Below are 54,738 nucleotides of genomic sequence, written 5' to 3'. Positions count from 1 at the left end.
AGCGGGTTCAACCGTAGAACTGGCCAGGGCGCGACTGCATTTCGGAGAGCGACTGCGCAGAGATCGGCGGATCGTCCAAGCCCGAACCGAACTGTGGGAGGCGCTTCGCGTCTTCGAAGCCGAGTCGATCCGTCCCCTCGCCGAAAGAGCCTCGGCTGAACTCCGTGCAGCGGGCGGCGTGGACTCCAGCCGAATCGGACCGGCCCGCGTAGAGGCGGGCCGGCTCCTCACCGCTCAGGAGCTCCTGGTCGCGCGGCTCGCGGCAGAGGGCTTGACCAATCGAGAGATCGCCGACCAGATCTACCTTTCGCACCGAACTGTCGGAGCCCATCTCCACCGCGCGTTCGCCAAGTTGGGGATCAGTCGGCGATCTCAGCTCGCTACGGTGTTGGCACCGAACTAGGACGGGTGACGTCGAAGTTCTGGCTGAACACCCCTTCCGGATCCCATTCTGACTTGATAGCGCGGAGCCTGCTCAGGGTGGCAGGCGGAAAGGCCTCCATGATGCGACCCGGGTCGCGCCCGGATTCGAAGCTCAAGTACATTCCCGTCGTAAGCGCGTGCACCGGCTCCCAGGCGGCGGCGAAGCGTGGCGAATCGACGCTCGCGATCGCGGTCACGGAGAAGTTCTGGTGCCGGTGCGCGTATGCCGTGGCGTCGGGTGGAACATCGTTGATCGCGCCTCCCGCCGAGCGGATCTGCACCATCTGAGTGCTGCCCTCCGCGAGGAGAGCGCCGAGCCCGTGTGAGACATCGAGGTCCAGATGATCGACCAGGCCGGTGTGCGTGAATGCGCGCTGCTGCCCACTGTGAGGCGCGTCTGTTGTGAGTGGAACGGCGGCGTAGGGCACGATCTGTGCTCGCTGCCCGGCCATGCCCGGCAGCTCAGTGAACGGCGTGAGTGCGGTCAGAGCCGAATCGGCATCATCCGATGCGTAGACGACAGTTGCCTGCGCGAACGGTGCCGCTCCGACGCCTATATACAGGAACGCGGATATCTCTCGAGGGGACTGCTCAACGAGGGCGCCCCAACGGTTGAGGAACGTGGCGGTGTCGCGCAGCTGGTAGGCGATGGTTGCTTGGGCGACCACCGGAGTCGTGGACGCTTCGAACTCGAACGACGTCACGATGCCGATGTTCGCCCCCGCTCCACGGATCGCCCAGAACAGATCAGGCTCCTGGGAGGCGGATACACGATGCACTGCCCCGTCGGCTGTGACCAGTTCGGCAGAACGTAGCCTGTCGATGGTCAGCCCATGGGCCCGACCCATCAGGCCGATGCCTCCGGTCGTACCGAGCCCGCCTACTCCCACATCGCCGGAGTCTCCCGAGCTGATGGAGAGTCCCCACGGATACAGCTCCCGAGCGACGTGGCCCCAGTGGGCACCCGGACCCAGCTTGACCATTGTGTCGCTGATGCGCTCGATGCCGTTGAGTCGACCAAGATCGATCACGGTCCCGCCCGTGTTGGTCGAGATGCTGCTGATGCCGTGCCCGCCGCTTCGGATGGAGAGTTCCCCACCGGTTTCGCGAGCGAAGAGAAGTGCTTCAGCGACCTCTTCCGTTGTGCGGGGGCGGATGATCGCTGCGGGGGCGCCGGTGGCGCCATAGACGTGTCGCAGGGAGGGGTAGTCGGGATCGGGTGCGCGAACGATGTCGAGCATGAAGGTTCGTCCTTAGAACTGTGGGGGAGTGGTGACAGGCCCGGTGGCCTTGTCGATGAAGTAGTGCAGTACCTCACCCGTCAGGGGCGAGGTGCCGGCGACCAGCTCGGCGATATGCGTGCCGATCTCGGTGCCGTCGATCCATCCTCTGTTGTCGACGCCGGCGAGCTGGCGGGCGCGGGTGCGAACGACGCCGAGGATCACCTCGTAGACGCGGAGGCTCGTTCCGCTGAGCTCGGCGGCGAGGGTTCGGGTGAGCGACTTGCCGGCGGCGGCCCCCAAGGCGACAACACCATTCCCGGGGAACGGGATGTCGGCGCTGAGGCCGTTGAGTTGCAGCAGGATGCCGCTGGGTGCGAGGGTCGGAGTCAGGGCGCGGTAGACCCGGAAGACGGCAGTGAGGTTGTCTTCGACGAGCGCCTTCCACTCGTCATCGGTGATGGTCAGAAGGGGCTTGTTCCCCTGCTCGCCCCAGGAGGCGATGCTGACGACGATTCCGTCGAACGGTCCGAACTCTGCTGCGAGTGCGGCGGCCTTGTCGTCAAGTTCGACGCCGAGGCCGTCGAGGGTGGCGACGTGAAGTGAGCTGTCGTGGACTCGATCTGCGAAGTCTTTGAGTCGTTCGTCATTCCGCCCCGTTGCCACGACTGTCGCGCCTGATGCCAGCAGGGTGCGGACGACGCCCTCGCCTACGCCTCCTCCGCCGCCGACGACGAGTACGGTCTTGCCGTTGAGATCCGTGGTGGTCTGTGCCCATCGGGGCTGCGTGATGGTGGTCATGATCTTTCCTTCTGCGTCGTTGTGGACACTGTGTCGATGTGGGCCTGGAGGGCTTGAAGGCCCTCAGCGAGGCCCTCCAGTTGCGCGGGCGTGAGTGCAGCCGCGAACCATTTCTGCGCGGCACGCAGGTGGGGGCCGATCGCTTTGCGGTAGACCCCTCTGCCTTCGTCCGTCATCACCAGGACTGCCGCTCGCCCATCAAGCGGGTCCGCTCGGCGCTCCACGAGTCCGCGTTTCTCGAGACGGCGGAGCTGATGGGAGAGTCGGCTGGAATCCCAGCCGATCGCTTGCGCGCAGGCGCCGGGTCGTACGCCGTCAGGGCTGAGCCGCAGGTGCGCCAGAACCGTGAACTCGGTATCGGACAGTTCGGCGTCAGCCCAGAGGTCCCGTCCGACTTCGCGCTTGAGTTGTTCGGTCACCGTGTGAAGCGTTTCCCACGTGCGCAACTCGAACGGACTCAATTTATCTGACATGTCAGAGACTTTAGCACATATCTGATGCGTCAGGTAATTGAGCAGGGGAGCCTTTACGGCACCTCGAGCACGACCTTGCCTTGGCCTTTGAAGGAATGGGCCTGATCGGCGCGCTCAAGGGGGAACGTTGCCGCAATGAGGGGAGTCAGTGTGCCGCTCACCACCAGTTCCGTGATCTGCATGAGGCCGAGCCGATCGGATTCAACGAATACCCCGGCGACACGCAGGCCCCTCTCGGCGGCGGCTGCTCGAGAGGGCCCGAGTGATTGGGGGAGTGTCGAGATGAGCATGCCGCCAGGTCGCAGTACGTCGAGTGCTCTGAGTGGGTAATCTCCTCCGATCACGTCGAAGACGACATCGAGCCCTCGGACCTGTCTGCTGAAGTCCGTGGAGGTGTAGTCGATGATCGCGTCTGCGCCCAGTGTGCGGGCGAGTTCAGCGTTCTGGGCTGAGACGACGGCGGTGACGTGTGCTCCGAGGGCTTTTGCGATCTGCACCGCGAGGTGGCCGACCCCTCCCGTTGCACCCGTGATGAGCACGGTCGAGCCATCACTGATGTGAGCGGTCTCGACGAGCATCTGCCAAGCCGTCAGCCCGGCCAACGGGAGCGATGCTGCTTGAGTGAAACTCAGTGCATCCGGTTTGCGGATCAATGCGCGAGGTGGCGCCACGACATATTCCGCGTACGCTCCTGCGCCCCGCGGAAAGGGCAGCAACCCGAAGACATCGTCGCCCGGTTCGAAGAGCGTGATGCCCGGGCCGACGGCTGCGACAACGCCGGCCAGATCCCAACCGAGCGTGAACGGCGGAGTCCCGCTGAAGACGCCGGTCTGCCGATTCATGAAGTCAGCGGGGTTGACGCCGGCTGCCCGAACGCGAACGAGCACCTGCCCGATCCCCGGGGTCGGAATCTCAATGGAAGCCTCATGCAGCACCTCGGGGCCGCCGAGCTCGTCCTGGATGATCGCCCGCATCGTCTCTGCCATGACGACCACGCTAAGCGTGTCTGTCCGGTTCGGAAATGACACGCACGTCATTGTTCGCTATAAACTCGCCAACATGGCTGCAGATCCACATCGAGTCGTCGTTCTGGCGCAGAACGGCGCGTACCCCTTCGAAATGGGCATTCCGGCACGCATCTTCGGCGCAACCGATGGTGCGTACACCGTCACGCTCTGCACTCCGACCGGCGGATCGATCGAAACCAATGCTGGATTCTCTGTGATCCCCTCTGCGGGACCCGAGATCCTCGCTGAGGCGGATACGGTCATCGTCACGCCCATCGACCCTTACTCCCTGAAGCGCGAGCTGGGGGACGATGTTCGTGATGCGCTCGCGATGATTCGGCCCGGCGCTCGGGTCGTATCGATCTGCACAGGGGGCTTCACCCTGGCCGCGGCCGGCATCCTCGACGATCAGCGGGTGACCACTCACTGGCAATGCGCGACCGTGTTCCAGAAGTGGTACCCCGACATCGAACTCGACGAGAACGTGCTTTTCGTCGATGGGGGAGAGGTGCTGACTTCTGCTGGAGCCGCAGCAGGGATCGACCTGTGTCTCCACCTGATCCGGAAGGACTTCGGTTCCGAGCTCGCAACGCGCGCTGCGCGACGTTGCGTGGTGGCTCCGCACCGGGATGGTGGGCAGGCGCAGTTCATCGAACGCCCCGTCCCAGCAGGTGCGGACGCGTCGACAGGGGCGACACGGGAATGGGCCCTGAGCCGGCTCGATCAGTCCCTCACGGTGGCAGACCTGGCGGCCCACGCCCACATGAGCGAGCGCACTTTCTGCCGACGCTTCCTCGCCGAGACGGGTCTGGCCCCGCGGCGGTGGCTCACACAGCAGAGGCTCGCCGTCGCGCGCGGTCTGCTCGAGACGACGGATCTCGGGATCGACGCGATCGCCACGGCGGTCGGTTATGCCACCGCGACGTCGTTGCGCAACCACCTCGGAGCTCTGCTCGGAGTCTCTCCCATGGCGTACCGTCACACATTTCGACCGACAGAATCCCGCGCCGAGCGCCTGCGTGCCCGGTCGACCGACGAACCGGTGACGAGCGTCGGCATCCACTAGGGGGAACATCGACCACCCGATTCGACGTCGTCGAGCTGGGGGCCGACCCTAGGGGCTACGTCGCGGCGATCCGTACTGCGAACGTTCACACCCACCCGACGCTGGGCGAGGTTCTGCAGGAAGGTTTCCACGGCCTGATCGGTCATGCCATCAACCTGTAGAGCCCGCGCCAGCTGTCACCAGCCCAGGAACGAGTTCACCTCTCCGGCGTAATCGGCGTGGTACTGGAAAAGAAATCCGTGTCCAGCATCCGAGTAGACGACGAGCTTTCCGCGTGAGAGCTGTGACACCGCTTGGATGCTGGAATACGGGGGAGCCATCACGTCATGCAAGCCCACGCCGATCAATACCGGGATCGTGAGCTCAGGCAACCGGTCGAAAACCCCGGCACCGAAAGCACGGATGGCTTCGATGCTCGCCGCTGACGCTTCGGCTGAGACGACCGCTTCAGAGACGTGAAGGCGCGTTCGCAGACGTTCGAGTTGGCTTCTGCCATGGCTGACGCCGGATTCTGTTTCCGGATAGAACAGGAACAGGAAGTCTTCCTCCGTGTTCGTGCCCCGGCCGGCAATCTGCCAGACCTTTGCCGGCGCCATCGGCTGTCCCTCGATGATGCCGGGGGTGCTGCCCGAGAAGACCAAATGTCCCACCAGCTCGGGCCGAGCGAGGGCGGCGGTCGCGACGACCATCCCACCCATCGACCAACCGAAGAGATCGAACTTCCTCAAGCCCAGCGCAGTCGTGAACTCGATCAGACCCTCGGCCATCTCTGCAATGGAGGAAGCCGGTGTACCCGTGCTCAGGTTGATGCCGCGGTTGTCGAAGATGATCACCTCGCGGTTCGCCGACAACGCGTCCAGGAATGCAGGGTCCCAATGGTCGATCGTTCCGCGAAGGCGCATTGCCATCACGAGGGGCAACCCGTTGGGTCGCCCGAGCCGCCTGTAGGCGAATCTCGCCGAAGGCGCATCCACGAAGAGTGTCTCGGCGGCGTCGGCCAGGAATTCGGTCATGATCTTTCTCCTTATGAGAATTCTTGGGCCGGTTCAGGACAGGTGGGCGATGGCCTCGAGGATGAGACCGGCGACCACGCCGGGGTTGGAGACCATGCTCGAGTGTGAGGCTCCCTCGATCTCTACGGTCTTCAGCGAACCCGCGCGCTCTGCCATGAACCGGAGGCCGGCGGCCGGGATGTTCTTGTCGGCTGATCCGAAGACGAACCACGACGGCCGGGTCTTCCAGGCCGGGGTCTCAGCTGGCTGCGGTTCTGCGAGGGCGAAGTCTCGCACCGCGCGCTGCGTGGATGCGGCGATCTTGGCGTCTGCCAAGGCCACATCTCCGCAGAACTGGTTCGGGAAGAGCTCGCGGTCGACGATGAGGTCGTTGGTGCCGTCGCCGAGCGGGATCGGTCGGACCGTCTCGCCGAGGGTGCTACCGGGGAACTTGTCGGTCAGTCCCAGTGATGTCTCGCCGTGGTCGGGCGCGAACGCCGACACGTAGACGAGGCCCTTGACCGCGTCACTTCCAACGGCTGCCTCGGTGGTGACGGCGCCCCCGTAGGAGTGGCCGACGAGCAGGACAGGGCCGCCGACGGCCTCGACCGCACGACGGACGTTGTCCGCGTCGGTCGTCACGCCGCGGAGAGGGTTCGGTGTGGCGATTGCCGTCACTCCCTTGTTCTGCAGGGCGGCGATGACGCCGTTCCAGCTTGCGGATTCGGCGAAGGCGCCGTGCACGAGTACGACGGTTAGTTCAGTCATGATTTTCTCTTTCGTGTGGGTCTGCTAGGAAGGTGGGAGCGATCAGGAGAATTCGACGGTCAGTTCGACCTCGACCGGTGAGTTCAGCGGGAGTACGGCGACTCCCACTGCACTTCGGGCGTGCACACCGAGGTCGTCGAAGATCTCTCCGAGTAGCTCGGAGGCGCCGTTCAGGACTCCGGGCTGGCCGAAGAACGACGGGTCGGAGGAAACGAAGCCCACGACCTTGACGATCCGTGTCACTCGATCGAGCGAGCCGATCACTGCTGCGACCGCGGCGAGAGCGTTGATCGCGGCAGTGCGAGCGAGAGCTTTCGCGTCGTCCGGCGTGACCTCAGCTCCCACCTTGCCGGTGGTGGGCAATTCGCCGTCTACGAACGGTAGTTGGCCTGCCGTGAACACGAGGTGCCCGCTGATGACCGCGGGCACGTACACGCCCGCCGGCGCTGCGGCCTGGTGAGGGATTGCGATCCCTAGTGCAGCCAGTCGATCGTCGAGCTCTGACATGTGATCCACTCCTTCAGAGCACCTCCTGGGTGGAGGCGGTGCTCTCAAGGTAGGAGCGCGTCCGCGTCGTATCGTGGCCCTCTCAGCCCCACACTCAAGGGGCGCTGGCTGCTAGAAGGCTCCGTTGCCGTGCGGCAGGCTCTCCGGAACGGGGGTCATGAGGCTCCAGTGCTCGACTATGCGGCCGTCGGTCACCCGCCACATGTCGTTGATGATGACCGGGCCGTTCTTTTCGCCTTCGGAGCGCGTGTAGACGACGTCCTGGTCGGCGATGACAGCATGGACGGTGCGGTAGACCAGGTCCTCGTCGTATGCCACCCCGGCGCCAGGCGCGAGATAGTCCTCATCCGCGCGGTGGTCGCCACTGACGAGAGCTCTCGCAACCCATTCGGTGACGAGCGCTCGGTTTGCGGCGACCGTGTCGCCGCCGGTCTGAACGTCGAGGGTCGCGGAATGGGTTGCCGCGGCACCCAAAGCGTCCCAGTGCTCCACGATTCGGTCGTCAACGACCCGCCACACGTCGTAACCAGTCAGCGGCACGGGCGCGAATCCGGTGAACTCTCCCTCCGTCACCACGAGACCGCCGTCAGCAATGATTCGCGTCAGCGTATACCCGGCTGTTTCAGGCAGGCTCGAGACGAGCACCTTCAGCCCGTCAACGCCGTCGGCCCCGAGGGCTGAGTGCTGCACGTACACGGGCCCGAACACCTGGTCGAGGATGGCGGTGTCCTTGCGGTTGAACAGCTGCTCTGTTGCTTCGATAACGATGTCTTTGGCCGACATATCTGGCTCCTCGGGATTCCGGCTCGATGGCCGGGCAGGCACGAAGCTAGCCGTGGCGCGCCAGGAATCACAGGGAGCAATGAGCCAATCTTCGACACGTTCTCGCCTCGATACGAGCGTCTGGTCAGCCGTCCCTGAGGGGGCCACGCTGTTTCGGCGGACGTGCGGTGGACTGCGCTCATGGTTGCAAAAATGACTGCCTCGCAGCGCTTCGTCCTCGCTGTCGCGATTCTGTCTGCCTTCGTCTCATTCCTGGATGGATCGGTCATCAACGTGGCGTTGGCCGCGATTAGCCACGACCTCGGAGGTGCGCTGACGTCGCAGCAATGGGTGGTCGACGCCTACCTCATCACGCTCGGCTCCGTCATCCTCCTTGCCGGGTCGCTGTCGGATGTGTTTGGCCGCAAGAAGGTACTGACCGCGGGACTCGTCGGGTTCGGTGTCACCTCACTGCTGTGTGCATTCGCGCCGAGCATCGAGTTCCTCATCGTCTCGCGCGGGCTGCAGGGGATCGCGGGGGCACTCCTTGTCCCGTCGTCGCTCGCAATCATCTTGGCGAACTTCTCTGGCCCCGCGCAGAGCCGTGCAATCGGTACGTGGACGGCGTTCACCAGCGCGGCGAACATCGCCGGGCCCATACTCGGCGGCGTGCTCGTCGACCAGCTCTCGTGGCGATTCATATTCGGCATCAACGTTTTGCCGATCGTGGTGACTCTGCTGCTGCTCGCCAAGCTCGAGCCCGACCACCACCGCCAGCCTGGAGCCCGGATCGATGTGCTTGGAGCGATCCTCGGTATCGTCGGACTCGGACTGCCCGTCTTCGCGCTCATCGAGCAAGCGAACTTCGGGTGGGCATCTCCGGTCGTGATCGTGCCACTTGTCATCGGCGCGGCCGCGCTTGTTGCCTTCGTGTTGTTCGAACGCCGGACCGAGCAACCGATGCTGCCTCTCGCGCTGTTTCGGGTGCGCAACTTCACCGTGGGCAATGTGGCGACTTTCTTGATCTACGGTGCGCTGTCGCTGGGGTTCTTCAGCATCGCCGTGTTCCTCCAACAGGTGGCGGGGTACAGCGCCACCGAGGCAGGCTTCACGATGATTCCCACGAGCTTGCTGCTGATCGGTTTGTCCTCATTGTTCGGACGTCTCGCGGGTCGCTTCGGACCACGATTGTTCATGACTATGGGCCCGCTGCTCGCGGCGGGAGGCTTTCTTCTGATGTTGCGGATCGACGAGCGCGCCGACTATCTGACCCAGGTGTTGCCAGCAATCGTGGTTTTCGGAGTTGGCATGGCGATCACTGTGGCGCCTCTGACGGCGGCAATCCTCGGAGCGATCGATCCCGCACGATCGGGCATCGCGTCGGCCGTCAACAACGCCGTGTCCCGAGTGGCCGGCCTCATCGCGATCGCCCTCGCCAGCCTCATCGCCGGCACCGCGGTGCTCGACCTCGCCGGATTCCACCGAGTCATTCTCGTGTCAGCCCTCTTGTTCGCTGCCGGAGGCCTCGTGTCCCTCGTGGGCATCCAAAACCCGAAAGTTCCGCGGCCCACCCGAATCGGAGGCCGCCGAACCCAAGAAGAGACCGCGCAGTGAAAGCGCAGGTGACTCAAGGCGGGAAGCCCGGAAACGACGGAAGGGGAGGTGCCAATTCTTGGCGCCCCGCCCCCTTCTGCGGGTTCTGACAGACTTCAGGCGAGGAAGCCGCCATCCACGGCCAGGTGTGCACCGTTGATGTAAGAAGCATCATCGGACAGGAGAAATGCGATTGCCTTCGCAACCTCGTCTCCAGTTCCTACCCGCCCCAACGGAATACCGGTGTCAGCCACCTTCTGTGCGCCCTCCGGATTCGCCTGGGTCATCTCTGTGTCGATGACGCCCGGCTGGAGTTCGTTCACGCGTACGCCCTGCCGGCCGAACTGGATTGCTGCCGTGCGTGTCAGTCCTCGGATTCCGTGCTTTGCGCTGGAGTAGTCGGCGGTAGGGCCGCCGCGGTCCGCGAAGACACTTGAGACGTTGACGATGGACCCGCCTCCTGCCGCGAGGATCGCAGGGATCTCGTACTTGATGCCGTAGAACAAGCTGTTGAGATCGATGTCGATCGTGCGTTGCCATTGTGCCGGGGTCATGTCCACGAGATGGGTGAAGTCGCCCGACACACCAGCGTTGTTGACAGCGTGGTGAAGCGCACCAAAATTCTCGAGCGTCCGCGTTACGGCGCGCTCGACGTCTTCGGGTCGGCTGACGTCGCCCGGCAGGGCAAGTGCACACCCGCCGGCGGCCGCAATCTCTGTCACGGCATCATTCAGCTTTGACTCGCGTCGGCCGACCAATGCGACAGCGGCTCCCCGTTGCGCCAGCAAGATCGCGGCAGCACGCCCCATTCCTGAGCCGGCGCCGGTGATAAGCACAACTTTTCCCTCGAACTGTTTCATTGTCATCACGTCCTATCAGGCGTTGTCAGCCGGGAGCTGCACGCGGTCGGCGTCGAAGTCGGCAGAGGCCGAAACGGCCTCCCAGGTGGTCGCCTCTTCGATCTGAGCTTTGGAGTAATCGATCGCCAGGTGCGCCGCGTAGCCTCCGATGACCAGGTGGCTCGGCACTGTCTGTCGTTTCGCCACCCGCACCAGGATGTCGGCTGCGCGGTCCGGGTCACCGGCCTGGTCCGTGCCGCGGAGTCGTTCCGCGAAAGCGCCCACGGTCGCCTGGTACTCCTCGGGCACCCCGTGCACGTCCATTGATGCGCCTGCCCAATCGGTTGCGAATCCGCCAGGTTCTACTACCAAGTACCGAATCCCGAATGGCGCGGTCTCGGTTGCGAGTACTCGTGTGAGGCCATCAATGCCGAACTTGGCGGCTTGATACGAACCAAGCCCCGGAGTTCCGCCAACGCGACCGCCAACGGAAGAGAACTGGATGATCAGCCCGCTTTCCTGTGCCCGGAGGATCGGAAGGGCTGCCTTTGTGACGTTGTAGACGCCCCAGAAGTTCGTCTCAAACTGACGGCGGAAGTCTTCCTCGTCAGCCGTTTCTACGGGGGAAATGTTGGCGTACCCAGCATTGTTGACGACGACGTCGACGCGGCCGAATCGTTCCTGTGCTGCACGAAGCGTCTCAGACGCCGCCTGCGCGTTTGTTACATCCAGGCCCAGCGGCAGTACCTTGTCACCAAACTTTTCAACCAGGTCGGCGAGTTGCTCTGGCCGGCGAGCCGTTGCAGCGACGGTGTCACCTGCCTCGAGGGCTGCGGTGGTGAGAGATCGGCCGAAGCCGCGTGAAGAGCCGGTAATGAACCATGTCTGTGGAGTAGTCATGCGTAGATTGTGCGACCTGGCTTCGCAAGAAGTTCTATCCCCCAGAGGGTCACCCTAGAGGGGAGCGCGAAGGCTTGTTACAGCGGGACGGTGACTTAGCATTTCTCCGTGATGACAGAAGCGCCAATTGATACCCGGGTGCCGCCGAGCGGTCCGGGATGCGTTGACTGCGACCCGGCGACAGGCTGGTGGTTGCACCTGCGACGTTGCGCCGCGTGCGGCCACGTCGGGTGCTGTGACGATTCGCCTTCCCAGCATGCGACCGCGCATGCTCACCACAGCGGGCACCCGGTTGTCCAGAGCTATGAGCCCGGTGAAGCATGGATGTGGGACTACGAGGCATCGAAATTCATCCACGGGCCTGAGCTCGCGGAACCCCGTCATCGCCCAGTTGACCAACCGAGCCCGGGACCGGCAGGCAACGTCCCCTCGGATTGGCGGTCGCAGCTGCACCGCAGCTAGCTCGAAGAGTGGAGCTGTTCCCAGGAGGGCCTGCTTGTTGGCTGAACAGACTCTTAGCGTGGGCACGAGAATCCAACTGAGGCATGCACTTCGTGGGCGAGTATCAAACCGCCAGAGGATGCGATCCTACGAACGGAGAGCACATGTCAAGCGCGATCGTCATCACGGAGTTCGGCGGGCCGGAGGTATTGCAGTGGCGTGCAGTGAAATCTCCGGACGTGAAACCGGGTGAGGTACTCATACGTGTGAAAGCCGCGGCGGTGGGCCCCACCGACCTGCACATCCGCGCAGGCAATCTCACTAACGTGTTCCCGCAACGCCCCGGAGACGTGCTGGGCTTCGAGGCGGCCGGCGTAGTCGAGGCAGTAGGCGACGGCGCCGATGCCTATGTCGGCGAGGAAGTCGCGGCGCTGCTACCGGCTCAAGGTGGATACGGCGAGTTCGCCACCACGACCGTCTGGTACCCGAAGCCTGCCTCTGTGAGCTGGGACGCTGCGGCCGCTCTGCCCGCATCGGCAGATGCTGCCGTCGGAACCTTACGTCAAGTCCGTGCGACCAAGGGGGAGACGATCGTGGTGCTCGGCGCGGTAGGCGCGGTCGGGTCGATCATCGTGCAGTTGGCACGAGCACAGGGCATCCACGTGATCGGAGTGGCGAGCGAACAAGCCGCTGACTCCGTCCGCGGACTCGGCGGCGAATTCCTAGCGTTCGGAGCCGGACTCTTCGACAGGATCGACACGCCAGTGGACGCCGTCATCGACGCAGCAGGCTATGGTGAGCTGACGCGAGCGGTGACCGCGGTCGGCGATGCCAGCAGGGTAGTGACTCTGACCGGAGGCCCGGAGGTCGCCTCTTCAGGAGCTCTCCTATCCCACCCCAGCCCGGACCGAGCACCGGATGCCCTGGCGACCACCATGCCACTCCTCGCCTCCGGAGAGCTCCGTCTCAAGCGACGCCGCATACTGCCGATCGAAGCCGCAGCCGAGGCACACCGACTCCTTGAATCGGGCGAAACCCACGACAAGATCGTCCTCTCTTTCGGGTAAGCGATCAGCCGAGACGCAGGATCAGTCACGTGCTCTATTCGGAGGCGGGGTCGCTCTGAGATCCGCGATCGCGCCTGGGACAGAGCCTCCTTCCATTGCGGCAAAACGTAGAGCCTCCATTTCGACCATCATCATGGCCACGTGGCCGCTCGCCGGGTAGGCCGCAAGCAGCCGCTTGATGGTTTCAAGCTCGACAAGGCTCTCATCGGTTCGTGCGCCAGCGAGAAGAGCGCGGGCCCGAATGATTCGCGACCGCGCGTTGAAGATGTCTGTGTCGAGCGTGCTGATCATGCTTACCAGCGCGTCAGCCATACGCAGGGCCGAAGTGGGGTCATTGATCTCGACGTAGCAATTCGCCAGCTCCTCCAGAACGACATTGCGTGAAAAGGACGTGGCGAAGTCTTCCTCGGCTTCGTCGAATTCAGTCGGCAACTCGCTCAGAACGGCGGAAAGCTCGGTGATCGCACGTTCGTGGCGTCCAAGCCGACGCTGCAATACCCCCAGGATCGTACGGGCTTGCCGCGATTCCGAGAGCGCTTCAGACTTTTCGTAACCCTCGATTGCCGATAGTAGATGATCCTCGAGGCCCTCGGTTTGACCGGCGTACAAACTGGACCATGCGAAGAAGTAGTGGGCACGTGACGACGCATACACGTCGCCGATCGATTCCGCCGTGGCTAGAGCGGTCAGAGCATGCTGTTGCGCGTCGATGGGATTACCCCGCTCGGTCATGGCCGTCCAGGCGAGAACGCTCGACCGAAGCGACTGCTGTCGTTTGTCGTCGAGCTCAGTAGCTGAGCGAAGAGCCAACTCATTGAGCTCGTGCCAGTGCCCCCATTCATGCCACTTCGCAGACTTCCACTGAAGTGCCTCAGCTACTCGGAGGACAGCATCATGGTCCCCGGTAGAGGCGGCCCGGCGAACCGCAGGCCACCAGTGGTCGGCCTCGGCCAGAATCCAAGAACGCGCAGTCAACTCGTCGGCGCTGTCTGGATCGTCCTCTAGCCGGTACTGCTCCCATTCGTCCGGGATCGACACCGACCTGTCACCCACGACGACCAGCACGGTGCGGAGGAGCCAGTACGTCAATCTGTCTTGGGCCGCGGCCATCTCGTTGGCAGAGTTCTCTGATCTGAATCGGGAAGCGGCGAAGACGCGCAACAGATCGTGCAGTCGGTAGCGGCTGCCGCCGCGGGACTCGAGCATCCCGAGGTCCACCAGGTGCTCCAGACGAGCCTCGGTGGCGGAGGGGGAGTTCCCCGATGCGGCGGCGGCGATTCTGCCGGTGAAAGTCAACCCGTCGATGATGGAGACGGACTGGAACAGCTCGGCCGTGTCGTCGTCCAACTCGTCGTAGGAGACTGCGAGAACCGCTTCGACCGACATGTCGCCGGCAACCAGGAGACCAAGTCTCTGCTCCTCGGACTGCATGCGATCGACGTAGTCGCGGACAGATGTGGCGGGCCGGCTCGCGACACGGTTGCCGGCGATTCGAAGAGCGAGAGGAACGCCGTTGCACAACCCGGCCAGCTCATTCAGCTCTTCCATACCCTGCTGCGATGGTGGGATGATCCGCCCGAGCATCTCAGCGCTCGTAGAAAGTTCAAGGGAGTCGAGCGACAGCCGACCCGTTGCGGTGAGCCCGGCGATGGTCCTTCGTGAGGTGAGGATGAGGGGACCGCGCACGAGCGCGGCGAGGACTGGGCGCACCTGATCTTCGTTGGCTACGTTGTCGAGCAAGACCGTCGGGAGGCGACTGCCTGCGACTTCCTCCCACCTCGTGACCGCCTCAATGAGCGAGGCCGGTGGATCTGCAAGATCCTCGTCGGTTTGACGGAGCACCGACCGGACCACTTCCAGCGGCGTGAGCGGTGGCCGTCCCTGGCCCGCCAGGTCGACGAAGACCACGCCTTCTCCGGCCGCATGGCGCGACGCGGCCTCGATAGCGAGCGTCGTCTTCCCAAAACCTCCAGGGCCGGTGATGACGATCAGTGACGAAGGAATCGACAGCATCGACTCGAGCTCCGCCAGCTCCCGGCGGCGACCAGTGAAGTCGTTCAACCGCGGTGGTCTCAGTGCCGAAGGAAGTTCCGAATCGATCGTGCGAGCTCGGCGGGCGGCCCTGAAGAGAGACTCGGCTTGCTCGCTGTCCAGGTCCAGCCCACCGGCTAGGGCAGCCAGTGTGTTCCGTCGAGGTGCGGAGGATACGCCGCGCTCGATGTCGCTGATGCCTCTCACACTGACGCCCGATCGTTCGGACAATTGCTCGAGCGTCAGAGAGGCGCCGTGTCGCAGATTGCGCAACAGGCCGGAGAGGGTCTCCTTACTCATGATTTCCTCCATGAGCGTGAGCTCAGAATGGGCCTTTCCGCAAATTGTAGGTCTTCATCAGCGGTTTCACGCAACGGTGGCGACCAAAAAGACTCTCCGGAAGGTGGCACCAGTCTGTCCCTGTGTGGGCCACGCCCGCGTTCGTCGGTCACTTCACACTTCTACTTACGCGTCATCACTCGACTGTCAAAGGACCCGGCATGTCTCACTCGAATTCAGAACCATCGGCGGCGGCAGCCGAAACCTTCTTGATCGGCGGGGACCTCCCCGTGCACCGGCTCGGCTACGGATCCATGCAGCTGACCGGACCGGGAGCAATGGGCGAGCCGGCCGACCTAGAACAGGCCAGGAACGTACTCAGACTCGCCGTCGAGCTGGGCGTGACGCTTATTGACACCGCAGATTCGTACGGGCCAGGCGTTCCCGAACGGCTGATCGGAGAGACGCTGCACCCCTATCGGAAGGACCTGGTCATTGCGACCAAGGGCGGTTTCATCCGCGGACATCGCGGCGAGTGGATCACCGACGGTCGTCCGCAGCACCTGAGGGACGCACTCGAGGGCAGCTTGCGTCGCCTGCGACTAGACAGCATCGACCTCTACCAACTGCACAGGATTGACCACAAAGTGCCGCTCGCAGATCAGATAGGAGCGATGGAAGAGTTCCGCCGGCGCGGACTCATCCGCCATATCGGGCTGAGCGAAGTGACCCTGCAAGAACTGCAGGTCGCACAGACCCAGACCCAAATCGCGACGGTGCAGAACCTCTACAACCTGACCGAAAGGCGTTCCGAGGATCTCGTGTCGTACACGGCAGAGAACAACATCGGCTTCATCCCATGGTTCCCGCTGGCCACAGGTCAACTTACGACGCCCTCAGGACCGCTCGCAAAAATCGCATCGCGCACCGGGGCTGCGCCGTCTCAGATCGCTCTGGCATGGCTCCTCCAACACAGCCCAACGATTCTGCCCATTCCGGGAACTTCCAGCCCAGCGCACCTCCGAGAGAACATCGCAGCCGCACATCTGAAACTCACGACCGAAGACATGGCAGCCCTCGACGCGGCCTGAAGAGAACCAGCCCTAACAAGAGGAAGAACAAATGTTGATCTCCGAGTTGAACAGCTCAAACACCGGCTTCGACACGCAGGCCATCGGCTCCACCGGTGAGGTGATGAGCTGATGGATACTGTCCGCCTTCACGTCGCTCGCGCCGCAACCTTCCGAGAACCAGCAGGGGAGGTCTGGGCCCGCATCGGAAACTTCGATGACGTGGCCTGGATGCCCGGTGTGGCACGAGTAGACAACGTGGTTCCAGGAAGAGTCCGGGAAGTCAGCCTTGAAGGCAGCGAATCGAGCGTCACCGAAGAGCTGCTCTCCGCTACAGAGCAGTCACACACCTTCCGCTTCAACGACTCGGGCGCGCTGCCGGTGAAGGACTACTTAGCCGTTCTCCATGTGCACGACGATGGCAACACAAGCACGGTGACATGGACGGCCGAGTTTTCCGCCCTCAACATGTCGGACGAAGCCGCCGAAAATCAAATGGCCGGCTGGTATGAGGCGTGTCTCACCAACGCAGGCGGAGTTCTGCTTCCGCCGCTATCACTCCATGTCTTCGTAAGCGACTACAAGGCGCTTAGTGCGACCGTTCCGGAGTGGGACTCGACCAAGGGCGCCACCTGGCCCGCCAGTACTGCGACACTGATCGCCGGCGACACAGAGGCAGTCTTGATTGATGCTCTGATCACGGTGGAAGAGTCCGCCGAGCTCGCAGCGTGGATCAAAGCCAAAGGCAAAAATCTCACCACCATTTACGTAACCCACGGTCACGCCGATCACTTCTTCGGAACTCATTCAATTCTGCGCGAGTTCCCCGACGCCCAGGTCGTGGCCCTTCCGGAGATCCTGCCATTCGCTGACGGCCAGTTGGATCCGGGCTATGTCAGCTACTGGGAATCGCTGTTCCCCGGGCAGCTTCCGGAAGACCTCGTCGGGCCGAAAGTACCGACTGGCGGAACCATCACCTTGGAAGGCCACGAGTTACGGCCGGTGCTCGTTGGTCAGAGCGACACGGATCCCTCGAGCGTCGTGTACGTGCGAGACCTGGACGCCGTAGTCGGTGGCGATGTGGTCTACAACGGCATTCACCTTTGGCTCGCTCAGACCGGCCAGGAGGAGCGAGATGGCTGGAATAGAGCCATTGACATTGTCGAATCTCTCGCGCCGGCATGGGCGGTCGCAGGGCACCGCGATCCTTTGGCGCTTTCTGACGCGGCCCCGTCTCTCATCGAATCAACCCGCGCCTACCTCCGAGATTTTGAGGAAGGGGTAGCAGCGTCTGCAACGACCGCCGAGCTGGTGTCTTTCATGCTCGGTAGGTACCCGGCTTGGGGCAACCCGTACACGCTCACCGCGTCGTCGGCCGCCCAGTACGCCAAAGAGTAGACGGACGTCTCCAAGAACGCGAAGCCGCGTTCGGCATGACCGCTAAGGGGATCTACAACGCTCGGCGGGCGCTGGTGTTCAGCCTCGCCCAAACGCCGTAATCACTCCGAGGGCATCGATATGACTGGCGACGTTGAAGAGCATGAAACCCGGCGTCGACTCCACACTCAGACCGAGTTCTTTCACACTCGAGATGTCTAAGCCGTCGACGGAAACCGTGTGCCGGTCGGTGACTGCCGGGGGGGGCGCTGCACCAACATAACTTCTCGTGCGCGCATCGTTCTTCACCGTCCATGGGTCCACCGGCAGCTCCGTCACGCCGGCCGGCAGTTCGTACATGGACACTATGTAGCTCTTCACCGTCGCGGGCGCGCCTCTCCAAGCCAACTGGGGAGACCGGTCCTGACCTCCCGGGACACCGAAAAGCCGAGAGTGTTGCTGGGCAGCGAGGTACCCCCGGTCAAGAAAGTCCTCGCTGGTCACCGTGAGTGGCGAAGCCGCCGGAAGCCAATCGTAGGCGGTGGTCATCGTCATGAGTCTGTCTCTCCGTCGCACGACTCAGACGTGAAGAAACGCCTCCCATACGCGGCTTCGCAGACAGCGGAATCAATGCCCTCGTCGTTGAAGAAGCAAGCGGCGTCATCAGGTTCGCGATCCATGCCGCCCCCGAGATGGCGTATTTCTTGCGGTACGCCTCGCTGATCTCTTCCTCACTTACGGTGGGGTGCTCCAGAGTGACCTCACGCTCGACGCTTCCAGCCGTCACCGTACTACTTAGGGCAGCGTTAGCTCGAGCAAACCACCCGGAATGCGGTCCGTCTGCGGACCTCACATACAGTCTCTGACCCAGACGCACCACCCAGATGGGGACCGGTCGTCCCATTGATCCGTCCTGTTTCGGCGAAGAGATCCGAAGTTCTTCGGTGTTGGCGATCTCATCAAGTTCAGCTTCCGCCCATTCCGCCATGGAACCGCTCCTCCGTGTTTGAACCCAAACGTAGAGGCAAGCTCGCTCCCCAACGTGGCCCTCTTCAGGTCAGTTGTCCCGTCAGAAAGTGAACGAGACAGCTAGAGCACCAGCCCACATCGGCAGCGGGCGTCGACTGAGTGTCACTAACTCGGTGACGAGTCAAGTGACATGACTGCCGTTCCCCGCCCCGGACGTCTTCGTGAGAACTCCGGGGCTCGAGAGCCGGCTCATGGTGAATCGACGGAAGCGTGCGCCGGGCGGTCTGCGTCCGCGCTAGCGGGGAGCTCGCCCTGAGTTGTCCTGCGCGGCATCCGGCCCGAGGAGTGAAGTGATGCGCTCGGCGACCTGGCGGCGGAACTCGGGAGCGAGGGGCTCGGCGTCGAAGGCGTCGTAGGCCCAGAGGCCGTCGGCGGCGAGGCGCAGCACGAAGCGGTCGAGCGCGGCCGGGTCGGTGGAGGCCTCGGCCGGCGAGGGGCTCCAGCGGTGCTGCACCGCGGCCCAGATCTGGGCGAAGCGCGGGTCGTGGGCCGAGTCGACGAGCAGGGCGAACTCGGCCGCCGAGGCGTCCTCGCTGGTCGCACGGGCGTAGGCCGCGATCCGCTCGTCTGCCGTCGCCTGGTCGGCCGGTTTGCCCGCGGCGGCCACGAGCTGGGCCTCCCACTCGGCGGCGAGGTGCTCGTGCAGGGCGAGCACGAGGGCATCGCGGTCACGGAAGTGGTACATCATCCCACCGCGGGTGAGACCGGCCTCCTCCGCCGTGGCCTCGAGCGTGAGGGCGCGCAGGCCCGCCCGGCCGACCACGCGAGCGGCGGCGTCGAGGATCTTCGCGCGGTTGTTGGGTCTCACGGTTCTCCTCGGGGGGTGATGGTGGCGGCGCGGATGCGGTAGTCGCGTTGGGTGGTCACGGGGGCCGGGCGGTGGCGGTAGGGATGCGGGCTCGGCAGTCAGTGGTTCACGAGCGTACCGGCGCGGGTGCCCCGGAGGAGCACCGTCGTGACGACCGAGGCCGCCGCGAGCACGACCGCCACGATCACCATCACCGTCAGGAACCCGGTGTCGGCAGCCGCACCTGCCGCAACAGCCGCGCCGCCCCCGGGCCCAGATCCAGCACCACCCACCCCGTGCCCCGCACCCCCGAAAGCGCTCAGGATGAGCCCGCCCAGCACCGCGACGGCGGTCAGGCTGCCGAACTCGTACGACACCTCCTCGACCGACGACGCCATCCCGGCCCGGTGCACCGGAGCGTTGCCGACGATCGCCGCCGAAGCCGCCGCCATCACGAGGCCGAGGCCGGCCCCGGCGATGACGAGACCGACGAGCATCCAGCCCCAGCCGAAGCCGAGCAGCAGGGGAGCGGCCGCGGTGCCGATCGCACCCACGGCGAAGCCGCCGCCGATCAGCAGCCGCGGGCCGGTGCGGTGCAGCACCGCTCCGCCGGCCAGCGCCGAGGGCAGCGAGCCGAGCGCGAGCGCCGCGACGACGAGCCCCGCCTGCAGCGGGCTGAAGCCCTCGACCAGCTGGAAGCGCTGTGCGGTGACGAGCTCGGTGCCCGCGACGGCGAACATCGAGAGCCCGGCGGCGATCACGCCGGCGAGCACCGCGGGGTTCCGAAACAGGGCGAAGTCGAGCAGCGGGTACGGCAGCCGGCGCTGCCGCCGCACGAAGAGCCAGAACGCCACGGCGGCGACCGCGAGCATGCTGGCGACGACCGGCCAGAGCGCCTCGCCGCCCTTCGCGGCCTCCTTGACCGCGACCACGAGGGATGCGAGGCCGATCATCGCCTGCACCGACGAGAGCAGATCCCACGGCCGGCCCGGGTGGCGCTCGCCGCGGGGAGCGACGAGCATCGTGGCGACGAGCGCGACGACGACGACCGGCACGTTGATCAGGAACACCGAGCCCCACCAGAAGAACTCCAGCAGCAGCCCGCCGAGGATGGGGCCGAGCGCGGCGCCGACGACCGCCAGGCTGCCCCACAGGCCGATCGCGATGTTGCGCTCGCGCTCGTCGGTGAACGCGACCCGGATGAGCGCGAGGGTCGCCGGCATCATGGCGGCCGCGCCGACCGCGAGCAGGGCGCGGGCGGCGATGAGGGCGAGCGGAACGGGGGAGAAGGCCGCGAACGCCGAGGCCGCACCGAAGATCACCAGGCCGATCACGAACATCCGGCGATGGCCGACGCGGTCGCCGAGGGTTCCGGCGCCCAGCAGCAGGCCCGCCATCACGAGCGGGTAGGCGTTGATGATCCAGAGGCTTTCGGTGCTCGTCGTGCCGAGTTCGCGGGTGAGCGTGGGCAGAGCCGTGTAGAGCACGGAGTTGTCGAGGGTGATCAGCAGCAGTCCGGTCGAGACCGTGGCGAGCAGAACCCAGCGGCGGCGGGCGGAAAGAGCGGGCATTCCGTAACTATACATTCAGGAATGTTTAGTTTGCTGAGTACTCACCCGGCCCCGCCACACCCGTCCAATAGGGTGGCAGCTGGTGCGCGCGGAGGTCTGGTCCGCGGCCGGGGAGGATGCACGTGGGAATCGTCAGGAAATGGGTGCTGCCGATCATCCGCATCGTCATCATCGCGGTGATCGCCGTGGCCCTCGGCAAGCTCGCCTTTTTCCCGGACCAGCCGGTCGAGGCCGACCCGGCGGTGCCCACGGGCGAGCTCGTCGAGCCGCGTATCGCGGCCACCCTCGGCACCATCACGAACGACGTGGTCGTGAAGGCGACGGTGTCGGCGGATGCGGCGGTGCCGGTGAAATCCACCGCCGCCGGCACCGTGGACGAGATCTTCGTCGACACCGGGGCGACGATCGCCGCCGGCGACACGGTCTTCGACGTCAAGGTCGAGATCGTGCGCGACCCGGCCGCCTCCGTCGACGCGGAGGGTAAGCCGCTGCCCGCGATCTTCCGCTACGAGAAGGTGACCGCGGCCGCCGGCGGCATCCTGAGCTCGCTCTCGGTCATCCCGGGTCAGGCCGTGACGATCGGCATGACGGCCGGACAGATCGCCCCGCCGAGCTTCTCGGTCTCGGGGTCGCTCGAACCGGCCCAGCAGTACCGGCTCGTGAACCAGCCGACCGAGGCGTCGATTGCGATCACCGGCGGGCCGGCGCCGTTCGTCTGCACGGGCTTGCGCATCCTCACCCCGCTGCCGGGCAGCACGGGCGACGACGCGGGCGGAGCGGGTTCTGGAGCCGGCAGCGGTGCGGGTGTCGGCGCCGGCGGCGGGTCGACCGGCGGCGGGTCGGGGTCGGGCACGACCGTGACCTGCCCGGTGCCCGAGGGCGTCACGGTCTTCTCCGGGCTCGCGGCCGAGATGACGATCGCGGGCGGCAAGGCCGAGAACGTGCTTGTCGTGCCGACGACCGCGGTGCGCGGTGCGGCGCAGAACGGCACCGTGTGGGTGTCGACTCCGGATGGAGCCACCGAGGAGCGCGCGATCGGCCTCGGCCTCAGCGACGGCAGCCAGGTCGAGGTCACGGGCGGCCTCACCGAGGGCGAGGAGATCCTCGAGTTCGCCCCGGGGGCGATGGCCGTGCCGACCGGTGACGGGTGCCTCGCGCAGCCCGGGGGCAACATGGTCTGCGCCGGGCCGGTTCGATGAGGCGCGTTTCGGTGGCGAGCGGCCTGCAGAAGAGCAGCCCGACGAGGCGCGCCGCGTGAGCCTGCTGCGGCTTGAGGACGTGACGCGCACCGTGCTGCCCCCGGACCAGCCGGCACTGACCATCCTGAACGGCGTCGACCTGACCGTCGAGGGCGGCGACCGCATCTCGATCGTCGGGCGCTCGGGGTCGGGCAAGTCGACCCTGCTCAACCTGATGGGGCTGCTCGACCTGCCCACGAGCGGACTTCTCGCCTTCGATGACCGGCCGGTCAAGAGCTACTCGGGCGCAGGCCGCGACCGGCTGCGCGGGGCGCAGATCGGCTTCATCTTCCAGCAGTTCAACCTGCTGGCCGGCCGCACGGCCCTCGAGAACGTGGCGATGCCGCTGCTCTACGCCAGCGGCCGGCAGTTCTGGAGGCGCCGGCAGCTCGCCGCCGACATGCTCGAGCAGGTCGGGCTCGGGCACAGGGTCGACAGCCTGCCGGACCGCCTCTCCGGCGGAGAGCAACAGCGGGTCGCGATCGCCCGCTCGCTCGTGCGCGGGCCGCGACTGATCCTCGCCGACGAGCCGACCGGCGCCCTCGACCTCGACACCGGGCAGAGCGTGATGGAACTGATCGACGAGGTCGCGACCCGCACCGGCGCGGCCCTCGTCGTGATCACGCACGACCCGTCGATCGCGGCCCGCTCGCGCACGCACTACCGGCTCGATCGCGGCATCCTGACCCCGGCCGAGGCGCTGGCTGAGACGCCGGCCGAGTCGCTGGTGGATGCGGCGGCGAATAAGATCGCGGATGCGGCGGCGGGCGCACACGGCGAGCGGAGCGACCGGTGAGCCGCGCGCTGACCGGCTTCCTCGGGGCCGTGCTCGAGGCCTGGCAGGAGCTGCGGGTGCATCGCACCCGGGTGCTGCTCTCGCTGATCGGCGTCGCGGTCGCCGTCTGCTCGCTGACGACCGTGGTCGCGCTCGGCGCGATCGTGCAGCAGGCCAACCAGGAGCTGAGCGAGCGCTCGAGCGGCCGGCCCGCGACCCTGTACGTCTCGGCCTACGCCACCGACGGCAGCACGATCGACGCCGAGGCGCTCGACCGCGCCTGGGACGAGACGGTGGCCCGCTACGGGATCGACTACGCCAGCCGCGTGGTCTCGAGCGGGCAGTCGATCCCCTTCGTCACGGGTGTGGTGCAGGTCGGCACGCAGGCGGTCGACCAGCCCTACGGGGAGATGCACCGGGTGCGGATCTCGGAGGGCCACTGGTTCAGCACGGCGGACGAGCAGGCGCTCGCTCCGGCGCTCGTGGTCAACTCGGTGTTCTGGGAGCGGCTCGGCCGGCCCGACCTGGCGACGCATCCGACCGTCACCCTCGGCGGTGAGAAGGGCGCGACCGCGGTCGTGGTCGGCGTGACGCCGGCGGCGACCTACGAGACCGAACCCTCGATGTTCATGCTGGCCTCCCAACTGGCGACCGTTCAGGCGGCCCAGCCGGCCGCGGACCCCTCGGCCGACCCCTACTCGGGGTTCGGGGGCGGTCAGACGCAGTACGAGATGTGGATCCCGCCCGAGCTCGCCGAACCGCTGCTCGCCGCGGTGCAGCGCGACATCCAGGCCGCGCTCGGCGACGGCGCCCAGGTCGACGTCTACCGGCAGGACTACGCGCAGTACGGCGACGACCCGTTCCTCGTCACGAAGCTCGTGGTCGGCGGGATCGCGGTGCTGGTGCTGCTGCTCGGAGCGCTCGGGCTGGTGAACATCGCCCTGGTGACGGTGAAGCAGCGGGTGCGGGAGATCGGCATCCGGCGCAGCTTCGGCGCCACCGCCGGGCGGGTCTTCTTCGCGGTGATGATGGAGAGCGTGGTCGCGACCGTGGCCGCCGGCGTGGTGGGCGTGATGGCGGCCGTGCTGCTCGTGCAGAGCCCGATCGTGCACGACGTCGTGGGGCAGGGGATGGTGACCGACTTCCCGCCGTTCCCGGTCGAGGCGGCCCTGCTGGGGCTGGCCGCCGCGACCGGGGTGGGGGCGCTCGCCGGGCTGCTGCCCGCGCTCGTCGCGGTGCGGGTGAAGGTGATCGACGCGATCCGGTACTGAGCGGGCCGCGTGCCGGTCAGCCCGCGACGATCTCCCCGGTCACGCCCGAGACCACCAGGTCGGCGTGCGGCAGGGTCGACTCGATCAGGATGGCGTTCCGCCCATCCACCGTCTCGGCCCAGGCGAGCGCGGCCTCGGGCGTGCGCCCGCCGATCTCGTGCCGCACGACCAGGCGCGAGACCCGCACCTCGTCGCCGGTCTCGCAGAACCACGACTCGGTCAGCAGCGGCTTGACCCGGTTCCACGGCTCCTGATCGACGAGCAGGTAGTTGCCCTCGACGATCACGAGCCGGGTCTCGGGCTCGACCGCCATCTCGCCGGCGATCGGCTCCTCGATCGCCCGGTCGAAGCTCGGCGCGTAGACCGTGTGCCCGGTCTCGGCGCGCAGGCGCTCGAGCAGGGCCACGAAGCCCCAGCCGTCGAAGGTGTCGATGGCGCCCTTCCGCTCGGCCCGGCCGAGGCGCACGAGCGTCGACTGGGCGAGATGGTAGCCGTCCATCGGCACGTGCGCGGCGAAGGGTGCTCCCGGCCCGCCAGCCGCGGCGCTCAGGGCATTGACCCGGTCGGCCAGCGTGCGGGCGAGCGTGGTCTTGCCGGCGCCCGGGCTGCCCGCGATGCCGAGGATGGCCCGCCCCTCCGCCCCGACGAGCGCGAGGGCCCGCCGGGCGAGCGCGTCGAGCGCCTCAGAGACCGCGTCAGAGACAGCGCCAGAGGCCGAGTCAGGCACCGCACTCACAGCGTCCACCGGCTCCACCGCGTCCGCGACGGCTGAAGCGCCCGCCGCCACCCCCGCCCCCATCCCCTCAGAGCGTGGCACGGGTTCCCTCGATGATCGTGTCGAGGTACTTCTTCGAGTGCGCCGCCAGCGCCGGCCCGTCGTTCCAGAGGTTGCGCCAGATCGCCAGGTCGTTCGAGAGCGTCGGCGAGACCACGGCCGACGAGAACGACTCGAAGGTGATCGGCCCCTCGTAGGAGATGTCGGAGAGGGCGTGGAAGAACGAACCGAAGTCGAGGTGCCCCGAGCCGAGGTAGCCGCGGTGGTTCTCGCCGATGTGCACGTAGCCCAGGCGGTCGCCGACGAGATGCACGGGTCGCACCAGATCGTCCTCCTCGATGTTCATGTGATAGGTGTCGAGATGGATCAGCACGTTGTCGTGGCCGATGTCGTCGGCCAGCCGCAGGGCGTCCGCCGCGGTGTTGATCACGTTCGTCTCGTAACGATTGCAGATCTCCAGGCCCAGCGTCATCCCGAGACCCTCTGCCTCGCCGGCCAGGTCTTTCAGCACGGCGACGACGTTGGCGCGACCGGCGGCCGAGAGGGCGTGACCGTACTTGCCGAGGGCGCTGTAGAGGGCGCCCGTGAAGTGGGTGCCGCCGAGGCCGTTCGTGATCGCGAGCGAGTCGTGCAGCAGCTTCGCGCCGCGGGCCACGACCTCGGGGTCGTCGCTCGAGACGTCGGCCGAGAAGGCCAGTCCGCGCGAGCAGACGACCCCGAGGCCGGCGGCCTCCAGGGCGGCGCGGGCGGCCGGCACGTCGAGGTTGGCCGAGTCATGCAGCGAGAGCTCGAGCAGGTCGAAACCGGCCTTCTTGGTCTCGGCGATGATGTAGTCGACCTCGGCGGGAGTCGTTCCTCCCGAGAAGACGAGGGCGTGGACTCCGAGCTGGTTGGTGGTCATGTCATGTCCTTCAGGTAGTAGGTGCGAGAAGAGTGGATGCGGCGAGCTGCGCCCCCAGGAAGCGTGCCGAGTCGGCGGCGACCTCGGCCGGGTCGCTCCAGAGCGTGCGCCAGGCGCCGATCTGGTCGCGGGTGGCCGGGGAGACCACCGCCGGAGAGAACGACTCGACGGTGAGCGGACCGCGGTACCCGCTCCCGGCCAGGGCATTGACGAGGCCGGCCCAGTCGAGCGTCCCGGTGCCGATCCGGCCCCGATGGCTCTCCGAGAGATGCAGGTAGCCGAGCCGGGCACCGGCATCCTCGACCGCGGCCGGCAACGAGAGCTCCTCGCTGTTGGCGTGGTAGGTGTCGATGTGCAGCAGCACGTTGTCGGCACCGCGCGCGGCGAGCCGGTCGATGAACGCGGCCGTCTGGGCGGCGGTGTTGAGCAGGTTGCTCTCGTAGCGGTTGACGTACTCGAGGCCGATCCGGACATCGGACTGACGAGCGACCTCGGCGACCCGTGCGAGCACGGCCAGGGAGTTCTCGCGGCTCGCCTCGGTGGCCGGCTGCGCGTACTTGGTCATCGCCGAGTAGGTCACGCCGCCGACGTAGTTCGCCCCGATCGCTTCGGCGAACTCGACCGCGCGGCGCAGGCGTGCCTCGCCCCGGGCGGAGAGCTCCGGGTCGACGGTGTTGATGTCGGAGCCGGCGTCGAGGGCGAGGGAGACGACGGCGTCCAGCCCCGTGTCCTCCAGGAGGCGCACGGTCTCCTGGGGGGAGAGCGAGTCGGCCGCATCCGGGACCGGGATCTCGATCAGCTGGTAGCCCGCGGCGGCACTGCCCTCGATGGCGGATCTCGCCGAGGCGGGCGACCAGTCGGCCACCCACAGCCCGGCGTGGATGCCGAGCGGCATCACCGAATCGGCCGCCGCCCGGTGGAACGGGATGCGGAGGTCGAACGACACGGTCAGGCCGCCCTGGCGCCGGTGATCAGGGCCACGAGCTCGTCGCCGCTGGTCTCGGCCGTGCGCCGCTCGGCGACGGCCATGCCCGCCCGCATCACCCAGACGTGGTCCGACAGACGCATGACCTGGTCGAAGTTGTGGCTGATCAGGAGCACGGCGACCCCGGAGTCGCGGAGCGAGTTGATGACGCCCTCGACGCGCGCGGTCTCCTGCACGCCCAGGGCGGCGGTCGGCTCGTCCATGATCACGATCTTCGAGCCCCAGCCGGCGGCGCGGGCGATCGCGACCGCCTGCCGCTGACCGCCGGAGAGGCGCCGGACCCGGCTCGTGACCGGCGGCACGTTCACGGCGAGGTTCTTCAACAGGTCACCGGCCGTGCTCTTCATCAGCTTGCGGTCCAGCGTACGGAAGGGCCCGAAGCCGTGCGTCTTCTCGCGGCCGAGGAAGAAGTTCTGCCACACGGTCAGATCCTCCACCAGCGCCAGGTTCTGCTGCACGGTCTCGATGCCCTGCTTGATCGCGGCGACCGGGTTCTCGAACGTCACGGTCTTGCCGTCGAGCACGATCGTGCCCGAGTCGGGGCGGTGGATGCCGGAGAGGCAGCGCACCATGGTCGACTTACCGGCGCCGTTGTCGCCGATCAGCGCGGTGATCTCGCCGCGGCGCATGGTCATCGACGCGCCCTTCAGGGCGTGCACGCCGCCGAAGGACTTCTTGATGTCGGTGGCCTGCAGGATGAAGTCGCGCGCCTGGGTGCGGCCGGTGTGCGGGGAGCCCTCGGGCGGGGTGTTGTAGGTGTCGGTCATTTCTTCTGGAACCTCGTGAGTAGGGCGGCCAGGACCACGACGAGTCCGACGGCGAGCGGCTGGTAGAACTGCGAGACGCCGAGCAGCGTCAGGCCGTTCGTGAGAGCGGTGAGGAGCAGGGCGCCTATGACCGGGCCGACGATCTTGGCCTTGCCTCCGGTCAGGCTCACGCCGCCGAGCACGACGGCCGCGATCGAGTTGAGCAGGAACTGCGTGTTGATGGCGGGTTCCGCGGCGCCGACACGGGCGACCAGGAGCAGGGCCGCGATGCCGGCGAGACCCGCGGAGATCAGGTAGACCGCCATCCGGATCTTGACCGCGCTGACGCCGTTGGCCACGGCGCTCTCCTCGTTGCCACCGACCGCCTGCACGTGCAGACCGAACCGGGTGCGGAACATGAAGAACCAGGCCAGCACCGCGATGACCGCGGCGAGGATGATCGGGAACCCGAAGATGCCGATCGCGCCGGAGGTCAGCGTGAGCAGCTCGGGGCTGAACACGGTGATGGGCTTGCCGTCGGAGACGATGAGCGCGAGACCGGTGGCCACGGAGAGGGTACCGAGGGTGGCGATGAAGTCGGTCACCTTGCCCTTGGCGATCAGCAGGCCGTTGATGAGGCCGATGATCAGGGCGGCGACCACCGCCATGATGGCCGACAGCCAGAACCCGAACCCGTTCGAGAAGGCGAGGCCGAAACCGATCGCGCCGAAGGTCATGGTCGCCGAGATCGACAGGTCGATGCCGCCGGTCGTGATCACGAAGGTCTGCCCGATGGCGAGGATCACGAGGATCGCCGCGGCCACGAGCATGGCCTTGATGTTGCCGAGGGTGAGGAAGGTGGGGCTGAGGATCGAGAAGACGATGACCAGGGCCACCAGGCCGATCGGGGCGGCGTTCTCGGCCCAGAAGCTGAGCTGCCGGGCGTGGGCGCCGATCGTCTGGAGCGGCCCGGGGCGGGTGTGCTCTGTCGTTGTCATGGATGCCGGTTTCTGACTGAGGGCGGGGGCGGGGGAGCGGATGACCCGGCTCCCCCGCCGAGGGGGTTGGGCCGAGGGTTAGTTCGAGGCGGCCGGGGTGGGCAGCATCGACTCGAGGGGGTTCTCGAACGGCGCGAAGGGCTGCGGGAAGGCGGCGATCGCCTGGTCGGCCTCCGCCGTCGTCACGAGGGCGGTCGGCGACTCGATGTTCTTCGGCAGGGTTCCGCCGGAGGTCGCGACCTCGCAGGCCTGGAGGCCGAGCGAGCCGATCGCGTAGGGGTACTGCGCCACGGTCGCGGTGAGGCCGCCGGCCTTGACCGACTCCAGCGCATCCTGGTTGCCGTCGACGGAGACGACCGTGATCGTGCCGGTCAGGCCCGCGTTCTCGATCGCCTTGACGATGCCGAGGCCCATGTCGTCGTTCGCGGCGAAGAAGGCCTTGATGTTCGGGTTGGCCGCGATGATGTCGGTGGCCTGGGTCAGCGCGAGCTCGCGCTTCCAGTCGGCGGCCGACTCCTGGATGACGTTGAGGTCGCTCCCGACAGCGGCCTTGAATCCGTCGACCCGGGCGCCGCTGGTCACGTCGCCGGCGATGCCGCCGATGATCGCGACCTCGGAGCCGGCCGGCACCTGCGCCTTGACGAAGTCGCCGGCCTTGCCGCCGGCGGCCTCGTTGTCGGTGCCGATGTAGGTCGCGATGTCGAGGTTCGCGGCGGAGGCCGCATCCGCGTCGATCGGCTGGTCGATGTTGACGATCGGCTTGCCGGCCTGGCCGACGGTGGCGAGGGCCTGCACGAGGTTGGTGCCCGAGATCGGGTTGACGACGAAGCAGCCGAAGTCCTGGCCGGCGAGGGCGGTCAGCTTGTCGGCCTGGCCCGTGGTGTCTCCGATGTCGGAGGCGGCCTGGATGGTGACGTCGACGCCGTCGGTGTCGGCCGCGCCCTGCACGCCGGACTCCATGGCCTGGAAGAAGGGGTTGTCCAGACCCTTGATGACCGCGGCGACCTTGGTCGAGCCGGAACCCGAGCCGGAGCCGGATCCGGTGTCCCCTCCGGAGCAGCCGGCGAGAGCCAGGGCCGCGATTCCGAGGGGTACGGCGATGCGGGCGGTGCGCATCCATGTTGCGTCTTTGCTGAACATTGTGATCCTTGGTGTCGGGGCACCACTGCGTGCCGTCGTACCTGAAACTACGCGCACTTTTGTCTAATTGCAACCGAAAGTCCGCACACTTTAGATCAACGTGTGTCTACAATGAGGCATCAGCGACGACGACGGCGATGGAGCTCTGCGTAAAGTGAAGGATGTGCGAACCCACGTCGGCGAGGTCATGGCGCTCTTCCGTGAATACGGGGAACTCTCCCGCACCGACGTCATCGATCTCTCCGGCCTCTCCCGGTCGACCGTCAACCAGCGGCTGACCTCGCTGCACGAGTTCGGGCTGATCCGCGAGATCGGCGGCGCCGAGTCGACGGGGGGCCGGCCGTCGAGCCGCTTCTCGCTCAACCGCGGCCGGGCTGTGCTGCTCACCGCCGACATCGGGGCCACCGGATTCGTCGCCGCGATCTGCGACCTGGGCGGCACGCCGCTCGCGCACCGCCGTCGCACGATCGACGTGTGGGACGGCCCCGAGCCGGTGCTCAGCGCGGTCGACGCCTGCTTCACCGAGCTGCTCGCCTCGCCCGAGGCGGAGGGGCTGCCGGTCTGGGGTGTCGGGATCGGTGTGCCCGGACCCGTCGAGTTCGCGGCCGGGCGCGTGGTGAACCCGCCGATCATGACCGGCTGGGACGGCTTCGACATCGCCGGCTGGTTCTCCCATCACGGTGCCGCCGTCGTGGTCGAGAACGACGCGAACTCGCGCGCGGTCGCCGAGGCGCGGCCCCGGCGGCACGACAACCTGATCAGCCTCAAGGTCGGCACGGGGATCGGCTCGGGTCTCGTCTTCAACGGCCAGATCATCCGGGGCAGCGAGGGCGCGGCGGGCGACATCGGGCACACCCGGGCCGCGGTCGCGGACTCCGCCGACCCGCTGCCGTGCCGCTGCGGCAACGTCGGCTGCGTCGAGGCGTACGCCGGCGGCTGGGCGATCATCCGCGACCTGGCCCTGCTCGGCGTGCACGCGGCCGACGTCGGCGAGGTCGTCGCGCTCGTCCGGCAGGGGAATCTGGATGCGGTGCGCCTTGTCCGCCAGGCCGGCCGCGTGCTCGGTGACGCGGTCGCCGACCTGGTGAGCATCCTCAACCCCGAGAGCATCATCGTGTCGGGCCGGCTGTCGGACTCCGACGAGGTGCTGCTCTCCGGGGTGCGCGAGCGGGTCTACCAGCGCTCGCAGCCGCTGGCGACCCGCAACCTCACGATCTCCGTCTCGCAGCTCGGCGAGTTCGCGGGCGTGATGGGGCTCGCGCTCATCACGGGCGACCGTATCTTCGGGTCGGAGCGGATCGAAGAGCTGTTCCCCGAGACGGCCGACCGTCCGGCCTGACGGAGTGTGCGGTCGCGACGGGCGCGGGCACCCACGGCGCCGCGCTACGGCGTGACCATGCCGCCGTTCACGTTGAGGGTCTCGCCGGAGACGAAGCTCGCCTCCGCCGAGGCGAGGAACACGTACGCGGGGGCGATCTCGGCGGGCTGGCCGGCGCGCTTGTAGGTGTTCTCGTCGTCGAACGCGGCCATCTGCTCGTCGGAGACGCCACCGGAGACCTGCAGCGCGGTCCAGGTCGGCCCGGGGGCCACCACGTTCACCCGGATGCCGCGACCGGCGAGCTGCTGCGCGAGCCCCTTGGAGAGGTTGTTGATCGCGGCTTTGCTCGCCGCGTAGCCCAGGCGGTCCGGTGCCGGCTGGTAGGCCTCGAGGGACGCGGTGTTGACGATCGCCGAACCGGGCGGCAGGTGCCGGACGGCGGCCTTCGTGATCCAGAAGTTCGCGAACACGTTGGTGCGGAACGTGGCTTCGAACTGCTCGTCGTCGAGGTCTTCCAGGTCGTCGACCGCGAGTTGCTTCCCGGCGTTGTTGACGAGCACGTCGAGGCCGCCCAGCGCCTCGACGGCGTCGGCGACCAGGCGCCGACACGCGCCCGGGTCGGTGATGTCGCAGGGCAGTCCGACGCCCGTCCTCCCGGCGGCACGCACCTGCTCGAGCACATGAGCCGCATCCGACTCCTCCTCGGGCAGGTAGGCGATCGCGACGTCCGCCCCCTCGCGGGCGAAGGCGATGGCGACGGCGCCGCCGATGCCCGAGTCCCCGCCCGTGATCAGCGCCCGCCGTCCGGTCAGGCGGCCGAGCCCCCGGTAGCTCTCCTCGCCCAGGTCCGGAACCGGGGTCATCCTGCTCTGCAGACCCGGCTCGGGTTGGTGCTGCACCGGAGGCTCGACCCTCGGGTAGCGCTTCACCGGATCGCCCGGCTCGAACTGGTCTGCGTCGCTCATGCGCCACACCGTACGCCCCGCACCCCCGAGCGGCCATGGGCACTCCCGTCCGCCTCGGGCTTCGCGCCCCGGTTTCCCGTACATTGTCGGCATGAGTGCTTTGTGGATCACCGGGGACGCCGAGGCCGACCGTCTGCTGACGGAGGATCCGTTCGCGCTGCTGCTGGGCATGCTGCTCGACCAGCAGATCGCGATGGAGACCGCGTTCGAGGGGCCGAAGAAGATCCGCGACCGCATCTCGGGGCCGTTGACCGCCGCGAACCTCGCCGGGTATGACCCGGAGGCGCTGGTCGAGGTCTTCCGCGAGACTCCCGCCGTGCATCGGTACCCCGGCTCGATGGCCGCCCGGGTGCAGGCGCTCAGCGCCGCGCTCGTCGACGACTGGGATGGGGATCCGGCCGCGCTCTGGACCCGCGACGACCCCGACGGGAAGACGCTGCTGAAGCGACTCGAAGGCTTGCCCGGCTTCGGGGCGCAGAAGGCGCGCATCTTCGTGGCCCTGCTCGGCAAGCAGTACGGGGTCACGCCCGCGGGGTGGCGGGCGGCCGCCGGGCCCTACGGCGAGGAGGGCTCGCACCGTTCGGTCGCCGACATCGTCGACGCCGAGTCGCTCACGCAGGTTCGCGAGACGAAGCGGGCCGCGAAGGCAGCGGCGAAGGCGAAGGCGGGCGCGGGGAAGTAAGGACGGCCGGAGCCGGAGCCGGAGCCGGAGCCGGAGCTGGAGCCGGAGCCGGAGCCGGAGCCGAAACTCGCCGGGCGAACAGCGGCAGCGTCAGCCCGCAGAGCGGCCCGATCAGCAGCGCGAAGGCCAGCGTGCCGATCCCGGCGTCGCCCCCGAGCATCCAGCCCACGGCGAGCACGGTCGCCTCGACGAGCGTGCGCCCGACCCAGACGGGCCAGCCCAGTCGCGAGTGGATGCCCGTCATCAGTCCGTCGCGCGGCCCCGGCCCGAGACCCGCCCCGATGTAGAGGCCGCTCGCGATCGCGAGCAGCCCGAGCCCGGCGGCGAAGAAGCCCGCTTGCGCAGCGAGCTGCCAGCCGCCGAGGTCCCAGGCCGCGGGCGAGGGCAGCAGCCACAGCCCGAGCTCGATCGAGGTGCCGACGAGCAGCACGTTGAGCAGGGTGCCGATCCCGGGTCGCTGCCGGAGCGGGATCCAGAGCAGCAGCACGGCCAGCCCGACGATGTTCGTGAGCACGCCGACGCCCCAGCCGGTCACCTCGGCGAGGCCCTGCGAGAGCACCATCCAGGGCGAGACGCCGATCCCGGCACTGATCATCAGGGCCTCGGCGAAGCCGTAGAGCACGAGGCCGATGACGAGCCGGATCAGGCGAGGGGGCAGTGCGGTCGAGAACATGCAGCAATCCAATTGCAGAATTGGACCTGTATCAAGAAGCCAATATGACTAGGGTGGATTCATGGTCGACGCCCGAATCGGAACCCGCGCTTTCATCGCCCTGCTCGGAGACTGGCGGGTGACGGCCACCGGGCCCTCCTACCTGGCCCTCTTCGACCGCATCCGCCTGCTGATCCTCGACGGCCGGATCGCCGCCGACACGCGCCTGCCCGCCGAGCGCGATCTCGCCCAGGCGCTCGGGGTCAGCCGCACGATGGTCTCGGCCGCGTACCGCGAGCTGCGCGACGCCGGCTACACCCGGAGCGTCCGCGGATCGGGGAGCGTCACCCGGCTCCCGGGCCGGGCTCCCGTCGCCGGGCACGACGCGACGGGCGACTACATCGACTTCACCAAGGCCACGATGCCCTCCTACCCCGGGCTGTATGCGGCGACCGAGCGGGTGATGGGCGACTGGGCGGCCGAGCTCGGCGGCACCGGGATCGATCCCTTCGGCTCCCTGGCCCTGCGGCAGGCGGTGGCCGACCGGTACACCGAGCGTGGCCTGCCCACGAGCGTCGAGCAGGTGATGATCACGATCGGCGCCCAGCACGCGATCGCCCTCCTCGCGCGGACGGTGATGGCCCGGGGCGACCGGGCGGTCGTCGAGCTGCCGAGCTACCCGCACGCCTACGAGGCGCTCCGGGTCGCGGGCGCCCGGCTGGTGCCGGTGACCGTGTCGGCCCGGGGGAGTGGCGCCGTGCCGGACGGGCTGCACGGGTGGGATGCGGCCGAGCTCGCGCAGTCCTTCGCCCGCACGAGCCCGGCGATCGCCTACCTGATGCCCGACTTCCACAACCCGACCGGGGAGTCGATGCCCGCCGAGCTGCGCGAGCAGGTGCTGCGGGATGCGGCCCGGCACGGCACGGTCGTGATCGTCGACGAGACCACGAGCGAGCTCGACATCGACCGGCCCGAGTCGTACCTGCCCTTCGCGGCCTACGGCGACTCGGCCACGGCGGATTCAGCGGTGCTGATCGGCTCGGTCGGCAAGACCGTGTGGGCGGGGCTCCGGGTGGGCTGGGTGAGGGCCACGCCCGCGATCATCCGCAAGCTCGCCGGGGCCCGGTTCTCGGGCGACCTCGGCACCCCGGTGCTCGAGCAGCTGATCGTGGCCGACCTCCTGCGCGACTTCGAGCCGGTGCTCGCGCTGCGCTCGGAGCAGCTGCGGGAGGGGCGGGAGACGCTCATCCGGGTGCTGGGGGAGACCTTCCCCGACTGGCAGGTGCCGCGCGTGCACGGCGGGCTCTCGACCTGGGTCAACCTCGGGGCGCCGCTCAGCAGTCAGCTCGCGCTGGCCTCCCGGGCGCAGGGGCTGCTGATCACGGCCGGGCCGCGCTTCGGGCTCGACGGCGCGCTCGAGCGGTTCATGCGCATCCCGCTCGGGTATTCGCCCGGTGAACTCGAGCGGGGTGTCGCCGCCCTCGCTGCGGCGTGGCGCTCGGTCAGTTCCGGGCCCGTGGTGTCGTCGACCGACCTCTTCGCCGAGGTGGTCTGACGCCGGACGTCAGATGCCGGCCGCCGCACGCCGGTCGGGGCCGGTCGTCCCGGCCGAACTCCGGCACGTCCGACTGACGCCGCTCAGCGCCGGCCCGAGCTCCTGAGCATCGGCATCGGCCGGTCGAGCAGCTCGAACACCGCGACCGCCCCGGTCACGATCGAATCGGCGATGCGGCCGGCGCCCCGGCCCCCGTCGAAGCAGGAGAGCCAGTACACCGTCATCCGCACCCGCACCGAGTGCAGCTCGCCGCGGGCCAGCCCCTCGGTGATGATGTCGGCCGAGCGTTCGAGCTGCACCGCGAGCGGCGTGGCCGATTTCGCCGACTCCCGGTACAGCTCTTCGGCCAGGCGCATCAGCCCGGCGAGGGCGAGTTCGTCGGCGAGGTCCATCCGCCGACAGTAGCGTTAACGCGAGGGATCCTCAAGAATCCCGTCAGAGTTCGACGGTCTTGTTGTCGCCCACGTCGGGCTGCGTGCCGGTGACGACGGCCTTGGCGATCTTGAGCAGCGTGACCGGGCGGGGCTCGTCGACCGACCAGATCTCGGCCGACTCGGCGTCGATCTTGAGAAGCGCGACCGTCGGGTCTTCCCGGCCCTCGGGGAACCAGGCCTCGACGGCCTTCGACCAGAGCTCGTCGATCTTCGCCTCGTCACGCACGACCGAAGCGGTCCCGGCGATGGAAAGGTAGCCCTTGCCGGATTCGAAGGAGGCGTTGACCTGCGGATGCGCCGCGATCTCCTCGGTCTTCTCGCTCGGCTCCTGCGTGAAGAACCAGAGGGTGCCGTCGAAGTCCTGCTCCTGCACGCGCAGCGGGCGGCTGTGCAGCGCACCACCTTCGCCCTGGGTGGTGAGCAGGGCGATCTTCGCGGAGGAGATGATGGCGCCGATGGTGGCGATGTCGTCGTCGGTTGCGTTCATGAGGCCGAACCTACGCCCTGAACCCGATCCCGCCACCGGCGGGCTCAGACCTTCGCGTCCTGCTTCGGGAAGACGACCTTCTGGATGATGATGATGCCCGAGGCCGCGATCGGAATGGCCACGAGCGCGCCCAGCACCGAGCCCAGCGTGCCCCCCGCGACCGCCGCGATCACGACGATCGCACCGGGTACCGCCACCGCGCGGTTCATGATGCGGGGGCTGAGGAAGTAGGCCTCGACCTGCATGTAGATCACGTAGTAGATCGCGGCGACCAGAGCTGTCAGCGGCGAGGCGAAGAGGCAGACCAGGGTGATGATGATCGCTCCGGACAGCGTGCCCACGAGCGGGATCAGCGAGGCCAGGAACGCCACGAAGGCGAACAGCGCCGGCAGCGGGGCCCCGATGATCGACAGGAAGATCAGGCTCAGGATGCCGTTGATCGCGGCGAGGCCGATCTGGCCGACCACGTAGCGGCCGACCGCCCCGGTCACGTCGTCGGTGAGCGAGGCGAAGGATGCGCGGCGGTTGGCCGGCACGAAGCGGTACGTCATGCGCTTCATGCTCCGGAGCGACGCGAGGAAGTACAGGGTCAGGATCAGCACGATCACGGCGCCGGTGGCCCCGCTCGCGATCCCGGTCCCGACCGCCAGCAGGCCGCCGCCGAGGGTGACCAGGTTGTTCGGATCCTGCACGAAGGAGAGCGCGCCCTTGGTCGCCTGATCAATGTCGATCACGTTGCCCAGTTGGCTCTGCACGCCCTTCACGAAGTCGCTCTGCGTGAAACCGGTGACGATCTGCGGGAACGAGTTGATGAAGTTGGTCGCCTGGTCGACGATCAGCGGGATGACGGCGAACAGCAGGCCGCCGAAGATGAGGATGACGGCCGCGAACACGATGACGATCGCGATGCCGCGCTTCATCCGTCGTTCGAGCCAGGAGACCAGGGGGTCGAGCCCGAGCGCGAGGAACAGGGCGACGCCGATGTAGATCAGCACCGTGCCCAGCTGCGAGACGATGCCGCCGATCACGAGAGCAAGCAGAACCCCCAGTCCGCCGACGAGACCGATGCGGAAGGCGTTGACCCGCACCGCCGGCACGCTCTCCGCTCCTGCGACGTCGAGGTCGGACCCGGGCTGCAGCGCGGGGTTCTCGGGGGCGTGCCGTTTGGTCTTGAACACGAAGACACCTCATCTCATCCGGTGGCAACACTAATGCGCCGAGCGCCCGGCCGCCCGTGGCAGTATCGTTTTGCCCAGGAGGAACGCTGAATGGGAAAGCTGCTGTACGGGTCGTCGGGAATCGAGATCGAGTTCGACGATCGCACGCTCACGCATCTTCAGATCGTGATCGCGGCGAAGCTGCGCCGTAAAGAGAGTTTCTTCTTCTCCTGGAAAGACGATCCGGCGATCGGCGACGGCCGCTCGAGCATCTGGCTCGACTCGTCCATCCCCCTCTATTTCAAGTTCGCGGGCGGCCGGGTGCCGTCGATCAATCGCGAGTGGCTCGACATCCTCACCGCCTCCTCCAACGGCAGCGGCGGGCTGCAGTTCACCGAGGAGCCGGGTACCGGCTCGTCGAACGGCGGCACGGCGAACGGCGCCGGCGCGGCCCACGGCGGGGCGTCCGGCCCGGCCACCGTGCGCTGACACCGGCCGTGCGACGCGGCCGGCTGCGGGTGCTGCTCGGGGCGGCTCCCGGCGTCGGCAAGACCTACGCGATGCTCGAGGAGGGCCGTCGGCTGCGCGCGGCGGGCCGCGACGTGGTGGTCGGCATCGTCGAGACCCACGGCCGGGCCGGCACCGCCTCGATGGCGGTCGGCTTCGAGACCGTGCCGCGGAGGCTCGTCGAGCACCGGGGGGTGGCGCTCGAAGACCTCGATCTGGATGCGCTGCTCGCCAGGGCCCCTGAGGTCGCCCTGATCGACGAACTCGCGCACTCGAACGCGCCCGGCCTTCCCCACCGGAAGCGCTGGGAAGACGTGGCGTCGCTGCTGGATGCCGGCATCGACGTGATCTCGACCGTCAACATCCAGCACATCGACTCACTCAACGACGTCGTGCAGCAGATCACCGGCGTGCCGCAGCAGGAGACGATCCCGGATGCGGTGCTGCGGTCGGCCGATCAGATCGAGGTCGTCGACCTGGCCCCGCAGGCGCTCCGCGACCGGCTGGCCGAGGGCGTGGTCTATCCGGCGGCGCGGGTGGATGCGGCGCTGTCGAACTACTTCCGCCTCGGCAACCTGACCGCGCTGCGTGAACTGGCCCTGCTGTGGCTGGCCGACGAGGTGGACTCCTCGCTGCAGGCCTACCGGGCCGAGCACGGCATCGGCGAGAAGTGGGAGGCGCGGGAGCGCGTCGTCGTCGCGCTGACCGGCGGCCGTGAGGGCGAGACGCTGCTCCGCCGGGGCGCGCGCATCGCCTCCCGGTCGGCCGGCGGCCGGTTGCTCGCCGTGCACGTGATGGCCCAGGACGGCCTGCGCCAGGGCGAGCCGGGCGCGCTCGAGACGCAGCGGGCGCTGGTCGAGAGCCTCGGCGGCAGCTTCCACCAGGTGGTCGGCGACGACATCCCGACCGCGCTGGTGGAGTTCGCCCGGGCCTCGGATGCGACCCAGCTCGTGATCGGGGTGAGCCGCCGCGGCCGGCTGGCCGCCCTCGTCACCGGTCCCGGGATCGGGGCCACGGTCATCCGCGAGTCCGGCGACATCGACGTGCACATCGTCAGTCACGCCGCGGCGGGCGGCCGGCTCCGGATGCGGCTGCCCGGCGTGCGCGGCGCGCTGACCCTCCGCCGCCGCATCCTCGGCTTCGTCTTCGCGGTGGTCGCGGGGCCGGCGCTGACCTGGCTGCTGACGAGCTTCCGTTCGGACGACTCGATGACCTCGGACGTTCTGGCCTACCAGCTGATCACGGTGGTCGCCGCGCTGATCGGAGGCCTCTGGCCGGCGCTGTTCGCGGCCGTGCTGAGCGCGTTCACGCTCGACTTCTTCTTCGTCGAGCCGCTGTACACCGTGACGGTCGACGAGCCGCTGCACCTGGTGGCGCTCGCGCTCTACGTGGTGATCGCCGTGCTCGTCTCGGTCGTCGTCGACCAGGCGGCCCGGCGGAGCCGCTCGGCGATGCGGTCGGCCGCCGAGTCGGAGCTCGTCGCCGCGGTCGCGGGCAGTGTGCTGCGGGGGGAGGATGCCCTGCAGGCGCTCGTCGCGCAGACCCGGGAGGCGTTCGGGCTGGCCGGCGTGCGGCTCGTCCGCGGCGAGCGGGTGCTCGCGGAGGACGGTGCTGTGGCGGGCGGTGCTGTGGCGGGCCGTGCTGTGGCGGACGGTGCTGTGGTGGGCGGGACCGGCTCACCCGTCGTGCTGACGATCGACGACCGCACGCGGCTCGAGCTGCACGGTCGCCCGCTCGGCGCCGCCGACCGGCGGCTGCTCGGCGTGATCGCGACCCAGCTCGCCGCCTCGCTCGAACACGCCGAACTCGAGGAGACCGCCCGCGAGATGGCTCCGCTGGCCGCCGCCGATCGGGTGCGCACGGCGCTGCTCGCCGCGGTCGGTCACGACCTGCGCCGGCCGCTCGCCGCTGCGACCGCCGCCGTGACCGGGCTCAGCGCGGGCGCGCTCTCCGACGCCGATCGCGAGGAGCTCCTGACCACCGCCGAGGAGAGCCTCGCCGGGCTCGCCCGCCTGCTCACCGACCTGCTCGACGTGAGCCGGCTCCAGGCCGGAGTGCTTGGCGTCTCGCTCGCCGACGTCGACATCGACGACCTCCTGCCCGAGGTGCTCGACGAGCTCGGCGCCGGCCCCGAGCAGGTCGAGCTCGACGTGCCGGCTGCGCTTCCGGCCTTCCGGGCCGATCCCGTGCTGCTCGTCCGGGTTCTCGTCAACCTCCTCGGAAACGCGCTGCGGCACGCCCCGGCGGGCGATCCTGTGGTCGTGGCGGCCAGTGCGTTCGGCGGCACGGTGCAGCTCCGGGTCGTCGACCGCGGGCCGGGCATCCCGGCCGATCGCCGCGACGAGGTGTTCGTGCCGTTCCAGCGGCTCGGCGACACCGACAACCTCACGGGCCTGGGGCTCGGCCTCGCGCTCTCGAAGGGCTTCGTCGAGGGGATGGGCGGCACGATCGAGGCCGAGGACACCCCGGGCGGCGGGCTGACGATGGTCGTCACCCTGCCGGCGAGCCAGATCGATCCGGGCCAGATGAATCCAGGCCAGATGAACCCAGGCGAGATCAACCCAGGAGAGACGGAGCCGGACGCATGAGGATCCTGATCGCCGACGACGACCCGCAGATCCTCCGCGCGCTGCGGATCACGCTGGGCTCGCACGGCTACGACATCCGCACCGCCGCCGACGGGGCCGAGGCGATCCGCGCGGCCGCGGAGTCGCATCCGGATCTCGTCATGCTCGACCTCGGCATGCCCCAGCTCGACGGCATCGAGGTGATCGAGGCGATCCGGGGCTGGTCGGCCGTGCCGATCCTCGTCGTCTCGGGCCGCACGGGCTCCTCCGACAAGGTGGATGCGCTGGACGCGGGTGCCGACGACTACGTCACGAAGCCGTTTGCGATGGACGAGCTGCTCGCGCGCATCCGGGCTCTCACCCGTCGGGCCCCCGGTGCCGCGGCAGCGGGTTCAGGGGATCCCGTGGTCTCGTTCGGCGGGGTGACGGTCGACCTGGCCGCGCACCAGGTGATCCACGACGACGACCGCACGCCGGTGCGGCTGACGCCCACGGAGTGGAAGATCCTCGAGCTGCTCGTGCGGAACCCCGGCCGGCTGGTCACCCACCAGGAGCTGCTGACCGAGGTCTGGGGCACGCACCGGGTCAAGGAGACCGGCTACCTGCGCCTGTACATCGGGCAGCTCCGCAAGAAGCTCGAACCGGTGCCCTCCCGGCCGCAGCACCTCGTGACCGAGGCCGGGATGGGCTACCGGTTCGTCGCCTGAGCGGCGGCTAGGACAGCTTCTTCGACGAGCGGATGATGTCGGCCAGCTGCTCCATGTGGGCGGCCTGCGACGTGTAGTCGAGGGCGGCGCCGTTCCAGGAGTGGATCTGGCCGGCAGCGAGCGCCGGGTCGGAGGCGAAGGTGGGCTGGGCGCGGAGGTCGGCCTCCTGGTAGCCCTCGACATTCACGAGCAGCACGTCGCCCGTCATCATCTGGGCGGCGTTCTCCCAGCTGTAGATGTCCCAGTAGTAGAAGCCGTCCGGGTTGGCGTTCGTGAACTTCACGCCCAGGCTCGAGTACAGCTCGGTCTCGGGCTCGTCCATCGGCTTCACCACGTAGATGCCGTCGGCGTCGGCGTACATCTGCGTGACCTCGATCTCGTTCTCCTTGGCGGCGGCGGTGAGGTCGGCGGCGGCGGTGTCGAACTTCTGCTTCGCCGCGTCGATCGTCTCCTGGCTCGCGCCCAGCGCCTCGGCGAGGCGGTTCGAGCTGTCGATGACGTCCTGGCCCTTGCCGCCGACCTCGATCGCGACGATCGGGGCGATCTTCGCGAGCTGGGCCTGCTGCTCGACGTCGGCGAAGGCGTAGTACGGGCCCGCGAGGTCGAGGGTGCCGTCGCGGTCGGTGGGGTAGATGCCGGTGACGATCAGGTCGGGCGCGGCATCGGCCAGCGTCTCGAGGTCGATCTCGCCGTAGCTGTTGCCGACGATGGCGGCCTTGCTGATGTCGTAGCCGTCGAAGCGGGGGTCGGATGCGACATCCACCCGGCCGAAGATCGCGACGGGGTCGATGCCGTTGCTGAGCAGGCCGATCGCGTAGTCCGAGAAGCTCGCGATGCGCTCGGGGCGGTGGTCGAGCGTCACGGTCGTGCCGGTGTCGTCGGTGTAGCTCCACGCGGCGTCGGCGGCGGAGTCGGACGAGGCGGTGCCCGAGTCGGACGAGCAGCCGGCCAGGCCGGCGAGGGCCAGGGCGGGGACGAGGAGGAGGGCGGAACGGCGGAGGGCGGTCGAAGCTTTCACGAGAGTTAGGTTAGCCGAACCTAACTCGACGCGCGAGTCGAGGACGCGATCGGGCCTGTCGCACCGCCTGTCACTCGGCCTCCGCGGCCCGGCCCATCGCATCCGGATCCACCGGCACGATCAACGGCGTGCCGCTGCTCGGGTCGGGGATGACGAGCGCCTCGAGGTCGAAGGCCTCGCGCAGCACTGCGGGGGTCAACACCTCCCACGGCGTGCCGTCGGCGATCACGCGCCCACCGCCCACGACGACCAGCCGATCGGAGTACCGGCCCGCGAGCGTGAGGTCGTGCAGCACCATCACGACGGTCGCGCCGCGCTGGCGGTTGATCGAGCGCACGAGGCCGAGCACGTCGAGCTGGTGGCTCAGGTCGAGGAAGGTGGTCGGTTCGTCGAGCAGGATGATCGGGGCCTGCTGCGCCATCACGAGCGCGATCCAGGCCCGCTGCAGCTGCCCGCCCGAGAGCGAGCCGGCCTCGCGGTCACCGAGCTCGCTGAGCCCCGTCGCCGCCAGGGCCTCGTCGATCACCGCGGCGTCGGCCGGGGTCCAGGGCCGCAGGAGGCTCTGGTGGGGGTGACGGCCGCGCGAGACGAGATCCCGCACCGTCGTCGCCGAGGGGGTCAGTGGCTTCTGCGGCAGGATGGCGAGCTGCCGGGCGACCTCGCGCGTGGCCATCGACTTCACCGGGCGGCCGCGCAGCTCGACGCTGCCGGCGTCGGGCGCGAGCAGCCGGCCGAACGCTTTGAGCAGGGTCGACTTTCCGCTGCCGTTCGCGCCGATCAGGGTCGTGATGCGGCCCTCGTCGATCTCGAGGTCAAGACCCTCGAAGACCACGGTCTTCTCGTAGGCGAGGGTGACCCCGCGCGCGCTCAGGGCGGGCGCCGACGGCCCGGTCACGGTCGGGGTCACGCTCGCGCCGGCTCCGGTCGAACCGGAGGGGCTGGATGCCGTGGGTGCGGTCATGAGGAGTACTCCCGTTCTCGTCGTCGGGTGAGCAGCCAGATCAGGTAGGGCGCGCCGATGATCGCGGTGATGATGCCGACCGGCACCTCGCCGGGAAGCACCCCACGCACGAGCGCGTCCCCGCCGACCACGATCACCGCGCCCATGAACGCCGAGGCGAGCAGCGGCGGCCGCCCGGTGCGGGCCAGGCGGCGCACGATCTGCGGCGCCACGAACGCCACGAACTCGATCGGCCCGCTCGCCGAGACGGCCGCGGCCGTGAGCAGCACCGCGCAGACGATCACGATCAGCCGGTGGCGCTGCACGTTCACGCCGAGACCGGTCGAGATGTCGTCGCCGAGCTGGCTGATCTCGAGCGCCCGCGACTGCAGCAAGGCGATCGGGGTGATGACGACGAGCACGACGATCACGGGCCAGACGCTCGCCCACGAGATGCCGGAGAGGCTGCCGACCAGCCACTGCGCGGCGGCCGCCGCCTCGGTGATCTGCGCGCGGGCGATCAGGTAGCTCGTGATGCCGCCGAGCGCCGCGGTGGCGCCGATCCCGATCAGGATGAGGCGGTAGCTGTCGACGCCCCCGCGCCAGGCCAGCCCGTAGACGAGCCCCGCGGTCACGAGCGCGCCGATCGTGGCGACGGCCGGAAGACCGAGGGTCAGGAGCCCCGCGCCGACCGAGTAGCTGCCGCCCGCCAGCACGATCGCCGAGACCGCTCCGAGGGCCGCGCCCGAGGTGACGCCGAGGATGTCGGGGGTCGCCAGCGGGTTGCGCGCGAAGGTCTGGGTCAGTGCGCCGGCGAGGCCGAGCGCAGCGCCGACGACGAGACCGCCTACCACGCGCGGCAGGCGCAGCTCGAGCACGATCAGCTCCTGGCCCGGGGTGCCCGCACCGACCAGGGTGCGCAGCACGTCGGGCACGGTGAGCGACGACGAGCCGGCCAGGATGCCGAGCACGGCGAGCACCAGCGCGGCCACCAGACAGGCGAAGGTGCTGAGCACGACTCGGCGGCTCACAGCGTCGCCATCCTGCCGCGCCGCACGATCGCGATGAACGCGACGCCGCCGACGACGGTGAGCACGACACCGACCGGTACCTCGGCGGTGCCGCCGATCAGCCGGCCGATGATGTCGCAGGTGAGCAGCACGCCCGCGCCGATGAGGCCCGAGGCGGGCAGGAGCCAGGCATGCCGGCCGCCGACCAGGCTGCGGGCGATGTGCGGCGCCGTCAGCCCGACGAACGCGATCGGGCCGGTGAGCGCCACGGCGGCGGCCGTGAGCAGCGTGATGGCGGCGAGCCCCACGACGCGGGCGCGCAGCAGGTTCTCGCCCAGCCCCTTCGAGAGCTCGGTGCCGAGCGCGAGGTTGTCGAGCGAGCGCACGTTGGCGAAGGCGAAGACGAGGCCCGCGCCGGCGAAGACGAGGGCTCCCTCGATGCCGGTCAGCGTGCGGCCGGAGAGCGAGCCGACCACCCAGATGCGGTACGCGGCGAGGGTCGTCTCGTCGGCCAGCACGAGGTAGGAGGTCAGGGCGACCAGGAGCGCCGACACGGCGGTGCCCGCGATCGCGAGCGGCACCGGGCTCGAGAGCCCGCGCCCGAGCGCGGCGACCGTGAAGACCAGGATGCTCGCGACCATCGCACCGGCCAGGGCAAGCCACAGGGTCATCAGGATCGAGCTCGTGCCGAGCACGTACACGCCGATCACGACCGCGAGCGTGGCGCCGGCCGAGACGCCGAAGATGCCGGGGTCTGCGAGCGGGTTGCGGGTCTGCCCCTGCATCACGGCGCCCGCGATGCCGAGGCAGCAGCCCACCAGGAGCCCCAGGGCTGTGCGCGGCACGCGGGAGCCCCAGACCACCGCGCCCTCGTCGCGCGCCGGGTCGAAGAGCCCGGTGAGCACCGCGCCGGGGCTGATCAGGTTGCTGCCGAGCATGAGGCTCGCGAGGGCGATGACCCCCAGGGCGATCAGGAGGGAGACGAGGATGAGCGCGCGCCGGGAGCGGAGGGCGGTGGAGCGGCGCATCTGATTAGCCTAGCCTCACCTAACCTCCGGTGCCTCGGTGAGTGGCGCCCGGCTCAGCGGCGGGGGAGCGCCGCCCCCGGACGGAGTCGGATGAGGCGCTGGGGGCCCTCCTCCTCGAGCTCGGCCAGTTCGTTGCGTGACGAGAGGAAGTCGGTGAACGAGCGGTAGCCGAGCGGCTTCTCGTTGAACGACGGGTCCATCCGGCGCATCTGGTTCTTCACCGTGCCCGTGTTCAGCCACTCGTCGGCGTCGCCCTTGGCGTGCCCGATCTGCAGCGCGCGCACCAGCAGCTCGGTGGCGACCGTCTGCGGGTCGATATCCTCGGGCTCCGGCTCGTCGAAGACGGTGTCGTCGGTGTGCGAGAACATCGGGGTGGTCGAGACGCGACGCGCGCGGGTCGGCGACTTCTTCGCGGTGCCCTCGCCGTCGTCGGTCGCCGCATCGGCGGTGCCCGCCTTGGCGCGACCGCCGCCGGAACCGCCCGTACCGGCTGCACTGGATCCGGTCGCGCCGGCCGAGCCGCCTGCCCCGCCCGCCGAACCCGCGGCGCCGGCCGAGCCCGAGGCATCCGCCGCGGCCTTCGCGGCCCGGCGCCCCGAGGCGCGCTTCTCGGCCGTGGCCGTCGCCGACGAGGTCGCGGCCGTCGGAAGCTGGATCTTCTCGATGCCCGGCAGCGAGTCGTAGTCCTCGAACTCGTCGCAGGCGGCCGCGAGGGAGGTGCTGGTCGAGCCGGCGACCCCGATGCCCACGACGAACCGGCCGAGCCGCTTCGACTTCTGGGCGAGGGCGATGTAGTCCGAGTCGCCGGCGACGATGATCACGTGCGTGAGGTCGGGCAGGCGGAACAGGTCTTCCACCACGTCGACCGCGAGCCGGATGTCGGCGCCGTTCTTGGTGCCCCGCGTGGTGGTCGTGAACAGCTGGGTCAGGTCGACCGCGCGCGACATCAGCTGGCGCTGGTAGCTGGCGTTCACCGGCACCGACCAGTCGGCGTAGGCGCGGTTCACGACCATCGTGCCGAAGGAGGCGGCGAAGTCGATGATGGCGTTGAAGTCGACCGTCGCGGCGGCGAGGCGCGCGGCGATCTCGGGATCCGCATCCGGGCTCGAACGGTCGAAGTCGCGGATGCCGTCGCGCTGGAAGGCGTTGCGCCCGTGCAGCTGCTGGTAGCGCGAGATGACGATGTTGTCGAAGTCGATGTAGAGGCCGACGCGGGCCTCGGTCGGTTCAGTCATTGGTGTGAGCTCCTCAGCCGCCGCGGAAGACTCGATCGCGATCCGGTGCCTCCAGTCTCGGCGATACCCGCCCCCCGCGGCAACTCGCGCCCGCCGCCGGGGTGGGAGGATGGGCGGGATGAGCGAGACGAACCCGACCCCGAACCCGGCCGAACCCACCCGCACCGTGATCGTGCTGGTCGCGATGGAGGACGAGGCCGTGCCCTTCCTCCGCCGTGCCGAGCGCACGGGCGAGCCCGAGGCCGCGGGAGCCTCCCTGGTGCGCTCGATCGAGATCGACGGGCTCCCGATCCGGCTCGTGCAGACGGGCATCGGGTTCGTGAACGCGGCCTCGGCGACGACCGCGGCGATCCTGTGGGCGCGCGCCGCGCATCCTGAAGCCGTGCCCGTCGTGTTCTCGGCCGGCACCGCCGGAGGCCTCGGCGCCGGAGTCGAGGTCGGCGACGTGGTGGTCGGCAGCGAGTACATCAACATCGACGCCGACGCCCGCGTGTTCGGCTACCGCCTCGGCCAGGTGCCCGGGATGCCCGAGAGCTACCGGGCCGACCCGCGGATGCTCGCCGCCGTCGAACTCGCCTCCCCGCCGGAGGGCGACGGCTGGCACGTGCGGCCGGGGCTGATCGCCTCGAGCTACTCCTTCGTCACGGCCGACCGGGCCGACATCGCCCGCACCGAGTTCCCCGGCGTCGCCGCGGTCGACATGGAGTCGTCGGCGATCGCGCAGGTCTGCTACTCGAACGGGGTGCCGTTCGCCTCGGTGCGCGGGATCTCGGATCTCGCCAGCGCGACCGCGCCCGTCGACCACGTCGACAACACCTCCTCGACCGCCGAGCGGTCGTCCCGCGTGCTGATCGCGCTCGCCGAGGCGCTGCGGCTCTGAGCCTGCTGCGGCTCTAGGCCATCGGCGGCGCCGGCCCGCTGCGGCTCTGAGCCCGCTGCGCCGGGCGCACGAATAAGGGCCCGCCGCGATGTGCGACGGGCCCTCTCTCCCAGCGGGGTCTGGACCGTGGGAATCAGTGGGGGGCCGCTCGCGCGGCCCCGGTACTGCGGGTACTACTTGGTGTTGACCGTGATCTTGGCGACTCCGACGAGGAGGCCTTCCTTGACCGCGGTGGTGCCGAAGGTCTTGTTCAGCAGGTCGGCGGCGTCGGCCGAGACGTGCACGGTGGTGCCCTCGAGGATGGCGGTGTCACCGGCGGTTTGCAGCGGCTTCAGCGTGGAGCCGTCCAGATCGAACAGCAGCGCCTGGGAGACGACGGGCGAACCGTTGGCCGCGACGTCACCGTAGAGCTCCGAGGTGCCCGGGTCGATCGTGAAGTTGGTCAGCTCGACGGTGGTGCCGCCGGCGCTGAGCGACAGGCCGGAACCCTCGTGCTCGATGGAGCCCTGCACGTAGGGGCGGTACGACTCGTTGGGGTCGTAGTAGTCGACGTTGCCGCCGGTGATCGGGAAGGCCAGGACGCCGTCGGTCAGCGTCGCGGTGCCGACCACGCCGGGGGTGAGGCCGAGCGAGGTGAGTGCGTCGAGGAAGCCCTTGTCGACCGCGACCTGCGTGTCGACGCCGGAGAGCGACGGGATGGAGGCGATGGGCTTCGGGGTGGCCGCGGCCGACGAGGTCGATCCGGCGGAGGTGTCGCTGCTGCTGGTGTTCGACGAGCAGGCGCCGAGTCCGAAGGCGAGGAGGCCGGCGGTGACGATTCCGATAGTTGCTTTCGTGATGCTACGCATGGTTCGAATCCTTAATGTTCTCGAATGTCGGTGATGTGATTGCCAGGCACATTTAGTTCGGCACCCTCGGCCAGGCGGATCGGAACCGGCCGTTTCACTCAGGCGACACTCAGGTTCAGTGAGGGCTCGCGGCGGCGTCCAGGGGCGCGGAGGCGAGCCGCCAGGGGCCTCCTCGGGCGTCCCTGCGCCGAAGTGCGCTGATCACGAGCACGACGGCGAGGGCCGCGGCGAGCGTCAGCCGCGCGACCCACAGCTCGGGGATGAGGAGCCCTGCGCTGAGTGCCAGCGGGATCGTCAGCCACTCCCACCGCCCGGTCATGGCCACGAAGGGCACCAGCAGCAGGGCGTACCAGGAGTAGTGCGGCGTCACGACGAGGAGCACCCCGCCGATCATCACGAGCTGCCCGAGCCACGGCGAGGCCGGGTCGGTGCGCCGGTAGACCAGGAGCGCCAGCACCCCGAGCACCAGGGCGGCGAGCACGACGGATGCGGGGCCGGGCGCGACCAGGGAGAGCAGCGCGAAGCGCGTGCCGTCGTCATAGCCCTCCTCCGAGAGGTAGCCGGGCAGGTAGCCGATCACGTCGAGCCCGCTCTGCAGCACGTAGGGCACGTAGAGGAGCGCGAAGGTGACGACGGCTCCGAGCACGACCTTCCAGGGCTGCCGTTTGAGGAGCGCGGGTGCCGCGATCACGGGGATCAGCTTGACCCCGATCGCCGCGCCCAGCGCCACCCCGCCGAGGAGCCGCCGACCGCCGGCGACCAGCAGCGTCGCCGCGAGCACGAGGAGGGCACCGAGCACGTCGACGTGGGAGTTGGTGACCGCCTCGGAGAGCACGAACGGGCACCAGGCCCAGAGGGCGGCCCAGCGAGGGTCGAGGCCGCGGCGGCGGAGCGCCACCAGGAGCGTGAGGGTGACGGCCAGCGACGCGAGCGCGCCCGCCGCCTGGAACGGCCAGTACTCGGCCTCGGGCGGCACGAGCGCCCGCACACCGGCGAAGTAGAGCTCGGCGGTGGGCGGGTAGATCGTCGGCACGGTGGGCCGGTTGATAGTGGTGCAGAGCACGGTGAAGTCGGGCACGTTCAGGGTGCGCGAGATGCGCTCGCCGTCGTAGGGGCACCGGGGGTGCCCGCCGTCGTCGGCCACCGCATCCGGGAACAGCCAGGCCGGTCGCAGCTGCTCGTAGGTCTGATCGCGCGGAACGTGGTCGTAGGGCGAGTGGCCGTCGACCTGCACGATGCCGTCCCAGGCGTAGCGGGCCGAGTCGGTGCTCGTCGTCGGCGGGCCGATCATCGCGGCGCCGCCGAGCGCCACGGCTCCCACGACGATCAGCACCACGGCCGCCCGCCGCCCGACCCCGCGCAGCAGCCAGACGGCGACGGCGAAGAGCACCCAGCCCCCGATCGCCCACCAGAGGGCGCCGCCGGTGTCACGGGTGTCGTAGAACCCGACCGAGACCACGCCGAGTCCCGTCGCCACCGTCAGGGCCGCGAGGGCCAGGGCGGTGAGGAGGATGCGCACGCTCGATCGTCTCGCGCGCGTCTCGGGTGAGGGGGCAGGCGCGCCCGTCACGAGCCCGACGTGGGCGACGCCGGACGGGCGGGCAGTGCCGCCCCGGCGCGCGACCGGCGGATGCGGGCGAGGTACGCGACGCAAGCGAGCGCGGTCAGTGCGGCGATCACGAGCCAGCTCAGTGCGAGGCGCAGGCCGTAGTCGAACGGCAGCACGGTCGGGTTCGCGACCCCGAGGGTCTTGGCGTAGATCTCGGGCACCACCAGCAGGCTGAGGATCGCGCCGAGACCGACCCCGACCTGCACGATCACGAGCACGGCGAACGGGATGCGCCGGCCCGCCCGGCGCACGAGCAACGCGACGAGCACCACCAGGGGCGACAGGATGCCGTCGTGCAGCACGATCGCCGCCAGCACCCAGAGGCCGACGCCCACGATCTGCATCGGATCCTGCTTGAGCAGGAGCACCACGGCGCCGAGCACGAGGCCGAGCACGCCGACGGCGATCAGGATTCCGCGGGTGGCGCGCATCACGACACCTCCAGGCTGGTCAGCCACTTCGTCTGCAGCACGCCGGGGCGGCCGGGGGCGATGATCCGGGCCGGGTAGCCGTGATCGATGTCGAGGGTCTCGCCGTTCAGTTCGAGGGCGACGAGGGTGGTCGGGTCCGAGACGTACTCCGGCCCCATCTGCATGATCCGGTAACCGCCCTCCTTCTCCAGGCTCGTGACGGTGAGAGCGGCCCCGGTCGCGGCGCCGACCGCGGCGGCGAGATCACGGATGCGCACGCCCTTCCAGTGCGCGAGCTGGCTCCAGCCCTCCACGCACGAGATGGGAAGGTCGACCTCGCTCTGCGGCATCGCGAGGAGCTGGTCGCGGGTGAGCCCGAGCATCCGGTCGCCGTTCGTGACCGAGAGCACCCAGGAGGGGCCGACGTCCTCGGCCGTGATCTGCGCGGCGGCGGCGGTGCGGTTGATCGGCACCCCTTGCGGCCCGATGTCCTTCGCCCGAGGGGCGAAGGCGTTGACGGGGGAGAGGAAGGCGAACGACTGGCCGGCCGTCAGGCCGACGACGGCCGCGGTCGCGACGCCGATCAGGGCGAAGAAGCCGCGGCGGTCGACGCCCGGCTCGGCGACGGCGGGGGTGCCGTCGATCCAGCGCAAGAGGCGGCCGGTGAGCCCGCGGGCGGGGCGGTGTGCGGCGGGGCCGGAGGCGGATGCGCGGGACGCCGCGACGCCGGCCTTCGCGTCGAACGCCGGGGCATCGGCTGCGTCGGTGGCGGATGCCGGGGCGTCGGCGTCCGCGGCCGTCACGTCGGCCGCGTCGGCGCGTTCCGCCATCCTGGCCCGGTTCTTCGTCCAGTACCGCGAGATGATCGGCAGCTTCACCCCGATGTGGATGGCGAGCGACCCGATGATCACGAACGAGAGCGCGAAGTGCACCTCGCGGAACCCGAAGGGCCACGGGTACCACTGGTAGGTGTTGAGCAGGCCGATCGTGATCTGCACGAGCGAGGCGCCCACGAAGATCGCGATCGACGCCCGCTCGAGCAGGTGCACGACGCCCTTGAGGGGCGGGGTCTGGAACAGCTCGGGGAAGACCGCGTACAGCTTGCCGAGGATCAGCGGGAAGCAGGCGATCCCGGCGGTGATGTGCAGGCCCTGGGTGAACTGGTAGAGCTGGGTCGGTTGAGTGGGGAAGCGCATCCACGGCAGCGGCTCCTGCAGGAAGTGGCTGTAGAGGCCCGTTCCGAAGCAGACGAGGAACGCGATCCCGAGCAGGCGGCCGAGCACGACCGCGCTCCGCGGGTTGCGGGCGGGCGCGCCGACGACTCGCCGGAGGTCGGACAGGAGTCGTTGCATGGTGGCCCCCCGCCCCGGCCTAAGACCGAGCGCGTTCGAGTTCGAGCCGCGCGGCGAGCGGGGCGAAGGTGCGGCCGAAGCGGCCGTGGGGTACGAGTTCGGCGACCTCGATCGCGTCGTCGATGGTGTCGATGTCGTTGATCTCCGGCAGCAGGTGCACGGTCATCCCGGCGCCGCGGAGGCGGCCGAGCTGCACGCGGCCGGTGTCGTCCTGCGACATCGGCACGCCGCGGATGTGCTCGCCGTTCGGGTCGCGCATGCCGAGCGCCCAGAAGCCGCCGTCGGAGGCGAAGCCGAGGAACGCGTCGATGTCCGGCGTCCAGCCGGTGAGGGCGGCCTCGAGCACGCGGCGGGAGACCTGCGGGGTGTCCATCCCGATCAGGAGGGTCGGGCCGGAGACCGAGTCGAAGATCGCACCGAGACGCTGATCGAGGGTGCCGCCGATCTGCGGCAGCACGGTGAAGCCCTCGGCCTCGGCCGGCACGTTCTGCCCGTCGAAGGCCAGCACGCGGCGGCTCACGGGCAGGTCGCGCACGACCTGGAGCGTGTCGGCGAGGCTGGCGGAGGCGACCTGGGCCGCCTCCTCGTAGCTCAGCGGCGGGTGCAGCCGCGTCTTCACGCGGCCCGGGATGCATTCCTTGGCGATGACGACGACCGTGAGCATGTGATGTCCCTTGTTCGCTGATTGCTGCAGCCCCTGCTGTGGGCCTCGGTGCCGGTGGTCCGGCGGTGCACAAGTGGTTCGTCGCGGTGTGCCGATCGGATGCTTCACCCAGCCCGCGCTCAGGAAGGCACCACCCGGGTGTCGCGTGAGCGGCGGTTGCGGCGGCTCGCATCCGCTTTGTGGGCGCGCAGTAGCCGGGACATGTCGGTGACGGCCGAGATCGTGCCGCGGATCGTGCCGGTGACCTTCGAGCGCCCGACGCGGGGGCTGTACGGGATGTCGCGCTCGACGATGGTGAGCCCGGCCTTCGAGATCCCGAGCGCCATCTCCAGCGGGTAGCCGCTGCGGCGGTCGCGGAGGTCGAGGGCGAGCAGGTCGTCCCGGCGGGCCGCGCGGAGCGGCCCGAGGTCGTGCAGGCGGATGCCGGACCGCAGCCGGATGAGCAGGGCCAGCGCCCGGTTGGCCAGCCGGGCGTGCCAGGGCCAGGCCCCGCGGTTCGTCGGCCTGCGGCGGCCGAGCGCGAGGCCGGCCTTCCCGGACTCGACGAGCGCGACCAGGGCGACGAGGTCGGCCGGATCCATCGAGGCATCGGCGTCGCAGAACGCCACGATCGGGGCGGTCGCGGCCAGGAGCCCGGCGTGGGCGGCCGAGCCGAAGCCGCGGCGGGGTTCGGTGACGACGGTGGCGCCGAGGGAAGCGGCCACGGCGGCGGAGTCGTCGGTCGAACCGTTGTCGACGACGATCGCGCGGTAGCCCTCGGGCAGACGGCCGAGCACCCAGGGGAGGGCGCCCTCCTCGTCGAGGCAGGGGAGGATCACGTCGACGCGGGCCGGGGTGCTGGTGGGTGCCGGGTTCTCGGCGCGGGCCGGGGTCATCGGATGCCTGCTGCCGTAGCGCCTGCTGTGCCCGCCGCCGCGCGGAGGGGCGCCGATGCGAACTCGCGCATCCCGGCCTCGAAGTCGACCTCGGCCTGCCAGCCCAGTTCATCCCGGATGCGTGCGGAGGAGGCGGTGATGTGCCGCACGTCGCCGAGGCGGTATTCGCCCGTCACGATCGGTGCCGGCCCGCCGAACGCGCGACTGAGCGCCTCGGCCATGTCGCCGATCGTGTGCACGACGCCCGACCCGACGTTGAAGACGCGCGTGCGGCCGGCCGGGGCATCCTCGGTCCACTCGATCGCGGCGAGGTTGGCGGCGGCCACGTCGCGCACGTGCACGAAGTCGCGGCGCTGGCCGCCGTCTTCGAAGACGCGCGGTGCCTCGCCGCGCTCGAGCGCCGAGCGGAACAGCGAGGCCACGCCGGCGTAGGGCGTGTTCTGCGGCATGCCGGGGCCGTAGACGTTGTGATAGCGGAGGCCCACGGCGCTGCCGCCGGTGGAGCGGGCCCAGGATGCCGCGAGGTATTCCATGGCGAGCTTCGAGGTGGCGTAGACGTTGCGGGGGTCGAGCGCGGAGTCCTCGGCGATGAGCGCCGGCTCGAGCGGCAGGCCCGTGGCGGGGTCGATCGGCTCGAACCGCCCGCTCTCGAGGTCGTCGACCCGTCGCGGGGCCGGCCGCACGTCGTGGCCGGCGGCGTCGCGGTAGCGGCCTTCGCCGTAGACCACCATCGAGGAGGCGTAGACCAGGCGCTTCACGCCCTCGTCGCCCATGGCCCGCAGCAGCACCGCGGTGCCGTAGTCGTTCGACGAGACGTAGTCGGGCGCATCCGAGAAGTCGACCCCGAGCCCGACCTTGCCGGCCTGGTGGCACACCACGTCGACGCCCTGCAGGGCGTCGCGCACGGTCTCGAGGTCGCGGATGTCGCCCCGGATCACCTCGACCCGCGCGTCTCCGGCGGCTTCCGCAGCCTGCCGGCCGCCGTCATCCGGCAGCTCGCTCTCGGGGTGCACGTCGCTCCGGAACGAGTCGATCACCCGCACCGTCATCCCGCGTTCGAGGGCTCGTTCGACGACCGTGCTCCCGATGAAGCCGGCACCGCCCGTCACGAGCACGGTTCCCATTCCGCCACAATACATACCCCTTGTTCGGAGGCGCCGAGAAAGGCGATGGCCCGGGGTCGTATCAAAAGGGATACGGCCCCGGGCCATCGGGTGGAGTGGTCGGGCGGGCTGCTTGTTGGGCTACCCGGTCGGGCCGCCCGTTACTGCAGCGGCTGGGCGTGCACGTTCGTGGCGGTGTAGGTGCCGCCCTCGGGGAAGTTGGCTACTCCGCCCAGGTCGAGGTCCTGACCGGGGATCGCGCTCCAGGAGGCGACGAGGTCGCCGGGCGTGCCCCCGGTGGAGTCGCCCTCGGCCCAGGCGATCTCGCCGTAGGCGCTCTCACCGGGCTTCAGGGTGATGGGGGCGGCGGGCGAGTTCTTCGAGAACGTGGTGTCGCCGTTCTGGATGCGGAAGTCGCGTCCCGGGAACAGCGTCGCGGTGTCCGGTGCGCCCTCGATGGTCACCGTGTCGTTCGAGGTGTTGGTGATCTTGTAGTCGAGCTGGTGGTGGGACATGCCCTGCTCGGTCTTGTACACCTCGACCTGCAGGCCGGAGGACGAGGTCGCGCCGCCGGTGGCCGGGGCCGGGGCGGGTGCGGGCGCGGGTGCCGGGGTCGGCGCCGGGGTGGGGGCGGGCGTGGTGATCAGCGAGGTCTGGACCGGGCCGGTGGTGCCGGCCGAGGTCGGTTCCCCTGCCTGCGCGGCGGCGGCGGAGATGCCGACGACGGCGACGCAGGTCGCCACAGCTCCGGCGATGACGGTCTTGGTGACGAGATTCCGAATCATGAGTGATGCACTTCCTTTTCGAGTTCTGTCTGCTCGACACACGGTGTGTATGTCTGACATACATAAATCTAGCGGGCATCCGATGCCGCGCACGTCGGTCTCAGCAACCTGCCAGGCG

56 protein-coding genes (1 of these 56 running past the window's edge) are annotated in these 54,738 nt (G+C 68.8%); 17 read left to right on the top strand and 39 right to left on the bottom strand.

Annotated features, from left to right (window positions below):
* Positions 1-403, top strand: the 3' portion of a protein-coding gene (locus HSO01S_RS05305) for an ATP-binding protein (RefSeq protein WP_084361328.1). Its footprint begins 2,324 nt before the window's first position; only the last 403 of its 2,727 coding nucleotides appear in the window; its start codon lies beyond the left edge, outside the window; it ends in the stop codon at positions 401-403.
* Here HSO01S_RS05305 and HSO01S_RS05300 read toward each other — a convergent pair.
* From HSO01S_RS05300 to HSO01S_RS05285, 4 genes are read right to left on the bottom strand one after another with little or no spacing between them, the layout of a single operon-like run.
* Positions 381-1,664: an FAD-binding oxidoreductase gene (locus HSO01S_RS05300; protein WP_066039511.1), complete on the bottom strand. Its 1,284-nt coding sequence runs from the start codon at positions 1,662-1,664 to the stop codon at positions 381-383. The genes HSO01S_RS05305 and HSO01S_RS05300 overlap by 23 nt on opposite strands.
* Before the next feature lie 12 nt (positions 1,665-1,676).
* Positions 1,677-2,444, bottom strand: coding sequence for an SDR family oxidoreductase (locus tag HSO01S_RS05295; RefSeq protein ID WP_066039510.1), 768 nt, complete (start codon positions 2,442-2,444; stop codon positions 1,677-1,679).
* Positions 2,441-2,917, bottom strand: coding sequence for a MarR family winged helix-turn-helix transcriptional regulator (locus HSO01S_RS18255; RefSeq protein WP_084361327.1), 477 nt, complete (start codon positions 2,915-2,917; stop codon positions 2,441-2,443). Before HSO01S_RS18255 ends, HSO01S_RS05295 begins: the two co-directional genes overlap by 4 nt.
* 53 nt (positions 2,918-2,970) lie before the next feature.
* Positions 2,971-3,903 (bottom strand): NADP-dependent oxidoreductase, encoded by a 933-nt coding sequence (locus tag HSO01S_RS05285; RefSeq protein WP_066039628.1) that lies wholly within the window; start codon positions 3,901-3,903, stop codon positions 2,971-2,973.
* On the opposite strand from HSO01S_RS05285, the gene HSO01S_RS05280 reads away from it, so the two are divergent.
* Complete coding sequence (locus HSO01S_RS05280; RefSeq protein ID WP_245635895.1) at positions 3,878-4,990, top strand: GlxA family transcriptional regulator; 1,113 nt, start codon at positions 3,878-3,880, stop codon at positions 4,988-4,990. The genes HSO01S_RS05285 and HSO01S_RS05280 overlap by 26 nt on opposite strands.
* Before the next feature lie 176 nt (positions 4,991-5,166).
* Here the strand turns inward: HSO01S_RS05280 and HSO01S_RS05275 are convergent, their stop codons facing one another.
* The 4 genes from HSO01S_RS05275 to HSO01S_RS05260 form a co-directional block, all read right to left on the bottom strand.
* Positions 5,167-6,003 carry an alpha/beta fold hydrolase gene (locus tag HSO01S_RS05275; protein WP_066039508.1) on the bottom strand — a complete coding sequence of 279 codons (837 nt, stop codon included), beginning with the start codon at positions 6,001-6,003 and terminating at the stop codon, positions 5,167-5,169.
* A 33-nt stretch (positions 6,004-6,036) separates the two neighbouring features.
* Positions 6,037-6,750: an alpha/beta fold hydrolase gene (locus tag HSO01S_RS05270; RefSeq protein ID WP_066039507.1), complete on the bottom strand. Its 714-nt coding sequence runs from the start codon at positions 6,748-6,750 to the stop codon at positions 6,037-6,039.
* A gap of 42 nt (positions 6,751-6,792) precedes the next feature.
* Positions 6,793-7,257: a RidA family protein gene (locus tag HSO01S_RS05265; RefSeq protein ID WP_066039506.1), complete on the bottom strand. Its 465-nt coding sequence runs from the start codon at positions 7,255-7,257 to the stop codon at positions 6,793-6,795.
* 111 nt (positions 7,258-7,368) lie between these two features.
* Positions 7,369-8,040: a nuclear transport factor 2 family protein gene (locus HSO01S_RS05260; protein ID WP_066039505.1), complete on the bottom strand. Its 672-nt coding sequence runs from the start codon at positions 8,038-8,040 to the stop codon at positions 7,369-7,371.
* Positions 8,041-8,232: 192 nt separating this feature from the next.
* Between HSO01S_RS05260 and HSO01S_RS05255 the strand changes: the two genes are divergently transcribed.
* Positions 8,233-9,633, top strand: coding sequence for a DHA2 family efflux MFS transporter permease subunit (locus HSO01S_RS05255; protein WP_066039504.1), 1,401 nt, complete (start codon positions 8,233-8,235; stop codon positions 9,631-9,633).
* A 95-nt stretch (positions 9,634-9,728) separates the two neighbouring features.
* Here the strand turns inward: HSO01S_RS05255 and HSO01S_RS05250 are convergent, their stop codons facing one another.
* Together HSO01S_RS05250 and HSO01S_RS05245 are read right to left on the bottom strand one after the other, a co-directional pair.
* Positions 9,729-10,472 carry an SDR family NAD(P)-dependent oxidoreductase gene (locus tag HSO01S_RS05250; RefSeq protein ID WP_169799941.1) on the bottom strand — a complete coding sequence of 248 codons (744 nt, stop codon included), beginning with the start codon at positions 10,470-10,472 and terminating at the stop codon, positions 9,729-9,731.
* Between the two features lie 15 nt (positions 10,473-10,487).
* Complete coding sequence (locus HSO01S_RS05245; RefSeq protein WP_066039502.1) at positions 10,488-11,351, bottom strand: SDR family NAD(P)-dependent oxidoreductase; 864 nt, start codon at positions 11,349-11,351, stop codon at positions 10,488-10,490.
* 111 nt (positions 11,352-11,462) lie between these two features.
* On the opposite strand from HSO01S_RS05245, the gene HSO01S_RS18250 reads away from it, so the two are divergent.
* The gene (locus tag HSO01S_RS18250; RefSeq protein ID WP_084361367.1) at positions 11,463-11,813 is read left to right on the top strand and encodes a UBP-type zinc finger domain-containing protein; all 351 of its coding nucleotides are present in this window, start codon (positions 11,463-11,465) and stop codon (positions 11,811-11,813) included.
* A gap of 143 nt (positions 11,814-11,956) precedes the next feature.
* Positions 11,957-12,859 carry an NADP-dependent oxidoreductase gene (locus HSO01S_RS05240; RefSeq protein ID WP_066039501.1) on the top strand — a complete coding sequence of 301 codons (903 nt, stop codon included), beginning with the start codon at positions 11,957-11,959 and terminating at the stop codon, positions 12,857-12,859.
* 21 nt (positions 12,860-12,880) lie between these two features.
* Here HSO01S_RS05240 and HSO01S_RS05235 read toward each other — a convergent pair whose 3' ends face one another.
* Positions 12,881-15,190, bottom strand: coding sequence for a helix-turn-helix domain-containing protein (locus tag HSO01S_RS05235; protein ID WP_169799940.1), 2,310 nt, complete (start codon positions 15,188-15,190; stop codon positions 12,881-12,883).
* A gap of 200 nt (positions 15,191-15,390) precedes the next feature.
* Between HSO01S_RS05235 and HSO01S_RS05230 the strand changes: the two genes are divergently transcribed.
* Together HSO01S_RS05230 and HSO01S_RS05225 are read left to right on the top strand one after the other, a co-directional pair.
* Positions 15,391-16,260: an aldo/keto reductase gene (locus HSO01S_RS05230; RefSeq protein ID WP_066039499.1), complete on the top strand. Its 870-nt coding sequence runs from the start codon at positions 15,391-15,393 to the stop codon at positions 16,258-16,260.
* A 111-nt stretch (positions 16,261-16,371) separates the two neighbouring features.
* Positions 16,372-17,637, top strand: a complete 1,266-nt coding sequence (locus HSO01S_RS05225) for an MBL fold metallo-hydrolase (RefSeq protein ID WP_084361325.1) — start codon at positions 16,372-16,374, stop codon at positions 17,635-17,637.
* A gap of 78 nt (positions 17,638-17,715) precedes the next feature.
* Here the strand turns inward: HSO01S_RS05225 and HSO01S_RS19765 are convergent, their stop codons facing one another.
* The 4 genes from HSO01S_RS19765 to HSO01S_RS05210 form a co-directional block, all read right to left on the bottom strand.
* Entirely contained in the window at positions 17,716-17,976 is a 261-nt protein-coding gene (locus HSO01S_RS19765; protein WP_505688476.1) for a YbhB/YbcL family Raf kinase inhibitor-like protein, read from the bottom strand.
* A 121-nt stretch (positions 17,977-18,097) separates the two neighbouring features.
* On the bottom strand, positions 18,098-18,604 hold the full coding sequence (locus HSO01S_RS18245) for a DUF2255 family protein (RefSeq protein WP_084361324.1): 507 nt from the start codon (positions 18,602-18,604) through the stop codon (positions 18,098-18,100).
* A gap of 276 nt (positions 18,605-18,880) precedes the next feature.
* Positions 18,881-19,453 carry a TetR/AcrR family transcriptional regulator gene (locus tag HSO01S_RS05215; protein ID WP_066039496.1) on the bottom strand — a complete coding sequence of 191 codons (573 nt, stop codon included), beginning with the start codon at positions 19,451-19,453 and terminating at the stop codon, positions 18,881-18,883.
* 98 nt (positions 19,454-19,551) lie between these two features.
* On the bottom strand, positions 19,552-21,003 hold the full coding sequence (locus HSO01S_RS05210) for an MFS transporter (protein WP_066039495.1): 1,452 nt from the start codon (positions 21,001-21,003) through the stop codon (positions 19,552-19,554).
* Positions 21,004-21,125: 122 nt separating this feature from the next.
* Between HSO01S_RS05210 and HSO01S_RS05205 the strand changes: the two genes are divergently transcribed.
* Genes HSO01S_RS05205 through HSO01S_RS05195 form a run of 3 tightly spaced genes read left to right on the top strand, consistent with a single transcriptional unit; the run spans position 21,126 to position 24,287 of the window.
* Positions 21,126-22,202, top strand: coding sequence for a permuted SH3 domain-containing protein (locus HSO01S_RS05205; protein WP_157078920.1), 1,077 nt, complete (start codon positions 21,126-21,128; stop codon positions 22,200-22,202).
* Positions 22,203-22,257: 55 nt separating this feature from the next.
* Positions 22,258-23,037 carry an ABC transporter ATP-binding protein gene (locus HSO01S_RS05200; RefSeq protein ID WP_066039493.1) on the top strand — a complete coding sequence of 260 codons (780 nt, stop codon included), beginning with the start codon at positions 22,258-22,260 and terminating at the stop codon, positions 23,035-23,037.
* Entirely contained in the window at positions 23,034-24,287 is a 1,254-nt protein-coding gene (locus HSO01S_RS05195; RefSeq protein WP_245635893.1) for an ABC transporter permease, read from the top strand. Before HSO01S_RS05200 ends, HSO01S_RS05195 begins: the two co-directional genes overlap by 4 nt.
* Positions 24,288-24,303: 16 nt before the next feature.
* Here the strand turns inward: HSO01S_RS05195 and HSO01S_RS05190 are convergent, their stop codons facing one another.
* The 6 genes from HSO01S_RS05190 to HSO01S_RS05165 all read right to left on the bottom strand — a co-directional run bounded on the left by HSO01S_RS05190 (position 24,304) and on the right by HSO01S_RS05165 (position 29,832).
* On the bottom strand, positions 24,304-25,014 hold the full coding sequence (locus HSO01S_RS05190; protein WP_245635892.1) for a nucleoside/nucleotide kinase family protein: 711 nt from the start codon (positions 25,012-25,014) through the stop codon (positions 24,304-24,306).
* Positions 25,015-25,090: 76 nt separating this feature from the next.
* The gene (locus HSO01S_RS05185) at positions 25,091-25,963 is read right to left on the bottom strand and encodes a sugar phosphate isomerase/epimerase family protein (protein WP_066039492.1); all 873 of its coding nucleotides are present in this window, start codon (positions 25,961-25,963) and stop codon (positions 25,091-25,093) included.
* 10 nt (positions 25,964-25,973) lie between these two features.
* Positions 25,974-26,909, bottom strand: coding sequence for a sugar phosphate isomerase/epimerase family protein (locus HSO01S_RS05180; protein WP_066039491.1), 936 nt, complete (start codon positions 26,907-26,909; stop codon positions 25,974-25,976).
* A gap of 2 nt (positions 26,910-26,911) precedes the next feature.
* The gene (locus HSO01S_RS05175; RefSeq protein WP_066039490.1) at positions 26,912-27,715 is read right to left on the bottom strand and encodes an ATP-binding cassette domain-containing protein; all 804 of its coding nucleotides are present in this window, start codon (positions 27,713-27,715) and stop codon (positions 26,912-26,914) included.
* Positions 27,712-28,692, bottom strand: coding sequence for an ABC transporter permease (locus HSO01S_RS05170; protein ID WP_066039489.1), 981 nt, complete (start codon positions 28,690-28,692; stop codon positions 27,712-27,714). Before HSO01S_RS05170 ends, HSO01S_RS05175 begins: the two co-directional genes overlap by 4 nt.
* Positions 28,693-28,770: 78 nt before the next feature.
* Complete coding sequence (locus tag HSO01S_RS05165; RefSeq protein ID WP_218003770.1) at positions 28,771-29,832, bottom strand: substrate-binding domain-containing protein; 1,062 nt, start codon at positions 29,830-29,832, stop codon at positions 28,771-28,773.
* Between the two features lie 163 nt (positions 29,833-29,995).
* Here HSO01S_RS05165 and HSO01S_RS05160 point away from each other — a divergent pair, with 163 nt between their 5' ends.
* The gene (locus tag HSO01S_RS05160; RefSeq protein WP_157078919.1) at positions 29,996-31,171 is read left to right on the top strand and encodes an ROK family transcriptional regulator; all 1,176 of its coding nucleotides are present in this window, start codon (positions 29,996-29,998) and stop codon (positions 31,169-31,171) included.
* Positions 31,172-31,215: 44 nt separating this feature from the next.
* Here the strand turns inward: HSO01S_RS05160 and HSO01S_RS05155 are convergent, their stop codons facing one another.
* Entirely contained in the window at positions 31,216-32,115 is a 900-nt protein-coding gene (locus HSO01S_RS05155) for an SDR family oxidoreductase (RefSeq protein WP_066039486.1), read from the bottom strand.
* Positions 32,116-32,206: 91 nt separating this feature from the next.
* Between HSO01S_RS05155 and HSO01S_RS05150 the strand changes: the two genes are divergently transcribed.
* A complete protein-coding gene (locus tag HSO01S_RS05150) occupies positions 32,207-32,797 on the top strand; it encodes an HhH-GPD-type base excision DNA repair protein (protein WP_066039485.1) in 591 nt (196 codons plus the stop codon).
* Here HSO01S_RS05150 and yczE read toward each other — a convergent pair.
* Positions 32,727-33,470 (bottom strand): membrane protein YczE, encoded by a 744-nt coding sequence (gene yczE, locus HSO01S_RS05145; protein WP_084361322.1) that lies wholly within the window; start codon positions 33,468-33,470, stop codon positions 32,727-32,729. The two genes, HSO01S_RS05150 and yczE, sit on opposite strands and share 71 nt — an antisense overlap.
* A 61-nt stretch (positions 33,471-33,531) precedes the next feature.
* Here yczE and yczR point away from each other — a divergent pair, with 61 nt between their 5' ends.
* Positions 33,532-35,004 (top strand): MocR-like transcription factor YczR, encoded by a 1,473-nt coding sequence (yczR, locus tag HSO01S_RS05140; RefSeq protein ID WP_066039484.1) that lies wholly within the window; start codon positions 33,532-33,534, stop codon positions 35,002-35,004.
* An 83-nt stretch (positions 35,005-35,087) separates the two neighbouring features.
* On the opposite strand, the gene HSO01S_RS05135 is transcribed toward yczR, so the two are convergent.
* The 3 genes from HSO01S_RS05135 to HSO01S_RS05125 are packed head-to-tail and all read right to left on the bottom strand — an operon-like array spanning position 35,088 to position 37,103.
* Positions 35,088-35,396 carry a hypothetical protein gene (locus HSO01S_RS05135; RefSeq protein WP_066039483.1) on the bottom strand — a complete coding sequence of 103 codons (309 nt, stop codon included), beginning with the start codon at positions 35,394-35,396 and terminating at the stop codon, positions 35,088-35,090.
* A 43-nt stretch (positions 35,397-35,439) separates the two neighbouring features.
* The gene (locus HSO01S_RS05130; protein WP_066039482.1) at positions 35,440-35,925 is read right to left on the bottom strand and encodes a pyridoxamine 5'-phosphate oxidase family protein; all 486 of its coding nucleotides are present in this window, start codon (positions 35,923-35,925) and stop codon (positions 35,440-35,442) included.
* 44 nt (positions 35,926-35,969) lie between these two features.
* On the bottom strand, positions 35,970-37,103 hold the full coding sequence (locus tag HSO01S_RS05125; RefSeq protein WP_245635891.1) for an AI-2E family transporter: 1,134 nt from the start codon (positions 37,101-37,103) through the stop codon (positions 35,970-35,972).
* 90 nt (positions 37,104-37,193) lie between these two features.
* Here HSO01S_RS05125 and HSO01S_RS05120 point away from each other — a divergent pair, with 90 nt between their 5' ends.
* From HSO01S_RS05120 to HSO01S_RS05110, 3 genes are read left to right on the top strand one after another with little or no spacing between them, the layout of a single operon-like run.
* Positions 37,194-37,571 (top strand): DUF7882 family protein, encoded by a 378-nt coding sequence (locus tag HSO01S_RS05120; protein ID WP_066039481.1) that lies wholly within the window; start codon positions 37,194-37,196, stop codon positions 37,569-37,571.
* 8 nt (positions 37,572-37,579) lie between these two features.
* Positions 37,580-40,177 carry a sensor histidine kinase gene (locus HSO01S_RS05115; protein ID WP_084361321.1) on the top strand — a complete coding sequence of 866 codons (2,598 nt, stop codon included), beginning with the start codon at positions 37,580-37,582 and terminating at the stop codon, positions 40,175-40,177.
* Positions 40,174-40,863 carry a response regulator gene (locus HSO01S_RS05110; RefSeq protein ID WP_066039480.1) on the top strand — a complete coding sequence of 230 codons (690 nt, stop codon included), beginning with the start codon at positions 40,174-40,176 and terminating at the stop codon, positions 40,861-40,863. The genes HSO01S_RS05115 and HSO01S_RS05110 overlap by 4 nt, the downstream gene beginning before the upstream one ends.
* Before the next feature lie 7 nt (positions 40,864-40,870).
* On the opposite strand, the gene HSO01S_RS05105 is transcribed toward HSO01S_RS05110, so the two are convergent.
* The 5 genes from HSO01S_RS05105 to HSO01S_RS05085 form a co-directional block, all read right to left on the bottom strand.
* Positions 40,871-41,881 (bottom strand): ABC transporter substrate-binding protein, encoded by a 1,011-nt coding sequence (locus HSO01S_RS05105; RefSeq protein WP_066039479.1) that lies wholly within the window; start codon positions 41,879-41,881, stop codon positions 40,871-40,873.
* Positions 41,882-41,951: 70 nt separating this feature from the next.
* Positions 41,952-42,842: an ABC transporter ATP-binding protein gene (locus HSO01S_RS05100; RefSeq protein WP_066039478.1), complete on the bottom strand. Its 891-nt coding sequence runs from the start codon at positions 42,840-42,842 to the stop codon at positions 41,952-41,954.
* Positions 42,839-43,852 (bottom strand): FecCD family ABC transporter permease, encoded by a 1,014-nt coding sequence (locus tag HSO01S_RS05095; RefSeq protein WP_066039477.1) that lies wholly within the window; start codon positions 43,850-43,852, stop codon positions 42,839-42,841. The genes HSO01S_RS05100 and HSO01S_RS05095 overlap by 4 nt, the downstream gene beginning before the upstream one ends.
* The gene (locus HSO01S_RS05090; RefSeq protein WP_066039476.1) at positions 43,849-44,859 is read right to left on the bottom strand and encodes a FecCD family ABC transporter permease; all 1,011 of its coding nucleotides are present in this window, start codon (positions 44,857-44,859) and stop codon (positions 43,849-43,851) included. The genes HSO01S_RS05095 and HSO01S_RS05090 overlap by 4 nt, the downstream gene beginning before the upstream one ends.
* 53 nt (positions 44,860-44,912) lie before the next feature.
* Positions 44,913-46,094: an NYN domain-containing protein gene (locus HSO01S_RS05085; protein ID WP_066039475.1), complete on the bottom strand. Its 1,182-nt coding sequence runs from the start codon at positions 46,092-46,094 to the stop codon at positions 44,913-44,915.
* 118 nt (positions 46,095-46,212) lie between these two features.
* On the opposite strand from HSO01S_RS05085, the gene mtnN reads away from it, so the two are divergent.
* Positions 46,213-46,974 carry a 5'-methylthioadenosine/S-adenosylhomocysteine nucleosidase gene (mtnN, locus tag HSO01S_RS05080; protein WP_066039474.1) on the top strand — a complete coding sequence of 254 codons (762 nt, stop codon included), beginning with the start codon at positions 46,213-46,215 and terminating at the stop codon, positions 46,972-46,974.
* Positions 46,975-47,147: 173 nt separating this feature from the next.
* Here the strand turns inward: mtnN and HSO01S_RS05075 are convergent, their stop codons facing one another.
* The 8 genes from HSO01S_RS05075 to HSO01S_RS19200 form a co-directional block, all read right to left on the bottom strand.
* A complete protein-coding gene (locus tag HSO01S_RS05075) occupies positions 47,148-47,822 on the bottom strand; it encodes a hypothetical protein (RefSeq protein WP_066039473.1) in 675 nt (224 codons plus the stop codon).
* Between the two features lie 115 nt (positions 47,823-47,937).
* Complete coding sequence (locus HSO01S_RS05070) at positions 47,938-49,341, bottom strand: glycosyltransferase family 87 protein (RefSeq protein WP_066039472.1); 1,404 nt, start codon at positions 49,339-49,341, stop codon at positions 47,938-47,940.
* 47 nt (positions 49,342-49,388) lie between these two features.
* Entirely contained in the window at positions 49,389-49,862 is a 474-nt protein-coding gene (locus HSO01S_RS05065; RefSeq protein ID WP_066039471.1) for a hypothetical protein, read from the bottom strand.
* Positions 49,862-51,193 (bottom strand): molybdopterin-dependent oxidoreductase, encoded by a 1,332-nt coding sequence (locus HSO01S_RS05060; RefSeq protein WP_066039470.1) that lies wholly within the window; start codon positions 51,191-51,193, stop codon positions 49,862-49,864. Before HSO01S_RS05060 ends, HSO01S_RS05065 begins: the two co-directional genes overlap by 1 nt.
* Positions 51,194-51,212: 19 nt before the next feature.
* Entirely contained in the window at positions 51,213-51,857 is a 645-nt protein-coding gene (locus tag HSO01S_RS05055; protein ID WP_066039469.1) for a TIGR04282 family arsenosugar biosynthesis glycosyltransferase, read from the bottom strand.
* A gap of 119 nt (positions 51,858-51,976) precedes the next feature.
* Entirely contained in the window at positions 51,977-52,732 is a 756-nt protein-coding gene (locus tag HSO01S_RS05050) for a glycosyltransferase family 2 protein (RefSeq protein WP_066039468.1), read from the bottom strand.
* A complete protein-coding gene (locus HSO01S_RS05045; RefSeq protein WP_066039467.1) occupies positions 52,729-53,856 on the bottom strand; it encodes an NAD-dependent epimerase/dehydratase family protein in 1,128 nt (375 codons plus the stop codon). The genes HSO01S_RS05050 and HSO01S_RS05045 overlap by 4 nt, the downstream gene beginning before the upstream one ends.
* A 140-nt stretch (positions 53,857-53,996) precedes the next feature.
* Positions 53,997-54,620 (bottom strand): DUF4232 domain-containing protein, encoded by a 624-nt coding sequence (locus HSO01S_RS19200; RefSeq protein WP_066039466.1) that lies wholly within the window; start codon positions 54,618-54,620, stop codon positions 53,997-53,999.
* Positions 54,621-54,738: the final 118 nt, after the last annotated feature.

Origin of the sequence: Herbiconiux solani NBRC 106740 (assembly GCF_001571005.1) — a bacterium.
Taxonomy (GTDB): domain Bacteria; phylum Actinomycetota; class Actinomycetes; order Actinomycetales; family Microbacteriaceae; genus Herbiconiux; species Herbiconiux solani.
The sequence above is the reverse complement of the archived record's forward strand: the minus strand, read 5'-3'. Positions and strand labels throughout refer to the sequence as shown.

Coding starts and splice junctions, on each gene's coding strand:
- HSO01S_RS05300 (WP_066039511.1), bottom strand. CDS start 1,664: ATGCTCGACATCGTTCGCGCACCCGATCCCGACTACCCCTCCCTGCGA.
- HSO01S_RS05295 (WP_066039510.1), bottom strand. CDS start 2,444: ATGACCACCATCACGCAGCCCCGATGGGCACAGACCACCACGGATCTC.
- HSO01S_RS18255 (WP_084361327.1), bottom strand. CDS start 2,917: ATGTCAGATAAATTGAGTCCGTTCGAGTTGCGCACGTGGGAAACGCTT.
- HSO01S_RS05280 (WP_245635895.1), top strand. CDS start 3,878: ATGATCGCCCGCATCGTCTCTGCCATGACGACCACGCTAAGCGTGTCT.
- HSO01S_RS05285 (WP_066039628.1), bottom strand. CDS start 3,903: ATGGCAGAGACGATGCGGGCGATCATCCAGGACGAGCTCGGCGGCCCC.
- HSO01S_RS05275 (WP_066039508.1), bottom strand. CDS start 6,003: ATGACCGAATTCCTGGCCGACGCCGCCGAGACACTCTTCGTGGATGCG.
- HSO01S_RS05270 (WP_066039507.1), bottom strand. CDS start 6,750: ATGACTGAACTAACCGTCGTACTCGTGCACGGCGCCTTCGCCGAATCC.
- HSO01S_RS05265 (WP_066039506.1), bottom strand. CDS start 7,257: ATGTCAGAGCTCGACGATCGACTGGCTGCACTAGGGATCGCAATCCCT.
- HSO01S_RS05260 (WP_066039505.1), bottom strand. CDS start 8,040: ATGTCGGCCAAAGACATCGTTATCGAAGCAACAGAGCAGCTGTTCAAC.
- HSO01S_RS05255 (WP_066039504.1), top strand. CDS start 8,233: ATGACTGCCTCGCAGCGCTTCGTCCTCGCTGTCGCGATTCTGTCTGCC.
- HSO01S_RS05250 (WP_169799941.1), bottom strand. CDS start 10,472: ATGAAACAGTTCGAGGGAAAAGTTGTGCTTATCACCGGCGCCGGCTCA.
- HSO01S_RS05245 (WP_066039502.1), bottom strand. CDS start 11,351: ATGACTACTCCACAGACATGGTTCATTACCGGCTCTTCACGCGGCTTC.
- HSO01S_RS18250 (WP_084361367.1), top strand. CDS start 11,463: ATGACAGAAGCGCCAATTGATACCCGGGTGCCGCCGAGCGGTCCGGGA.
- HSO01S_RS05240 (WP_066039501.1), top strand. CDS start 11,957: ATGTCAAGCGCGATCGTCATCACGGAGTTCGGCGGGCCGGAGGTATTG.
- HSO01S_RS05235 (WP_169799940.1), bottom strand. CDS start 15,190: ATGAGTAAGGAGACCCTCTCCGGCCTGTTGCGCAATCTGCGACACGGC.
- HSO01S_RS05230 (WP_066039499.1), top strand. CDS start 15,391: ATGTCTCACTCGAATTCAGAACCATCGGCGGCGGCAGCCGAAACCTTC.
- HSO01S_RS05225 (WP_084361325.1), top strand. CDS start 16,372: ATGGATACTGTCCGCCTTCACGTCGCTCGCGCCGCAACCTTCCGAGAA.
- HSO01S_RS19765 (WP_505688476.1), bottom strand. CDS start 17,976: ATGTACGAACTGCCGGCCGGCGTGACGGAGCTGCCGGTGGACCCATGG.
- HSO01S_RS18245 (WP_084361324.1), bottom strand. CDS start 18,604: ATGGCGGAATGGGCGGAAGCTGAACTTGATGAGATCGCCAACACCGAA.
- HSO01S_RS05210 (WP_066039495.1), bottom strand. CDS start 21,003: ATGCCCGCTCTTTCCGCCCGCCGCCGCTGGGTTCTGCTCGCCACGGTC.
- HSO01S_RS05185 (WP_066039492.1), bottom strand. CDS start 25,963: ATGACCACCAACCAGCTCGGAGTCCACGCCCTCGTCTTCTCGGGAGGA.
- HSO01S_RS05175 (WP_066039490.1), bottom strand. CDS start 27,715: ATGACCGACACCTACAACACCCCGCCCGAGGGCTCCCCGCACACCGGC.
- HSO01S_RS05170 (WP_066039489.1), bottom strand. CDS start 28,692: ATGACAACGACAGAGCACACCCGCCCCGGGCCGCTCCAGACGATCGGC.
- HSO01S_RS05165 (WP_218003770.1), bottom strand. CDS start 29,832: ATGTTCAGCAAAGACGCAACATGGATGCGCACCGCCCGCATCGCCGTA.
- HSO01S_RS05155 (WP_066039486.1), bottom strand. CDS start 32,115: ATGAGCGACGCAGACCAGTTCGAGCCGGGCGATCCGGTGAAGCGCTAC.
- HSO01S_RS05150 (WP_066039485.1), top strand. CDS start 32,207: ATGAGTGCTTTGTGGATCACCGGGGACGCCGAGGCCGACCGTCTGCTG.
- yczE (WP_084361322.1), bottom strand. CDS start 33,470: ATGTTCTCGACCGCACTGCCCCCTCGCCTGATCCGGCTCGTCATCGGC.
- yczR (WP_066039484.1), top strand. CDS start 33,532: ATGGTCGACGCCCGAATCGGAACCCGCGCTTTCATCGCCCTGCTCGGA.
- HSO01S_RS05135 (WP_066039483.1), bottom strand. CDS start 35,396: ATGGACCTCGCCGACGAACTCGCCCTCGCCGGGCTGATGCGCCTGGCC.
- HSO01S_RS05130 (WP_066039482.1), bottom strand. CDS start 35,925: ATGAACGCAACCGACGACGACATCGCCACCATCGGCGCCATCATCTCC.
- HSO01S_RS05120 (WP_066039481.1), top strand. CDS start 37,194: ATGGGAAAGCTGCTGTACGGGTCGTCGGGAATCGAGATCGAGTTCGAC.
- HSO01S_RS05110 (WP_066039480.1), top strand. CDS start 40,174: ATGAGGATCCTGATCGCCGACGACGACCCGCAGATCCTCCGCGCGCTG.
- HSO01S_RS05100 (WP_066039478.1), bottom strand. CDS start 42,842: ATGACCGCACCCACGGCATCCAGCCCCTCCGGTTCGACCGGAGCCGGC.
- HSO01S_RS05090 (WP_066039476.1), bottom strand. CDS start 44,859: ATGCGCCGCTCCACCGCCCTCCGCTCCCGGCGCGCGCTCATCCTCGTC.
- HSO01S_RS05085 (WP_066039475.1), bottom strand. CDS start 46,094: ATGACTGAACCGACCGAGGCCCGCGTCGGCCTCTACATCGACTTCGAC.
- mtnN (WP_066039474.1), top strand. CDS start 46,213: ATGAGCGAGACGAACCCGACCCCGAACCCGGCCGAACCCACCCGCACC.
- HSO01S_RS05075 (WP_066039473.1), bottom strand. CDS start 47,822: ATGCGTAGCATCACGAAAGCAACTATCGGAATCGTCACCGCCGGCCTC.
- HSO01S_RS05065 (WP_066039471.1), bottom strand. CDS start 49,862: ATGCGCGCCACCCGCGGAATCCTGATCGCCGTCGGCGTGCTCGGCCTC.
- HSO01S_RS05060 (WP_066039470.1), bottom strand. CDS start 51,193: ATGCAACGACTCCTGTCCGACCTCCGGCGAGTCGTCGGCGCGCCCGCC.
- HSO01S_RS05055 (WP_066039469.1), bottom strand. CDS start 51,857: ATGCTCACGGTCGTCGTCATCGCCAAGGAATGCATCCCGGGCCGCGTG.
- HSO01S_RS05050 (WP_066039468.1), bottom strand. CDS start 52,732: ATGACCCCGGCCCGCGCCGAGAACCCGGCACCCACCAGCACCCCGGCC.
- HSO01S_RS05045 (WP_066039467.1), bottom strand. CDS start 53,856: ATGGGAACCGTGCTCGTGACGGGCGGTGCCGGCTTCATCGGGAGCACG.
- HSO01S_RS19200 (WP_066039466.1), bottom strand. CDS start 54,620: ATGATTCGGAATCTCGTCACCAAGACCGTCATCGCCGGAGCTGTGGCG.